Origin of the sequence: Bariatricus sp. HCP28S3_D3, from assembly GCF_052065755.1 — a bacterium.
Classification (GTDB): Bacteria; Bacillota; Clostridia; order Lachnospirales; family Lachnospiraceae; genus Allocoprococcus.
Genome location: NZ_JBQHTK010000001.1, coordinates 115344 through 173014 on the forward strand (window position 1 = coordinate 115344; position 57671 = coordinate 173014).

Annotated in this window: 55 protein-coding genes, 2 tRNA genes, 2 pseudogenes and 1 riboswitch (1 of these 60 only partly in view); of the genes and pseudogenes, 8 read left to right on the forward strand and 51 right to left on the reverse strand. The window is 44.0% G+C overall.

The window, feature by feature from the left end; translation table 11 throughout:
* The 3 genes in view from uxaC to uxuA are tightly spaced (at most 17 nt apart) and all read right to left on the reverse strand, a layout consistent with a single transcriptional unit that may run on beyond the window.
* Positions 1 to 190, reverse strand: the beginning of a protein-coding gene (gene uxaC, locus ACTNB3_RS00510) for a glucuronate isomerase (RefSeq protein ID WP_441024061.1). The gene continues 1211 nt to the left of window position 1, outside the view; the window shows 190 of its 1401 coding nt (coding positions 1-190); it begins with the start codon at positions 188 to 190; its stop codon lies beyond the left edge, outside the window.
* Positions 191 to 207: 17 nt separating this feature from the next.
* On the reverse strand, positions 208 to 1818 hold the full coding sequence (locus ACTNB3_RS00515; protein WP_441024063.1) for a mannitol dehydrogenase family protein: 1611 nt from the start codon (positions 1816 to 1818) through the stop codon (positions 208 to 210).
* Entirely contained in the window at positions 1818 to 2888 is a 1071-nt protein-coding gene (gene uxuA / locus ACTNB3_RS00520) for a mannonate dehydratase (protein WP_427818993.1), read from the reverse strand. The genes ACTNB3_RS00515 and uxuA overlap by 1 nt, the downstream gene beginning before the upstream one ends.
* A gap of 157 nt (positions 2889 to 3045) precedes the next feature.
* On the opposite strand from uxuA, the gene ACTNB3_RS00525 reads away from it, so the two are divergent.
* Positions 3046 to 3921, forward strand: coding sequence for a helix-turn-helix domain-containing protein (locus ACTNB3_RS00525; protein ID WP_427818948.1), 876 nt, complete (start codon positions 3046 to 3048; stop codon positions 3919 to 3921).
* Between the two features lie 79 nt (positions 3922 to 4000).
* Positions 4001 to 4228 carry a hypothetical protein gene (locus ACTNB3_RS00530; RefSeq protein WP_427818947.1) on the forward strand — a complete coding sequence of 76 codons (228 nt, stop codon included), beginning with the start codon at positions 4001 to 4003 and terminating at the stop codon, positions 4226 to 4228.
* Between the two features lie 118 nt (positions 4229 to 4346).
* Here the strand turns inward: ACTNB3_RS00530 and ACTNB3_RS00535 are convergent, their stop codons facing one another.
* The 3 genes from ACTNB3_RS00535 to ACTNB3_RS00545 all read right to left on the reverse strand — a co-directional run bounded on the left by ACTNB3_RS00535 (position 4347) and on the right by ACTNB3_RS00545 (position 8743).
* Entirely contained in the window at positions 4347 to 5105 is a 759-nt protein-coding gene (locus tag ACTNB3_RS00535) for a phosphotransferase (RefSeq protein ID WP_427808200.1), read from the reverse strand.
* Between the two features lie 55 nt (positions 5106 to 5160).
* Positions 5161 to 7779: a bifunctional acetaldehyde-CoA/alcohol dehydrogenase gene (gene adhE, locus ACTNB3_RS00540; protein WP_427818946.1), complete on the reverse strand. Its 2619-nt coding sequence runs from the start codon at positions 7777 to 7779 to the stop codon at positions 5161 to 5163.
* Between the two features lie 184 nt (positions 7780 to 7963).
* On the reverse strand, positions 7964 to 8743 hold the full coding sequence (locus ACTNB3_RS00545; RefSeq protein WP_441024066.1) for a lysostaphin resistance A-like protein: 780 nt from the start codon (positions 8741 to 8743) through the stop codon (positions 7964 to 7966).
* A 246-nt stretch (positions 8744 to 8989) separates the two neighbouring features.
* On the opposite strand from ACTNB3_RS00545, the gene ACTNB3_RS00550 reads away from it, so the two are divergent.
* Entirely contained in the window at positions 8990 to 9634 is a 645-nt protein-coding gene (locus ACTNB3_RS00550) for a hypothetical protein (protein ID WP_427818944.1), read from the forward strand.
* On the opposite strand, the gene ACTNB3_RS00555 is transcribed toward ACTNB3_RS00550, so the two are convergent.
* The 16 genes from ACTNB3_RS00555 to ACTNB3_RS00630 all read right to left on the reverse strand — a co-directional run bounded on the left by ACTNB3_RS00555 (position 9563) and on the right by ACTNB3_RS00630 (position 26258).
* Positions 9563 to 10111 (reverse strand): class II aldolase/adducin family protein, encoded by a 549-nt coding sequence (locus tag ACTNB3_RS00555; protein WP_441016505.1) that lies wholly within the window; start codon positions 10109 to 10111, stop codon positions 9563 to 9565. The two genes, ACTNB3_RS00550 and ACTNB3_RS00555, sit on opposite strands and share 72 nt — an antisense overlap.
* A gap of 20 nt (positions 10112 to 10131) precedes the next feature.
* Entirely contained in the window at positions 10132 to 11658 is a 1527-nt protein-coding gene (locus ACTNB3_RS00560) for an L-rhamnose isomerase (RefSeq protein WP_441024068.1), read from the reverse strand.
* 169 nt (positions 11659 to 11827) lie between these two features.
* Positions 11828 to 12811, reverse strand: a complete 984-nt coding sequence (locus ACTNB3_RS00565) for an AraC family transcriptional regulator (RefSeq protein WP_441024070.1) — start codon at positions 12809 to 12811, stop codon at positions 11828 to 11830.
* 31 nt (positions 12812 to 12842) lie between these two features.
* A complete protein-coding gene (locus ACTNB3_RS00570; RefSeq protein ID WP_427818939.1) occupies positions 12843 to 13607 on the reverse strand; it encodes an SDR family NAD(P)-dependent oxidoreductase in 765 nt (254 codons plus the stop codon).
* 95 nt (positions 13608 to 13702) lie between these two features.
* Positions 13703 to 14533, reverse strand: a complete 831-nt coding sequence (locus tag ACTNB3_RS00575; RefSeq protein ID WP_427818938.1) for an acyltransferase domain-containing protein — start codon at positions 14531 to 14533, stop codon at positions 13703 to 13705.
* Positions 14534 to 14671: 138 nt separating this feature from the next.
* Entirely contained in the window at positions 14672 to 15643 is a 972-nt protein-coding gene (locus tag ACTNB3_RS00580) for an ABC transporter ATP-binding protein (protein WP_427818937.1), read from the reverse strand.
* Positions 15644 to 15645: 2 nt separating this feature from the next.
* Positions 15646 to 16668: an ABC transporter ATP-binding protein gene (locus tag ACTNB3_RS00585; RefSeq protein WP_441024074.1), complete on the reverse strand. Its 1023-nt coding sequence runs from the start codon at positions 16666 to 16668 to the stop codon at positions 15646 to 15648.
* Positions 16668 to 17564 carry an ABC transporter permease gene (locus tag ACTNB3_RS00590; RefSeq protein ID WP_441024076.1) on the reverse strand — a complete coding sequence of 299 codons (897 nt, stop codon included), beginning with the start codon at positions 17562 to 17564 and terminating at the stop codon, positions 16668 to 16670. Before ACTNB3_RS00590 ends, ACTNB3_RS00585 begins: the two co-directional genes overlap by 1 nt.
* An 11-nt stretch (positions 17565 to 17575) precedes the next feature.
* Entirely contained in the window at positions 17576 to 18526 is a 951-nt protein-coding gene (locus ACTNB3_RS00595; RefSeq protein WP_441024078.1) for an ABC transporter permease, read from the reverse strand.
* 128 nt (positions 18527 to 18654) lie between these two features.
* Positions 18655 to 20229 carry an ABC transporter substrate-binding protein gene (locus tag ACTNB3_RS00600; RefSeq protein WP_441024081.1) on the reverse strand — a complete coding sequence of 525 codons (1575 nt, stop codon included), beginning with the start codon at positions 20227 to 20229 and terminating at the stop codon, positions 18655 to 18657.
* A 317-nt stretch (positions 20230 to 20546) separates the two neighbouring features.
* On the reverse strand, positions 20547 to 22058 hold the full coding sequence (locus ACTNB3_RS00605) for a CoA-transferase (RefSeq protein WP_441024083.1): 1512 nt from the start codon (positions 22056 to 22058) through the stop codon (positions 20547 to 20549).
* 150 nt (positions 22059 to 22208) lie between these two features.
* Positions 22209 to 22955: a response regulator transcription factor gene (locus ACTNB3_RS00610; protein ID WP_441024085.1), complete on the reverse strand. Its 747-nt coding sequence runs from the start codon at positions 22953 to 22955 to the stop codon at positions 22209 to 22211.
* Positions 22952 to 23554, reverse strand: coding sequence for a sensor histidine kinase (locus tag ACTNB3_RS00615; protein WP_441024087.1), 603 nt, complete (start codon positions 23552 to 23554; stop codon positions 22952 to 22954). The genes ACTNB3_RS00610 and ACTNB3_RS00615 overlap by 4 nt, the downstream gene beginning before the upstream one ends.
* Positions 23499 to 23855, reverse strand: coding sequence for a hypothetical protein (locus ACTNB3_RS00620; RefSeq protein WP_441024089.1), 357 nt, complete (start codon positions 23853 to 23855; stop codon positions 23499 to 23501). The genes ACTNB3_RS00615 and ACTNB3_RS00620 overlap by 56 nt, the downstream gene beginning before the upstream one ends.
* Positions 23856 to 24185: 330 nt before the next feature.
* Positions 24186 to 25484: a tyrosine-type recombinase/integrase gene (locus tag ACTNB3_RS00625; protein ID WP_441018906.1), complete on the reverse strand. Its 1299-nt coding sequence runs from the start codon at positions 25482 to 25484 to the stop codon at positions 24186 to 24188.
* Positions 25485 to 25571: 87 nt separating this feature from the next.
* Complete coding sequence (locus ACTNB3_RS00630; protein WP_441018904.1) at positions 25572 to 26258, reverse strand: helix-turn-helix domain-containing protein; 687 nt, start codon at positions 26256 to 26258, stop codon at positions 25572 to 25574.
* 180 nt (positions 26259 to 26438) lie between these two features.
* On the opposite strand from ACTNB3_RS00630, the gene ACTNB3_RS00635 reads away from it, so the two are divergent.
* On the forward strand, positions 26439 to 26654 hold the full coding sequence (locus tag ACTNB3_RS00635; RefSeq protein WP_117768996.1) for a helix-turn-helix domain-containing protein: 216 nt from the start codon (positions 26439 to 26441) through the stop codon (positions 26652 to 26654).
* Between the two features lie 247 nt (positions 26655 to 26901).
* Positions 26902 to 28338, forward strand: a complete 1437-nt coding sequence (locus tag ACTNB3_RS00640; RefSeq protein WP_441018924.1) for a MobA/MobL family protein — start codon at positions 26902 to 26904, stop codon at positions 28336 to 28338.
* 78 nt (positions 28339 to 28416) lie between these two features.
* Here ACTNB3_RS00640 and ACTNB3_RS00645 read toward each other — a convergent pair whose 3' ends face one another.
* Positions 28417 to 29283 (reverse strand): TraX family protein, encoded by an 867-nt coding sequence (locus tag ACTNB3_RS00645; protein ID WP_441018902.1) that lies wholly within the window; start codon positions 29281 to 29283, stop codon positions 28417 to 28419.
* A 240-nt stretch (positions 29284 to 29523) separates the two neighbouring features.
* On the reverse strand, positions 29524 to 29907 hold the full coding sequence (locus ACTNB3_RS00650; protein WP_441018986.1) for a TnpV protein: 384 nt from the start codon (positions 29905 to 29907) through the stop codon (positions 29524 to 29526).
* A 258-nt stretch (positions 29908 to 30165) separates the two neighbouring features.
* On the opposite strand from ACTNB3_RS00650, the gene ACTNB3_RS00655 reads away from it, so the two are divergent.
* A complete protein-coding gene (locus tag ACTNB3_RS00655; protein WP_441024346.1) occupies positions 30166 to 30924 on the forward strand; it encodes a sulfite exporter TauE/SafE family protein in 759 nt (252 codons plus the stop codon).
* Between the two features lie 52 nt (positions 30925 to 30976).
* On the opposite strand, the gene ACTNB3_RS00660 is transcribed toward ACTNB3_RS00655, so the two are convergent.
* The 18 genes and pseudogenes from ACTNB3_RS00660 to ACTNB3_RS00745 all read right to left on the reverse strand — a co-directional run bounded on the left by ACTNB3_RS00660 (position 30977) and on the right by ACTNB3_RS00745 (position 44978).
* Positions 30977 to 33034, reverse strand: a complete 2058-nt coding sequence (locus ACTNB3_RS00660; protein WP_441024091.1) for a glycogen/starch synthase — start codon at positions 33032 to 33034, stop codon at positions 30977 to 30979.
* Between the two features lie 179 nt (positions 33035 to 33213).
* Positions 33214 to 33339: a hypothetical protein gene (locus ACTNB3_RS00665; RefSeq protein WP_441024094.1), complete on the reverse strand. Its 126-nt coding sequence runs from the start codon at positions 33337 to 33339 to the stop codon at positions 33214 to 33216.
* The gene (locus ACTNB3_RS00670; RefSeq protein WP_441024097.1) at positions 33311 to 33601 is read right to left on the reverse strand and encodes a cyclase family protein; all 291 of its coding nucleotides are present in this window, start codon (positions 33599 to 33601) and stop codon (positions 33311 to 33313) included. Before ACTNB3_RS00670 ends, ACTNB3_RS00665 begins: the two co-directional genes overlap by 29 nt.
* A gap of 218 nt (positions 33602 to 33819) precedes the next feature.
* A complete protein-coding gene (locus ACTNB3_RS00675; RefSeq protein ID WP_441024099.1) occupies positions 33820 to 34338 on the reverse strand; it encodes a hypothetical protein in 519 nt (172 codons plus the stop codon).
* Positions 34339 to 34354: 16 nt separating this feature from the next.
* Positions 34355 to 35542, reverse strand: coding sequence for a sirohydrochlorin cobaltochelatase (locus ACTNB3_RS00680; protein WP_441024101.1), 1188 nt, complete (start codon positions 35540 to 35542; stop codon positions 34355 to 34357).
* 219 nt (positions 35543 to 35761) lie between these two features.
* Positions 35762 to 35949: riboswitch (cobalamin riboswitch) on the reverse strand.
* Positions 35950 to 36098: 149 nt separating this feature from the next.
* Positions 36099 to 36311 (reverse strand): PTS ascorbate transporter subunit IIC, encoded by a 213-nt coding sequence (locus tag ACTNB3_RS00685; RefSeq protein WP_427818924.1) that lies wholly within the window; start codon positions 36309 to 36311, stop codon positions 36099 to 36101.
* A gap of 1 nt (position 36312) precedes the next feature.
* Positions 36313 to 37320: an SPFH domain-containing protein gene (locus ACTNB3_RS00690; RefSeq protein WP_441024103.1), complete on the reverse strand. Its 1008-nt coding sequence runs from the start codon at positions 37318 to 37320 to the stop codon at positions 36313 to 36315.
* A gap of 145 nt (positions 37321 to 37465) precedes the next feature.
* Positions 37466 to 38311, reverse strand: a complete 846-nt coding sequence (locus ACTNB3_RS00695) for a YitT family protein (protein WP_427818922.1) — start codon at positions 38309 to 38311, stop codon at positions 37466 to 37468.
* Between the two features lie 48 nt (positions 38312 to 38359).
* A complete protein-coding gene (locus ACTNB3_RS00700) occupies positions 38360 to 39145 on the reverse strand; it encodes an ABC transporter permease subunit (protein WP_441024105.1) in 786 nt (261 codons plus the stop codon).
* Entirely contained in the window at positions 39145 to 40023 is an 879-nt protein-coding gene (locus tag ACTNB3_RS00705) for an ATP-binding cassette domain-containing protein (protein ID WP_427806330.1), read from the reverse strand. The genes ACTNB3_RS00700 and ACTNB3_RS00705 overlap by 1 nt, the downstream gene beginning before the upstream one ends.
* Positions 40010 to 40642, reverse strand: a complete 633-nt coding sequence (locus tag ACTNB3_RS00710; RefSeq protein WP_427806329.1) for a TetR/AcrR family transcriptional regulator — start codon at positions 40640 to 40642, stop codon at positions 40010 to 40012. The genes ACTNB3_RS00705 and ACTNB3_RS00710 overlap by 14 nt, the downstream gene beginning before the upstream one ends.
* Before the next feature lie 83 nt (positions 40643 to 40725).
* A pseudogene (locus ACTNB3_RS00715) lies at positions 40726 to 40992 on the reverse strand (tRNA threonylcarbamoyladenosine dehydratase); the annotation flags it as partial.
* Positions 40993 to 41064: 72 nt separating this feature from the next.
* Positions 41065 to 41388: a branched-chain amino acid transporter permease gene (locus tag ACTNB3_RS00720; RefSeq protein WP_427818919.1), complete on the reverse strand. Its 324-nt coding sequence runs from the start codon at positions 41386 to 41388 to the stop codon at positions 41065 to 41067.
* Positions 41385 to 42065 carry an AzlC family ABC transporter permease gene (locus ACTNB3_RS00725; protein ID WP_441024107.1) on the reverse strand — a complete coding sequence of 227 codons (681 nt, stop codon included), beginning with the start codon at positions 42063 to 42065 and terminating at the stop codon, positions 41385 to 41387. Before ACTNB3_RS00725 ends, ACTNB3_RS00720 begins: the two co-directional genes overlap by 4 nt.
* Before the next feature lie 110 nt (positions 42066 to 42175).
* Positions 42176 to 42959 (reverse strand): annotated as a pseudogene (locus ACTNB3_RS00730) (trans-sulfuration enzyme family protein); the annotation flags it as partial.
* A 367-nt stretch (positions 42960 to 43326) separates the two neighbouring features.
* Positions 43327 to 43400: transfer RNA gene (locus tag ACTNB3_RS00735), tRNA-Pro, on the reverse strand.
* 54 nt (positions 43401 to 43454) lie between these two features.
* Positions 43455 to 43525: transfer RNA gene (locus tag ACTNB3_RS00740), tRNA-Gln, on the reverse strand.
* A 133-nt stretch (positions 43526 to 43658) separates the two neighbouring features.
* Positions 43659 to 44978 carry an MATE family efflux transporter gene (locus tag ACTNB3_RS00745; protein ID WP_441024109.1) on the reverse strand — a complete coding sequence of 440 codons (1320 nt, stop codon included), beginning with the start codon at positions 44976 to 44978 and terminating at the stop codon, positions 43659 to 43661.
* 122 nt (positions 44979 to 45100) lie between these two features.
* Here ACTNB3_RS00745 and ACTNB3_RS00750 point away from each other — a divergent pair, with 122 nt between their 5' ends.
* Positions 45101 to 45928, forward strand: a complete 828-nt coding sequence (locus ACTNB3_RS00750) for a MerR family transcriptional regulator (protein WP_427818916.1) — start codon at positions 45101 to 45103, stop codon at positions 45926 to 45928.
* Positions 45929 to 46505: 577 nt separating this feature from the next.
* Here the strand turns inward: ACTNB3_RS00750 and ACTNB3_RS00755 are convergent.
* The 4 genes from ACTNB3_RS00755 to glnA are packed head-to-tail and all read right to left on the reverse strand — an operon-like array spanning position 46506 to position 50522.
* Positions 46506 to 47720, reverse strand: a complete 1215-nt coding sequence (locus ACTNB3_RS00755) for an LL-diaminopimelate aminotransferase (RefSeq protein WP_441016566.1) — start codon at positions 47718 to 47720, stop codon at positions 46506 to 46508.
* A 15-nt stretch (positions 47721 to 47735) separates the two neighbouring features.
* Positions 47736 to 48563, reverse strand: coding sequence for a diaminopimelate epimerase (dapF, locus tag ACTNB3_RS00760; protein ID WP_427806321.1), 828 nt, complete (start codon positions 48561 to 48563; stop codon positions 47736 to 47738).
* Positions 48564 to 48587: 24 nt separating this feature from the next.
* A complete protein-coding gene (locus ACTNB3_RS00765) occupies positions 48588 to 49136 on the reverse strand; it encodes an ANTAR domain-containing response regulator (protein WP_441024112.1) in 549 nt (182 codons plus the stop codon).
* 54 nt (positions 49137 to 49190) lie between these two features.
* Positions 49191 to 50522: a type I glutamate--ammonia ligase gene (gene glnA / locus ACTNB3_RS00770; protein WP_441024115.1), complete on the reverse strand. Its 1332-nt coding sequence runs from the start codon at positions 50520 to 50522 to the stop codon at positions 49191 to 49193.
* Positions 50523 to 50876: 354 nt separating this feature from the next.
* On the opposite strand from glnA, the gene ACTNB3_RS00775 reads away from it, so the two are divergent.
* Complete coding sequence (locus ACTNB3_RS00775) at positions 50877 to 51827, forward strand: dipeptidase (RefSeq protein ID WP_441024117.1); 951 nt, start codon at positions 50877 to 50879, stop codon at positions 51825 to 51827.
* Between the two features lie 69 nt (positions 51828 to 51896).
* Here the strand turns inward: ACTNB3_RS00775 and bilR are convergent, their stop codons facing one another.
* The 5 genes from bilR to ACTNB3_RS00800 form a co-directional block, all read right to left on the reverse strand.
* Positions 51897 to 53921, reverse strand: a complete 2025-nt coding sequence (bilR, locus tag ACTNB3_RS00780; protein ID WP_441024119.1) for a bilirubin reductase, long form — start codon at positions 53919 to 53921, stop codon at positions 51897 to 51899.
* 187 nt (positions 53922 to 54108) lie between these two features.
* Positions 54109 to 55098, reverse strand: coding sequence for a phosphate acetyltransferase (gene pta, locus ACTNB3_RS00785; protein WP_427806315.1), 990 nt, complete (start codon positions 55096 to 55098; stop codon positions 54109 to 54111).
* A gap of 279 nt (positions 55099 to 55377) precedes the next feature.
* On the reverse strand, positions 55378 to 55944 hold the full coding sequence (locus ACTNB3_RS00790) for a chromate transporter (protein WP_441024122.1): 567 nt from the start codon (positions 55942 to 55944) through the stop codon (positions 55378 to 55380).
* Complete coding sequence (locus ACTNB3_RS00795) at positions 55941 to 56558, reverse strand: chromate transporter (RefSeq protein WP_441016581.1); 618 nt, start codon at positions 56556 to 56558, stop codon at positions 55941 to 55943. The genes ACTNB3_RS00790 and ACTNB3_RS00795 overlap by 4 nt, the downstream gene beginning before the upstream one ends.
* 206 nt (positions 56559 to 56764) lie before the next feature.
* Positions 56765 to 57457 carry a flavodoxin family protein gene (locus ACTNB3_RS00800; protein ID WP_441024124.1) on the reverse strand — a complete coding sequence of 231 codons (693 nt, stop codon included), beginning with the start codon at positions 57455 to 57457 and terminating at the stop codon, positions 56765 to 56767.
* Positions 57458 to 57671: the final 214 nt, after the last annotated feature.

Sequence of the window (57671 nt, forward strand, 5' to 3'; positions counted from 1 at the left end):
GACGCCATTTATAATGATCCGCTCCCAACCAGACCTGTGTGATATTCTCAAACTTTCTGTCCTCGGCGATCTCCTGCGGATTAATATGGCAGTGATAATCGAGAATCGGCATATTCGCCGCATATTCATGATATAATTTCTGTGCTGTTTCTGTCTCAAGTAGGAAATCTTTATCCATAAATGCTTTCATACTATTTGCACCTGCCCTTACACATATTTTTTCAAAGTCGCACGTACCGCTCCCTTGCCCGCTGTCAGTTCCTTCAGATATCCGACAACCATATCTGCAAGACCTGCTTCGTAGAGATCCACGCCAAAGATCTGTTTCATCCTCAGTACCGGTGCAACTTTCGCTTCTACATCCTGATCTTCTTTCAGTTCCAGTCCCGCAACAAATGGGCATACGGTATCCAGAAGCGGATCCGGGCTGAGTTCAAATTTATTTCCTTCATCATCTACCGCCATCAGGTAACGAAGCCATCCTGCAAATACCAGCGGGATCAACTTCAGAGATTTCACATCCAGTTCATCAGATGCCTGATAAGCCTTGATCGTCTCTCCAAAACGGATTGCCAGCTTCTGAGAAGTGTCGGTTGCAATTCTCTGCGGAGTATCCGGCATAAACGGGTTCGGAATACGCACATTCAGTACGGTGTCAATAAACTCCTTCGGATCGAGGACGCCCGGATTTACAACAACCGGAAGACCTTCTACATATCCGACGGTCTCAACCAGTTTCTTAAGCTCTTCATCTTTCATTTCATCTGAAATCTTCTGATAACCGAGCACACATCCGTAAACAGCAAGTGCTGTATGGAGCGGATTCAGACAGGTGCAGACTTTCATCTTTTCTACTTTATCAACGGTCTCTCTCTCGGTAAACATCAGACCGCCTTTTTCAAGCTCCGGTCTTCCGTTCGGGAATGCATCTTCGATGACCAGATATTCACATTCTTCTGCATTTACAAAAGGTGCCACATACGTGTTCTTGGAAGTGATGACCGGATCCAACTCCTCAACACCGTCATTCTTCAGAATTTCTACTACAGAAGCATCCGGTCTCGGTGTGATTTTATCGATCATGGACCACGGGAAGGTTACCTTCTCTTTTGAATTCACATACGCAAGGAACCCCTCTTCTGCCAGTCCGTTTTTGGTCCACGCTTCTGCAAATGCATTGACTGCCGCATACAGCTTGTCGCCGTTGTGAGAGCAGTTATCCATGCTGACCATAGCGACCGGTTTCTCACCCGCCTGATAACGGGTGTACAGAAGAGATGCAACTTTTCCGATATAGCTCATCGGTTTTTCCGGTCCTTTTTCAAAATCTTCTACAACTGCCGTAAGCATTTCTCCTTTTCCGTTTACAAGGCTGTATCCATTCTCTGTAATTGTGAAAGAAACCATCTGAAGGGAATCTTTGCGGAAGATTTCTTTCAGGCGCTCATACTCAGCAGTATTTTCAGAATCCAGTATGCGGGACTCTACTACACTTCCGACCACTGTCTTATCCACATTTCCGTCAGCCTTCAGTGTAACAAGGATGCTGTAATCGTCATGCGGGCGGTTCATTTTTTCAACAATTTCGTAGTCAAAACCTTCTGCCACGATAAGTCCGCGGTCAAGTACCCCTTCATTTAACAGATTCTGAACCACATTTGCCTGGAACGCACGGAAAATGTTTCCTGCTCCAAAATGGATCCAGAATGGATTTTCCTTTGTTGCTTTCGCTACTTTTTCACGATCAAACTTCGGAAGGGCATATCCTTTTTCTTCCCATTCGTTTCTATTTACAAGTCCGTTTGTACTTAATTTCATTATTTTCTTGCCCCTTTCTCGATTGCTTCCCATAAACCATTCAAATATGTTGCTCCAAGTGCACGGTCATAGAGTCCGTATCCCGGCATTGCCACTTCATCCCAGATCATACGTCCGTGATCCGGGCGGATCGGTCCTTCAAATCCGATATCGTAGAGAGCTTTCATGATTTCGTACATGTCAAATGTTCCGTCGCTTGAAAGATGAGCCGCTTCTTCAAAGTTGGTCGGAGTGATGAATTTCAGATTGCGGACATGCGCAAAATGAATTTTTCCTTTCAGAGAGCGGATCATATCCGGCAGATCATTCTCAAGGTTGGTTCCGTAAGAACCTGAGCAGAAGGTTACGCCATTGTGCGGATTGTCCACCATTTCCATCATGCGAAGGATATTCTTCTTGTTGATGATGATACGCGGAAGGCCGAACACACTCCATGCCGGATCGTCCGGATGAATTGCCATATTGATATCGTATTTGTCACACACCGGCATAATCTTTTCCAGGAAATATTTCAGGTTTTCAAATAATTTCTCATCGTCTACATCCATGTAAAGTTCGAACAGCTCTTTCACTTGTTCCATTCTCTCCGGTTCCCATCCCGGCATTACAGTTCCGTTCATATCACCTGCGATGGATTCAAACATCTTCTCCGGATCCAGTGCATCTACTGCTTCCTGTGTGTAGGCAAGCACGGTAGAACCATCCGGACGTACTCTTGCGAGTTCGGTTCTGGTCCAGTCAAATACCGGCATAAAGTTGTAACATACCAGATGAAGATCTTCTTTTCCGAGATTCTCCAATGTCTCGATATAATTTGCAATGTACTGGTCTCTTTCCGGCGCGCCTGTTTTAATTGCATCATGAATATTTACACTTTCAATTCCTGCAATATGAAGGCCGGCCGCTTCCACTTCTTCTTTCATCGCACGGATTCTCTCACGGCTCCACACTTCCCCCGGTGCCGTATCGTAAAGCGTCGTGATTACGCCCGTAACGCCCGGAATCTGGCGGATCTGCTGAAGCGTAACCGTGTCAAATTTGCTTCCGTACCATCTCAGTGTCATTTCCATAATTTTCATACCTTCCTTTTCTGAATCGATGTTTTACTTGTTGATTCTATTATTTTCCCATGCAAAATACCATTGATGAGGTTGCCCTATACATTGCAAAAATTGCGGTTTCATGTTAGACTAAATACAGTACTTCTCATTCGGAAAGGAGACTGTCATGAGAAAGAATTTACAGACCGCTTTCAGTACCAGGCAGTATATGGTAGCACAGGATTTTGAAATCTATTATTATAATGACCAGAACCTGGAAAAAGTAGCCCTGCACTCACACGATTATTATGAATTCTATTTTTTCCTGGAAGGAGATGTCAGTATCCAGATCGGTCAGGAAACATTTCCCATCAAATATGGCGATATTATGCTGATGCCGCCTCACATTCCGCACAAGCCGATCATCCACAGTCACGAAGTCCCTTATCGGCGGTTTGTGTTCTGGATCAGCCAGGAATACTGCAGCCATCTGCTGCAGCTTTCACCAGACTATGTCTATCTGATGCAATATGTTGAAACTTCCAAAACTTATCTTTTCCACAACGACCGGATTACATTCAACACCATTCAGTCGCTGATTCTCAGGCTGATCGAAGAAATGCACTCCGAACGGTTCGGCCGTGCTGCGCAGATTACTTTGTGCGTCAACGATCTGGTGCTTTTTCTCAACCGTCTGATCTATGCGAGAAATGTTCCTAGCTCACCGGGTGAAGAGCAGGATCTTTACCGGCAGCTCACATCCTACATCGAAGAGCATCTGGATGAGGATCTGCCTCTTGAAAAGCTGGCTGAGGAATTTTATGTAAGTAAATATCATATCGCACATGTTTTCAAAGACAGGATCGGCATGTCGATCCACCAGTATATCACGAAAAAAAGGCTTGCCCTCTGCAAGGAAGCCATCCTTGGAAATGCTAATATTTCTGAAGTTTATCAGGCTTACGGATTCGGGGACTACTCCAGCTTTTTCCGGGCATTTAAGAAAGAATACGGAATCTCCCCGAAAGACTATCGAGAAAAACAGCTGACAAAATATGATTAATTCGTTGTAAGCTTTTTTCAGCCGTGCTATACTTTATCCTGCAAATTACATGAAACCAGTTTAAAGGAGTATGAATCATATGAATCCTATGAATTTATTTCAAATTAAAAAACTCTGGAACGAGTTCACTGCCCGTCATCCAAAGTTTCCGAATTTTATAAAAGCCGTATCCCAAAATGCCATCCAGGAGGGTACGATCCTGGAAATCCAGGTCACCTGCCCTGACGGTAAGAGCTTTGCTTCCAACCTGAAAGTAACTGCCGAAGATCTGGAAATGCTCCAGATGCTCCGGCAGTTACAATCCTGATTTAGAAATATAATACTCCAAAGAAGGCAGCCGAGGCGTACTTGAATTTCCCTCTCTACATTATAAAAAAACGCCCAGACCATATGGTCTGAGCGTTATTTTGATATAATAATAATTCCTACTGGAAGTCAATTACATCGATCCATCTTGAAAGGAATGCTTTCTCTTCTTCAATTCCCTTCGTAAGCTGTACTGCTGCCGCAATCGGAAGCCATTTCTGTACATACTGTTTTGCTGTATCGCTCTTCTTGCAGAACAGATCCAGATACAGATCTGCAAGTTTCTGATTCTTTAATGCAAACTGCAGATACGTGATCGCAGCATCCCCACTTGCATTTCCCTGTGTAGCATGTGACCAGTCTACGATGGTCATGGTTCCGTCTTCTGCTACAATTACGTTGCTCGGGTTAAAATCGCCGTGGCAGAGCTTGGTATGCTTCGGCATAGAATCCAGTCTGGTCTGAAGCTCATAACGTGTTGTAGCATCAACAGTTTCTTTCAGAGTTTCAATCTTACGTGCGAATTTATCCTTCTGAAGCGTCAGACGCGGAGCTTTTTTTGCATGCATGGTAAGCTGAAGATCCACAAACTGCTCCATGTATTTTTCCATATTGACCGGATCATTTTCCATGATCTCTTCCATGGTCTTTCCTTCTACATATTCAATCTTAAGAGCCCACTCTCCGTCAATCTGGGTTACTTCCAGAACCTTTGGAATGTTCAGTCCGCTTTCTTCCACACGTGCCTGGCACAGAGCTTCGTTAAATACATTTGCTTTTCCGTGTTCCGGTGTGAACACTTTTATGATCTGATCCCCTTCTCTATAAACAACCTTATACGGACGGGTTACAACTACATCTTTATTCATTACATTCATGGTAGACATCCTTTCTTTTAAACTGATTTATACGTCTAAAAATATCTGCATTTACCTATTTGTTTTCTGTACCATAGTAAGCTTTCAGATAGATTTCTTTCAGCTCTGACATCAGCGGGTATCTCGGGTTCGCACCTGTACACTGGTCGTTAAATGCCTGCTCTACCATGTCATCCAGAGTATCCAGGAAATATTTCTCATCTACACCGTAATCCTTGATCGTCGGTTTGATCTCGATCGTTCTCATCAGGTCTTCCAGTTTAGCAAGAAGTTTTTCAAATACTTCCTGATCGTTCTTTCCGGTCAGACCTACAAAACGTCCGATTTCAGCATAACGCGCCAGTGTGTGCGGATACTGATACTGAGAGAATGTACCCATCTTTGTCGGTACCTCAGCACTATTATAACGCATTACTTCTGTAAGTACCAGCGCATTTGCAATACCATGCGGCAGGTGATGGAATGCACCTAATTTGTGAGCAAGTGAGTGGTTTACACCAAGGAATGCATTTGCAAATGCCATACCGGCCATGCAGGATGCATTTGCCATATGATCTCTTGCTTCCACATCATTTCCGTCTTTGTATGCGCGCGGCAGGTAATCAAACACGAGCTTGATTGCCTTCAGTGCAAGGCTGTCTGTATAATCGGAAGCCATAATAGAAACATAAGCTTCGATTGCATGTGTCATTACGTCGATACCTGACGCACAGGTAAGTCCTTTCGGAGCACTCATCATATTGTCTGTGTCAACGATTGCCATGTTCGGCATCAGTTCGTAGTCAGCAAGCGGCCATTTGATTCCGGTCTCTTTATCTGTGATGATTGCAAATGGTGTTACTTCTGAACCGGTACCTGAAGAAGTCGGGATCGCAACGAAATATGCTTTTTTACCCATCTTCGGGAAGGTGTAGATTCTCTTGCGGATGTCCATGAAGTCCATTGCCATATCGTCGAAGTCTGCATCCGGATTTTCATAAAGAACCCACATAACTTTTCCGGCATCCATAGCAGAACCACCACCAAGTGCAATAATGCAGTCCGGCTCAAATGCACGCATTGCTGCAGCACCGGCTTTAGCAGATGCAAGGGACGGATCCGGTTCTACATCAGAGAAGCATGTATGAACAATTCCCATCTGGTCTAATTTATCTTCAATCTGTTTTGTATATCCGTTTTTGTAAAGGAAAGAGTCTGTTACGATGAAGCAGCGTTTCTTGCCCATAACGGTTCCGAGTTCATCCAGTGCAACCGGCATACATCCTTTCTTGAAATATACTTTTTCAGGTGTTCTCATCCAGAGCATGTTTTCTCTCCTTTCAGCAACGGTCTTGACATTGATTAAGTGTTTTACTCCAACGTTTTCAGAAACGGAGTTTCCGCCCCATGAACCACATCCAAGTGTCAAAGATGGAGCCAGTTTAAAGTTGTAAAGATCGCCGATACCACCCTGTGAAGATGGTGTGTTGACAAGGATACGGCAAGTTTTCATTGCTGCTGCATGTTTTGCCATTTTTTCTTTTTCATTCGTATTAATGTACAGAGAAGAAGTATGTCCATATCCGCCGTCTGCAACAAGCTGTTCAGCTTTGGCAAGTGCTTCGTCAAATGTTTTTGCTTTGTACATCGCAAGTACCGGAGAAAGTTTCTCATGAGCAAATTCTTCACTGATATCTACAGATTCCACTTCACCGATCAAGATCTTCGTCTCTTCCGGAACAGTTACGCCAGCCATCGCAGCAATTGTAGCTGCTTTCTGACCAACAATCTTCGCATTCAGTGCGCCGTTGATGAGAATTGTTTTTCTTACCTTCTCAATCTCATCACCTTTCAGGAAATAGCATCCTCTGTATTCAAATTCATCTCTGACCTGTTTGTAAACACTTTCCAGTACCGTAACTGACTGCTCAGAAGCACAGATCATACCATTGTCAAATGTTTTGGAATGGATGATGGAGTTCACTGCCAGGCGGATATCTGCTGTCTCATCAATGATAACCGGAGTGTTTCCTGCTCCGACACCAAGTGCCGGTTTTCCTGAAGAGTACGCAGCCTTAACCATTCCCGGGCCACCTGTGGCAAGAATAATATCAGCATCCTGCATAACCATATTGGTCAGCTCCAGACTCGGAACATCGATCCAACCGATGATTCCTTCCGGTGCACCTGCTTTTACTGCTGCTTCCAGAACGAGTTTTGCCGCAGCAATCGTAGACACTTTTGCACGCGGATGTGGGCTGATGATGATTGCATTTCTTGTCTTCAATGCGATCAATGTCTTAAAAATCGCTGTCGAAGTAGGGTTAGTAGTAGGAATAACTGCGGCAACAAGTCCGATCGGTTCTGCAATCTTTTTAATTCCGTATACCGGATCTTCTTCGATCACACCGCAGGTCTTTGTATTTTTATAAGCGTTGTAAATATACTCTGATGCATAATGATTCTTGATTACTTTGTCTTCTACGATACCCATTCCGGTCTCTGCAACTGCCATTTTTGCAAGTGGGATACGGGCCTTATCTGCTGCTGTAGCCGCAGCCTTGAAAATCTTGTCTACCTGCTCCTGTGTATAAGTAGCAAAGACTTTCTGTGCTTCCTTCATCGCTTTCATTTTCGCTTCCAGCGCTTCCGGGTTGTCGATTATGGTTGGGATGTTGGTTTCCTGATTTGCCATTTTGAATCCTCCTGTAATGAAATAATGGAATCATAGTAGTTTGCTTATTGTTAATTAATTAACAATCTTTATAATGCTATTATATTGGATTCTATTTCTTTTGTCAACACAAATTGTTAAATAAATAACGATTTCAACATTATGCATAATCAAACGCCAAAATCGCATAAAACACACAGCATATTTACCATTCTTTTTGTATCTGCATTATTCCCCACAGCCCGTATCCGGCAAGGATCAGCTCCAGAATAAGAAGGATTCTACCCAGACTGTCCGGAACAGAAAAGAGCATAAGTCCATATCCCCACATATTAAAAACAATATGAAGTGCAATCCCCGCCGCCAATGTGTCATATTTTCTTACCACATAACCGATCAATACTCCGATAACTCCGGCACAGATTCCCTGCGCCAGATTCAGATGGTAAATACCGAACAGTATCGCCTGCAAAAGATTCGCGATCCAGAACGCCAATCCTGCTTTTTCAAAATAATGGTGGATCAGTCCGCGGAAAATCAGTTCCTCCACAATCGGAGCCAGAAGAACTGTATAAAATATAATCGCAAGAGACATCGTTCCCATTCCCGAATTTCCGAGCAATTGTTCATAATCTTCCAACGCCTTTGGAAGCAGAATTTGTATGGCAATCATCATAAGACTGCTGATTCCCTGGACCCCTATTCCGACTGCCGCCAGGTAAAGCGGTGCTCTTCGAACTTTCCCTACATCCTGCACCGGGGAAAACCGGTATCCTGTCTCGAACCGATACCAGATTCCGATCAGCATGATCAAGATCAATGTGATCGGCACTGCATTAACTGCAAGTGTCGGAGCTGTTCCCAGAATCTGATATGACATGATATTCATCAGCGACTGAAGCATCAGTACTGCCGGCAATACCAGAAATCCCAATACAAACGCCGTCACCCTCTGCTTCCATGATTTATATTTCCTATTCTTCACACGCCAAGTCTCCTTTCATACTTCCTCGGTATCCCGTCATATAACGGTTCATATTATCCGTTATTTTATCACCTTTTTTTCACTCGTACAACGCCAATTTCTATACAGTCGTATCCCCTGATTCTTATGGATTCCACCCGCGGGAACATTGACTGTACCTCCCGCAAATGTTATACTGTATCATAATACAAAGCACCACTGAAATGAATTCATCATACAGTCTATTTAAGAATCAGGGGGCTGTCTATGTCCAAAGAAAATTATTTTCAAAAAGCACTATCCAATTTTACATTTGAAGTAGCAAGCGACGGTGCCATCCGCCATCTGGCCGGGCACGGATATACCGTCCCCCAGATATCCAAAAAGCTTAATTTTCCCACACCTTATGAACGCATTCAGCGAATCGTATGGGAATCGATGCTGGACAACCGCATACTTCTTCTGGAAGAGCCCGGAAATGCAGGCATTCACAAAAAAATCTCCTACATTCAGGATAGGGACAGCTACGGAAGAACCAGCTTCCGTCAGGTTATTGTCAGTGAAGCTACGCTGCCGGAGATTCATTGGACTACCTATACTTATGATCCCGATACACATGGTCCACTTTCCGACTTACTTTCCGCAAAATATGCTGCAAATTCTGAAGATGCCTATGCATCCTGCGATTTCGGTCTGCGGCTTTTGAAAGATCCTGCAGGATTCTCAGACTCTCTCAAGGTTCTGGAGGAAAATCAAAGAGAGTATATCCTCGGTCTTCCCTGGGTAAGCTCCGTCGTCTACCACCGGCTCGATTTGCGGATGCGGACGATTCTTGTCAGATTATATGAAAATGACCTCTATCAGGGATGCTGTTATTTTGGAACAACCGGCGAGAAAGTTATTTTGAACTGAATTGCCGGAAAGCTTTTTTATCTTTAGGGTAAGTGCAATGACGTTCGTTGTATGTGCATGGTAAATGACTCTGTGCGCACCATTGGTTGCCAACTTTTTCACTTCATGATTCATAAGATGGCTAGGCAGTTCACTGGTCGGTCTTCCTCCGTTTACCAGGCCCCAGCAGATTCTGTAATTTTCACCTTTTTCATCCAATTCTATGATACAGATGCTGTCTTCCGGATCCAGGATGACGTTGCGGAAATATTTTCCGCTTCCTGTTACCATGAAGAATTCTCCTGCCAATTCAGGCACAGAAGTTCCGATTTCTTTCCATTCTCCGTCAAGACTGAGATATTCTTTTACTTCTTCAACCTCTTCCTCTTTCATGCGGTAAGACAGGTTTCCGCCATTTCTCTCATGCCATCCCTGCTCCCATCCGTCATTACACATACGAATAAATCCCTGTACAAATTTTACATCCATAATACTCATAATCTTTTCTCCTTCCAAATTTAGTTTCTCTTGCTGAGTACTTCTGCTTCGTATTTTTCTACTTCTTCAAACCAGCCTTCAGCTGCCACACCACATCTTCTGCAGTATTCTTCCCAGACATCTCCCAGCGGAAGTGTCTTGATTTCTTCCTGGAGCACCATTTTCTTAGACATCTGATTCGTATCCTGAAGTTCTTTAAGCATCTCGTTTGGTGTGCAAAGGGCATTTAAGAGTACTTTCTGGAAACTTCTGAATCCGGTTACCCATGCAGAAATACGGTTAATGGATGCATCAAAGTAATCCAGTGCGATATAAGTACGTTCTATACCTCTTTCGCAGCGGACAATTTCTTTTGCGATTTCTTTTGTCTCATCATCAAACAGAACCACATGGTCGGAATCCCAGCGAATCGGCCGTGTCACATGCAAAGCAATCTCCGGGAAAAATGTAAGTAATGCCGGAATTTTATCTGAGACAACTTCTGTCGGATGATAATGTCCGTTATCCATAAGCGGCAGGCATTTATCAATATTTGCCGCTGCATAGCTGAGTGCATATTCTGCGGATCCCACCGTATAAGCCTCGACTCCGATATCAAACACCTTAGACTCTACACATGGTTTTAACATCTTTGGATCGTATGGTTCAGAAAGGATCTCATCAATTGATTCTTTATAGCGCACTCTCGGTCCCATACGGTCCGCTGGGATATCCTTGTATCCATCGCCTGTCCAGATATTCATAACACATGGGATTCCTGTCTGCTCAGCAAAGTAAGAGGAAATACGTACGCATGCTTTTCCATGCTCGATCCAGAATCTTCTCGTCTCTTCATCCGGACTGGACAGCGTCAGACCGTCTTTCACCTTATCATGTGAGAAAAATGTCGGGTTAAAGTCCAATCCCATTCCTCTCTCTTTTGCGAAATCAACCCATTTCTGGAAATGCTTTGGTTCCAGTTTGTCACGGTCTGCAAATTCACCGTTTTCAAAAATTGCATAGCATGCATGCACATTGATTTTTTTCTTTCCCGGCATAGACAATGGAAGGAACATCTCAGAAGGATATCCAAGACTTTGGATGAAAGCTTCATCCCATTGTTTATAAAATGGATTCACAAGTTGTGTCGATGTTCCGTTCGTATACTCCGACAATTTATTTCCGGTCAATAAGAACTGGAAATAATCCGGCAGCATCAAAAATGTCTTTGCTTTTTCCAAAAGTTCCAGTGTGTTCTGTTTCACAGCCATAAGCTGGTAAACGGTATTAAAGATCTGTTTCTGGATTCCGGTCTTCTGATATAATTCCGGCTCCGGAATGGTCTTGTATACTTCCGTATCCATTCCTGTTGTCCGACCGTCCCGATAGCCATATGTGTCTCCAAGGATCTGATCATTTTCATCCAACAGTACATAATCGACCGCCCATGTATCAATGGACATACTTACCGGAATTTTCCCGATCTCTTTACACTTTTTCATTCCTGCCACAATTTCCGAAAACAATCTCCGGACATCCCATAACTTTTTCCCGTCCCGGATGGTCATTTCATTTTCTCCTTTCTTTTTCCCTTCCTGTTAAGGTAAATATATCAAAAATCATTTTGATATTTTAGATTCTGTTTTGACCAAAAAACTGTCCTTATTTTCCATTATGCAAAGCAAAAAAAATAAACAGAACCGGTGTCTGTCACCCATTCTGTTTATTTATCTTTTGCTAAATTCTTATTGTACGATCGTTCTTATGCTCCAGCCTGTATTTTCTCGGCGTCATTCCATACCGTTCTTTGAACTGACGGTAAAAATAGCTTTGGTTCTCATATCCTACAGCTACCGCAATCTCTTCAATCGGAAGATTCGATTCTACCAGCAGCATGACTGCCTTCTGGAATCTCTTGCGCTGCAGCAGCTCCTGAAATGTAAATCCTGTGGTCTGTTTAATCATTTTACTCAGCACCGAGAGCGACTGGTGAAAATCTTCTGCGATTTTCGACAGCGTTGCCGTCTTATACCAGGTATCGATGTAAGATAACGTTGACTGCACAACCACATCCTTATAGCTCTGTGAGGAACTCTGTGTCAGACAATCAACATGGCGCAGAAGATACAGAAAAACGATCCCCATGGAATATTGATTGATGCTGTCTTCATTCTGCTCATCATTCAGCATGGAACTGATCATATTTTCCATGAGGTTCTCAATTGCCTGATTCTCTCCCAGTCGGAACACCAGATAATGTGATACCGGATGATTCTGTCGAAGTGTGTTAACAAGAAATTCCGCCAGTGTATTATTCTCTTTCAGCATCTGGAGCGGGATATCAAAGACCTCAGGCAGTGCGATAAAATTAATCCCGATATCCTCATACTCAGCCCGCCGGACTCCGTGCTGCACGTGCTGATTAAGAAGAAGCAGATCACCCTTCTGCAGGGTCACTTCCTTTCCATCCAGATAATGGGTGATCGTTCCCTGACACACATACATAATTTCAATGTAATTATGCCGATGGGCCGGGAAATCGATAAACCGGCTGTGCAGGCGTACCGTAATCAGACGTCCCTCTTTCAGGAAACGGTTACGATCAATTTCAAATTTAATTTCACTGGTATAAAGTTCTTTGTTGACAGTCGCATTTCCGTCCAGATAGCTCTGTTCTTCCGGAGATATCTCCTGCATTTTACTGATTAATTCGGGGTTCATAGTTTCCCGTCGCCTCTCTGTCTGAGATTGATTATAATGTTCCTCCGAAATCGGTCCAGATTGCCTGTCCGGTAATCGCGCGTGACTCATCGCTTGCAAGGAACAACAGAATATTTGCAACATCATCCGGCATACACGGCTGGACTTTCAGATCACTGTGCTTTGCCATCTGTCCCATCATATCCGGGTCAAGAGTTGTCGGATCGGTTCCTACAACCATAGGTGTCACGATCGTTCCCGGGCACACTGCATTACAACGGATATTGGTTCCTGCAAAACGGAGAGCTGTATGGCGTGTCACGCCGATTACTGCCGCCTTGGAAGATACATAAGCTGCACCGCCGCATCCCATAACACCAGCAATAGAAGCCACATTTACGATAGAACCGTAACCAGTCTTTGACATTTCTGCTGTAGCGGCACGCATGCAGTACATGGTTCCTTTCTGATTGATCTCAACAATCCGGTCCAGATCCTCGTCTTTGAAACGATCGATTGGCTTCAGACCTTCTTCAAGAACACCTGCATTATTGATCAGGATATCTACTTTTCCATATGCTTCAACAGCTTTTGCTACCAGCTTGTCAGCATCTCCTTTTTTGGAAATGTCTGTTACAACCGGAAGGACTTCTCCTCCTGCTTCGCGGATTGCATCAGCAACATCCTTAAGCTGCGCTTCTCTGCGGGCACTGATCACAACTTTTGCACCTTCTTTTGCAAAAAGTTTTGCTGTCGCAGCACCTACTCCGGAATTTCCTCCAGTAATGATAGCTACTTTTCCTTCTAATCGGCTCATTTCATCGCCCTCCTCTTTGTTATTTTTTTAACATATAGTTAATTATAACCGTTCTCTTACAGCAGGTCAATCTGTTTTTTCCAATGCTTAATTTATCATTCTGCCATTTCCATCCTTGATTTTCTTCGGAAAAATCCGACTCCGATTCCGATGTCCTTTCCGGAAAGGATATATTCTTTTGCCCGTTTCTGAAGTACGGTGACTTCCGGATAATTCTCTTTATCTTCCCTGACCTCCGCAAAAATACGCTGTTCTGCCTGCGGAAAACGATGATGTATATTTACAATTTCAAACAGATTCTGGAACTGTATAATATTACTTGTTTCCGGCAGTATCTCCTTAAGCGCCGGTGCAAGAAGCCAGGAATCACAAACATATGCTTCATAGCTTTCTCCGAAGAATTCTTCAGCCTGCCGGAACGATTTTCTGCACTCTGTAATATCCAGTTTCTCACCTGCCGGGATATGTACATTGAGCACTTTCGTACCAGCTTCCAGCTTTTCGCACTTTCCTGTCATATCTTCCTGAAGTGTCATAGGTTCAAACTGGATTCTGCCCAGACGGAACAGCCTCATCTTAATAGAAAATGCAATCCATCCGGCTTCATTTATTCCGTAGACACCGTATTTTCTTTTGCATTCCTCACACCAGATCGTAATATCATAAAACGTATCCACAAATATTTTTTCTGCTATACCCTGTCTCTTATATTCTTCATATACTTCCAATGCCAATTTCAAATAAAAAGAGAGAAGCCACTGCAGATGATTCTCACTTTCTTTCCATTCTCTCAGAAATGCTCTCGTATCTTTGTAAAACAGATCTTTCTTTTCATTATACATTTCCTCCTCCAGGAGAAATCTGACTACTGTCTCTTGCGCTTCCTCCGGGAGACGAATCTTATTCATAAGTTCTTGTATTTCCATACCTAATGTCCCTCTTTCGTTTGCATTTCATATTTATTAAATCAGACTTTCCCATAGTTGTAAAGTTCATAACTTTCCAATATCCAAAACAGGAGTGGAACTTTCGTCACACTCCTGTTCTTATTCTTTTAAGATGGACTATTCCGCCAGATGGCATGCCACCTTATGTCCACTTGCCACCTCTCTGAGCTTCGGTTCCTCCTGCCTGCATTTTTCTGTCGCATATGGGCACCGCGTACAGAACGCGCACCCGGTAAACTTCTCTGTCCTCACCGGCTGCTCTCCATGAAGCGCTGCCACTTCTCTTCGCTGTATATATGGATCCGGCGCCGCCGCAAAGAGTGCCTTCGTATATGGATGAAGCGGATTCTCGAACAATTCCTCCGTTCCCGCTTCCTCCATCATGGAGCCAAGATACATGACTCCAACTCTGTCTGAAATATACCGCACAACACCAATGTCGTGTGAAATAAACAAAAGACTGATTCGAAGCTCTTTCTGCAGATCCATCAGCATATTCAGGATCTGGGCCTGAATAGACACGTCCAGTGCAGAGACCGGTTCGTCACACACGATCAGCTTCGGCTGAATGATCAGGGCTCCTGCAATTCCCAGACGCTGTACCTGTCCGCCGGAAAGTTCATGAGGATATCGAAAATAATGTTCTTCCGACAGTCCCACTTTCTGCAGGATTTCGAGCACCGTCTCCCTGCGTTTCGCAGCATCGCCCATACCGTGAATGATCAAGGTCTCTTCCAGAATATCTCCGATACGTCCTCTCGGATTGAGTGCGGACAAGGTATCCTGAAACACCATCTGCAGATCCTTTCGCAGCGGTCTGAATTCCCGTTCATTTAACCGGCAGAGATCTTTTCCGTTATATAGAATTTCCCCGCTGTCCATCTTGTTAAGCCCTACGATAGCGCGACCGGTGGTCGATTTTCCACATCCTGATTCTCCCACAAGTCCATAGATTTCTCCTTCTTCAATATAGAAGGACATATCATTGACAGCAATCATATGCTCTTTCGGTGCAAACAGCTTATTCGAAGTCCCCCGCAGCGGATATGTCTTTTTCAAATTCTTTACTTCCAGCAAATGTTTCCCCATACCTAGCCCTCCTGTTCCTGCTTCTTTGCATCCGCATATTTCCAGCATTTTACAAGATGTCCCGGCTCTGCCTCGCAGAGCGGCGGCTGTGTCTTTCTGCATCTCTCATCCGCATCCTTGCATCTGGTACAGAAATGGCAGCCTTCCGGAATTTTTGTTAGTGGAGGTACGGTTCCCGGAACAACCGGAAGATGCCTGCCTTTCTCCACGCCCAGATGCGGAATACATGCCAACAGTCCTTGCGTATACGGATGAAGCGGCTTCTCAAATAATTCCTCTGTCTTCGCCTCTTCTACAACCTGTCCGAGATACATAACTCTTACACTGTGGCAAAGCTGTGATACAGCTCCCATATCGTGTGTAATAAACAAGACCGACATTCCAAGCTTATCATTCAATTTCCGGATCAGCTGAAGAATCTGTTCCTGAATCGTCACGTCCAATGCAGTGGTTGGTTCATCCGCAATCAGAAGTTTAGGCTCACATGCCAGTGCCATGGCAATCATAACTCTTTGCTGCATCCCTCCGGAAAGTTCAAACGGATACTGTCTGTAACAGTTCTCCGGATTTGGTATTCCAGTAATCTTCAGCATCTCGACCGCGCGCTGTTTTGCTTCCTGTTTTGACAACTTTCTATGAAGAATCAGTACTTCACTGAGCTGTTTGCCAACCGTATGCACCGGGCTTAACGAGGTCAGTGGATCCTGAAAAATAACGGAAATTCTGTCTCCCCGAATATCTCTCATCTTCGAAAGCGGCAGTTTCAGAAGATCCTGACCTTCGAAGACGATTTCTCCTTCGTAGCGCACTGCCGTGTCATGATCTCTCAGTCTGAGGACAGACTGGGACATCACGCTTTTTCCGGATCCGGACTCACCAACCACACCGGTAATTTCTCCCTGACGAATGCTCAGATTCACGCCATCTACCGCGGGATACCATTTCTTATGAACAGGGAATAATACCCGAAGATTCTTGATCTCAAGGATTGGCTCCCTGGTCATTTTATTCGTATTCTCTTTCATTACCTTTTTGCCCCTCCTTTTGTTCTCGGATCAAGGAAATCCCGAAGGCCGTCTCCCAGAAGATTCAGGCTCAGTACACAGAGGATCACAGCAGCTCCCGGTACGATCATCGTCCACGGTGCTTTCGAAAGAACCAGTTTACTGGCCTGAAGCATATTGCCCCAGCTCGCCGCAGGTGCCGGGATTCCCGCTCCCAGAAAGCTTAATGAAGCTTCCGAAATGATTGCCTGTGCAAAAATAAAAGAAGCCTGAACCGTCAAAGGAGAAATAACGCCCGGCAGAATCAGTTTCCACAAGATGCGAAAACTGCTTGCCCCTTGTACCTGTGCGGCCTCCACATAGGTCTGTTCCCGTATGACCATCGCACTTGCCCGAACCGTCCTTGCAACACTGGGCGTGTACACTATCGTCAATGCCCAGATTACATTCCAGCTCGATGTCCCAAATGCCGAAATCAACGCAACTGCAAGCAGAATTCCGGGAATCGCAATCAAGCCGTCGCAAATCCTCATCAAGATCTGATCCAATATTTTAAAATAGCTTGCATAAAGACCGATGATGGTTCCCAGAATGCAAGAAAATGCAGCTACACATCCTCCAACCCAGAGGGACACTCTCGCACCATACATCACGCGGATAAACAGGTCACGTCCCAACTCATCCGTTCCCAAAAGATGCCCTTTCCCGGGCGGCTGCAGACGATCCGCCACTACCATGGCGTTCGGATCTGTTTTATTCAAAATCGGAACCAGAACCGCAAACAACAGAATAATTACAAATCCCACGCATCCGATGATCAATCCCGGGCTTGCCAGAAGGCGTTCTTTGCGGAGCTGGCGCTGTTCTTTCAGGATTGCCATACTGGCATCCGAAGCACTTTTTCTTGTAAAATACATCTCTCCACCTCCTACTTTCGTCCCGGCTGAAGCCTGGGGTCAACGAAGCCATACAATATATCCACAACCAGATTGACCAAAACATAAACAAGTGTCACGAAAAGAACCACACCCTGTATCAGGAAAATGTCTCTCCGGTTGATCGCTCCCATCGTCAGCATTCCGATCCCCGGAATATTAAACAAAGTCTCTGTTACAATCGTTCCGGTCACCAGGCTTCCGAATGACTGTCCGACAGCCGTAAGAATCGCCGGTGCCGCATTTTTCAGCGCATAGGTCAGAATCACTTTCTTTTCTTTCAGTCCCTTTGCCCTGGCTGTCCGGATAAAATTCTTATACAATACTTCCAGAAGAGAAGAGCGGGTCATTCGTGTAATATAGGCTGCCTGTACAATTCCGAGCGATAAAGCCGGAACAAACAGATATCTCAGATGCTCCAAAAGTCCCTGATCCAATCCGACATACCCGGAAACCGGGAACCAGTGATGATAAACACCGAAAAACAGCATAAGGAACATACTAAGCAGAAATCCCGGGATTGCGGTTCCGAGAAGAGATGCCGTTACTGCTGTCACATCCACCGCAGTACCTCTTTTATATGCCGCAATGATTCCGAGCGGAACCGAAAGAATCAAAGCAATGATCTGTGCCAGAATGGCAAGACTGATCGTGGGACCAAAATATTCGGCAATGGCCTCAAGTACAGACTGCTGAAGAAAATACGATCTCCCCCAGTCCCCATGAAGTACATTCATGAACCAGTCTGCATACTGCACCAGAAACGGGCGGTCAAAACCAAGTTCTGCATTCAACGCCGCAATCTGATCCGAGCTTGCCTCCAGCCCCAGAAGCGCCGTTGCCGGGCCTCCCGGAATCAGATATGTTACCAGAAAGACAACCACAGATACAACGAACATGACCGGAATCAGGGACAAGATACGTTTCCCAATGTATTTTAACATAAGAGATTAACTCCTTTCTCTTGATATCGTTCTGGAAAATCTAATTTCCAATAAAATCAAAGAAGCGGCGGTTGCATACAAGCACCGCCGCCATCCTGCTATCGCATATTTTCAAGTTCAAGATAAAACTATTTTGTTGCGGTCCAGTAAATCGGGAATCTTACATAGCCGACTCCGTCCACTTTCTCATTTGTCAAAATAACGTTTGTAAAATGTCCGAGAACAGTTGCTGCACCGTCTTCATACAGGAATGTCTGGAGATCTGCCCATGCTGCAGCTGCTTCTTCATCGGATGCTGCAGAACGAATCTTCGTAATTCCGTCTGTTACTTCCTGACGGTCTAATCCTGCCCAGCCTTTATCCAGTACAGAAAGCTGAACCGGAAGCATATTATAGCTGTTGCTTGTAATAAACATGCTGAACTGCTTCGGATCAGAACGATGTTCCATAAAGGTGCTGAAATCATAGCTTTCTACTTCGGCATTGAACCCCGCCTGTTTCAGCTGTTCCTGTACAACCAGTGTTGCATTGTACATTTCTTCATAATCCGGAGTCGTTACGAGAACGATCTTCTCATTATTATATCCGGATTCAGCCAGAAGTTCTTTTGCTTTTTCTACATCATTCTGATTGTAGTATTCTTTACCGGCATCGGTTCCCCACTGCTTGTCATCTGGGTTACACCATCCTGCATTGATTTCATACAGACTCGGATCTCCGTAAGCTGCCAGAAGAACATCATCACAGTTCAGAGCTGCAAGTGCTGCCTGTCTTACTTTTTCATTTGCCATAATACCTTCTGTTGTATTCAGGAACAGGTTCAGTGTACCGCCGCTCTGGATGATCAGCTTCAGTCCTGATTTCTCAGAAAGCTCCTGATATCTCTCAAGCGGAACATCTTCTGCGATGTCATACTGACCGTTCTCTACACCTGCAATACGGGTTGCAGAATCGGTTACTACGCGGAAATAGATCACATCCGATACAACATCCTTCGCATCTGCGAGACCGGTAGACGCATTCGGTGAAGGCTGATAGTCTTCATAGCGTTCCAGCTTCACATACTGATCTTGCTTCCATTCAGCCAGTTTGTACGGGCCGGTTCCGATGTATTCCGTAATTCCTTCTTCAGAAGCAGATTCTACGACCTCTTTTGGATAGATTGCCGCAAACTGAATCGGACTTGCAAGAATCATGATAATGTCAGAAGAAGCCTGATTTGCTGTCATCTTTACGGTATAATCGTCTACTTCCTCAAATACAGAACCACCGATCAGTGTATTTGCTTTAGCAGAAAGCTCCAGCCAGCGATTCATAGAAGCTACTACATCATCTGCTTTCATTTCTTCGCCGTTATGGAACTTCACACCCTGACGAAGTTTGAAGGTATAAACCATTCCGTCATCGCTCACTTCATAGGATTCAGCCAGCACCGGAACCGGTTCATAGTTTTCATTCATCTGGAATAATGATTCATAAATATGTACACCAATTCCTCCAACCGTATTGGAATTGACAGTCGGCGGATCCAGTGACGGCGGATTTGCCGCAATCGCTACGTTGAGTTCAATCGGTTCTGTGGTCGCTGCATCGGATGCATCTGTCTTGTTATCTGTACTGCTTTCCTTTTTGCCGCAGCCAGCCAGAACAAGCGTCGCACACATAACGAATGCAAGAATGCGTGACAATGTTTTGTGTTTCATACTTTATTTCCTCCCAAATTTGTATTTATATATTAAGTATAATAAACATACTGGGTAGTATCAAATTCAAAATAATGATAGATTTTGTCTATTTATTTGTCTTATCTATAAACCTTGACTGCTTTACTGTACAAAAATCAATCCTAAAATGTATAAACTCTTTTCTATATATTTTTCATAGTTTCTGGAATACGGAGCAGAAGCCAAATATGATTTGGCGCTTACGAATTATGAAATAGAGCGTAAAAATGCCCGTGGATTTCAGCCGCACACATGCTGAGAAATCCCGGGCATTGTTCAGGTACGCCTCGGCAAAATTATAATTCCACCTCAAACGGCAGATGTGAAAGAATATCTTTCTCGGCATCCACTCCAGGAAATACTTCAATCAGCTTTAGTCCTTTTGGTGTCAGCCGGAATACACACCGTTCTGTGACATACAGTACTTTCTGACCGTTGGCAATGGCCCGCTTAGCCGAGAAACTGATGCTTTTTACTTCCTCTACAAACTTCGGGATCGTACCTTCCTTTTCAATTGTAACGACCCCTTTCTTCTGGGAAACCTCGAGCCCCTTGGTATTAAACGTCAGGCAGAACACAACCGTCGGTGTTTTCGCTGTAATATTGGCAAATCCTCCGATTCCCGCAAAGGTCCCCGGGCCACGGTGTGCGTTGACATTTCCCTGTCCGTCCACTTCCAATGCTCCCATGAAGCAAACATCCAGCCCGCCATTATCATAAAGGTCAAACTGGTTGGCCATATCATAAACTGATGCTGCACCGATCATGGCGCCAAATGCCTCCCCGGATACCGGGAATCCACCGATTCCTCCGGACTCAACCGTCAATGTCACCATATCCAGCATTCCGTTCTTTCTTGCATGTCTGGAAACCATTTCCGGAATACCGATCCCGATATTCACAATGTCATCCAGGCGCAGCTCCATTGCTGCCCTCCGGCCGATGATATTTCCGACGGTGTTGTTCTTCGAAGCTTTCGAAGAAACCGTATCGATCTTCTCATTCCACATATTCCACTCTTCATAAGGAATCTCAAAGCTTCCGGTCAAAGCGGTATACGCTTCATTCCGTTCTTCCGGTTCTGTCACAACAATTGCGTCCACAAGGCACCCCGGTATGATTGCGTTTCGCGGACGGGAAGGTGTATTCACAAGACGGTCCACCTGCACGATCACCTTTCCATGATTCGCCTTAACCGCCTGACAGATGGACAATGCGTCACCGGACATAAACATATCATCAAAAGAAATATTTCCTTTACGGTCTGCTGCCGTTCCCTTGATCAGAGCAACTGTAAGTTTCGGCAGCTTATAATAGAGAAATTCCTCCCCATCCACTTCGACATGTTTGACCAGAGAATCATCAATCGAAATCCGATTGATTCCAGGCCCTTCCATTCTCGGATCCACGAAAATATCCAGCCCCACCTTGGAAAGTGCTCCCGGCAGTCCGCCCGCCTGTGCACGGATTGCGTGAGAAATGCAGCCCAGCGGCAGATTGTATGCCTCAAACCGATCCTCCAACACAAGCTTCTTCGTACTCATCATAGCGCCAAAATGCCCACAGATCAGTCGGTCTACAGCACCTTCCCGAATATACCCTTCCGCATTACGGTTTTCATCCCACACACCGAAACCGGCACTGGAAACAATCGTCAGATGTCTGGGTGACTGCATCCTCTGGTACCTGTCAAAGAGTGCCTCATGAAGTGCTACAGGATTTTCAATTCCTACAAACGAATTTACACAAATACAATCTCCGTCCCGGATCAGTCGAATTGCCTCATCGGCACTCATTATTTCATACATGAAAAATGTCCCCCTCATAACATAACACAGCACCGGTGAACAAGGAATCCTACATCCTGCCTGCCGATGCCGTTCTACTCATAAATCTGTAGCTATTCTATCAGAATCATTGTATAAAGTCCAGAACTTTCCTGTTATATTGCCTCAATTCTACCGTTCCTCCAGGAATTCCCGCCGATACTGGGACGGTGTGATTCCTTCTGTCTTTTTAAATACCTTGGTAAATACCCGATAATCTCCATATCCGGTCTGTTCTGCAATCTCCACCATGGAAAGCTGCGTAGACACAAGGAGTTTCTTCGCTTTCTCCATACGGATATTTGTCAGATAAGAGAGAAATCCTACTCCGATCTCATTTTTAAATAACTGGCTGATATACTGCGGATTCAGATGAAATTCTTCCGCCAGTACGGAAAGACTCACTTCTTCGGCCAGATGTTCCTGCATATATCTGGTGATCCCGGTAATCACACGCTCGTTCTTCACTCCTGCCTTTCCTTCCTCCGACACCCGCTTTTCATACAACAATATCTTCAGATTATCAATACAAATTCCAAATTCTTCGTAATCAACCGGTTTCAGAATATAATCCGTGATCTGCAGACGAAGCGCCTGCTGACAATACGAGAAATCATCATATCCGGGCACAATAACAAAAGCAATTCCCGGATGTTTGATTCTGCTGAGCTGGATCACCTTCAGTCCGTTCATGATCGGAATATTGATATCCATGGTCACAATGTCCGGACAAAACGTATCGATCCGTGCCAGCGCTTCCATTCCATCGGATGCTTCGCCAACAACTTCGCATTCATGACCTTCCCAGTCAAACAGACGTTTAAATCCTTCCCGTATCATAATTTCGTCATCAACCAGCAATACTCTAAGCTTTTTCACCGCACTTCCTCCCCACGATAGCCTTTGTTTTTCAGTCCATGGAGCAGACTGTTTTCCACAACCGGCTGCAAAATGAAATTCGGCACCAGAACACCACCGAGTTCCGGATCAATGTCATAACTGCACATAAGCTGCGGATACCGGTAACACATCAATTCCATGTAGGCTTCCAAAAGCTCCAGCTCATCATCCAGCGCTACCATCTGCCGGTCAGCCTTCACACTCAGTCTGAAAAAATCCACCAGCCGCATCAGAAGATCTGCTACTTTCTTATCATCATTTAACTGGGCCTGAATCCGGATCGTGTCCAGTGTATTATAGAGGAAATGGGGATTCACCTGACTTTTCAAATAAAGCATGGACATCTTCTGTTCCGTCAGTTCTGCACGCAGAATGTCCGGATTCTCAAGCGTCAGATAGAAAGCCATCGTCATCAGAGTCATACCTATTCCGCTGATAAGCCAGGTCGGATTCACCGCCTGCAGCAAGGATACACATACTTCGATCACAAGAGCTGCACCAATCGCCTTTTTCTTCTTTCCGTCAATCTGGTTCCAGTGGCAAAACAGCAGCCAGATAAATCTTTGCCACCAGATCAAACCGCCGAGGTTTTCCAGTCTCCTCTTCCACCAAGACCGCAATATACTGGTAGAAAAGATAGACAACAAATACCATCGTTCCGATAAAAAAGCGATGAAAAATATCATTCAGAATTCTCGGCACTGTGTCCAGATGATTCACTGTATAAACGGTTACCGCATCAAATACAAGATGAACCAGTACCGCAATCAGAAGAATCGAAAATGTTTGATGTAGCCTCGAGTGTTTCTGCCCTGCCGAGAAATAGACAAACGCCACGAATGTCAGGACCAGTAACAATGCTATTTCCATTCGAATCATATACGCTCACTCCTATGATACTATTGTAATTTATTTTCCTACATCCGGATAGAGACAGAATGCAGGGAAGTGTGTCAGTTTTATAGAAATTTAATTGACATTCCTCTTTCAGGCGATATAATAGTTCTAATTTAAACTATCCAGGAGGGACAATATGCCCGTTTCGGGATCAAGGAGGTACACTAACGATGGAAATACTCTACAAAATTGTCATTTATCTATTCAGTCCTCTATAAACCCTGTATTTTCAAGGCATACCGCCTGTTAAATGTTCAAACCTTATGTAATTTCCCTTGTTTTTGCCCTTATGAGCCGAAACAAGGGAAATTTTTATTCTCCGCCGATTACCTTATCCAGCAACCTTGCGGAAGTACGCTTCGCTTCCCTTGTAGCGTGAGCGTAAATGTTCATTGTGGTACTTACATCAGCGTGTCCGAGAAGTTCCTGCACATCTTTAGGTGCTGCACCGTTTGAAAGCAGATTGCTTGTATAAGTGTGTCTGAGCATATGGAAGTGGAAATCCTCCAATCCCTCCACCTTTTTTCTCGCTGTCCTGCACATAATCCCCACCGTACTCGGTGCTTCAAATGCCCCGTCAGATCTAAGGCAGACAAAGGATAATTCCTTGTACCCCTCAGGGACTTCCTCCGACCTCGGCAGACTGTAAACCTCATAATAGGTGCGGTCTTTTTCTTTGACCTCCAAATAGTAATTAAGGCTGTACAGTTCCCCGTATCGGAAACGGTTTTTGTGTTGTTCTGCTTTCGCAGTTTTTAGGATAGCGGCAAGCGTATCGCAAAAGTCTACGGTGCGGATTTTTTTACGCTTTGTTGCCCCTATTTCTGTTTTGTGCCTTGCCCCGTTGTAACGCATACTGCGGCGTACTGTCAGATATTGTTCTTCAAGGTTGATGTCCTGCCAAGTCAGTCCACAGACCTCTCCAATACGCAAGCCTGTATAATAGGCTATCTGTATAGGCAGAAGTGCAGGATTATTTTTCTTTCTTAGAAAATCCTCTAACCTCTGATACTGTTCGTAGTTGAGTGTTGGTGTGGAAGTTGTTTCTCCATCCTCGTCCGAGAACAGTTCGTATTCTTCTTTCTTTCCTCGCCATACCACATACTGCATCGGGTTAAAGGTTATCAGCCTTTTCGGGAATACTGCAAAACGGAACGCCCCTTGCAAAACAGCCGAAAACAATCGGAGATACCCTTTGCTGAGTGCCTTTGCGGTTGTACCGTCAGGATTTGTACCTCCAAAGCTGAGAAAATCTATATACGCCTGTAAATGGTCGGCGGTTACGGTTTTCAGCTTTCGGTTTCCTATCGGGTGCTGTTTGATACGGTTGACCGTTCCTTGATAGGACATTACCGTACCATTGCTGAGATTGCCGGGTTTCAGTTCTTCCTCCACCCACAGATCAAGCAGCATACCGACCGTGATGTTTTCAGACTTCGCAACGAATTTCTTTTCCTCATAGTCAGCGATTGCCTTTCTGAGCAGGGCTTCTGTTTCGGACTTGCTTTCTGTTCCCACAAACTCTTTCTGTACTTTTCTGCCGCTTTCATCTTCGATGTAGAAGCGTGCGTACCACTTTTTACCTTTTTTTCTTACAGAACCTTTTGCCATAGATAAATTTCCCCTTTCTATCCGTGGCAATCGGGACTGTGACATATGGTGTGCGTAAAGTAATAAGGTTACTTATGCCGATGAGTGTCAGTCATCGTTTTCACTTGTCAAAGAGCCACGGAATTTTTCTTTTTCAGCAACCCTTTCTTCGGCTGCTGTCACTATCCCGAACAGGTCGCCCATCTTTACAGCGGTGCGTCCCTCATCGTAGATATGTAAAATCCCATCTAAAAACTGCTTCATATCCTCGATAGGAAGTTCCATTTCTTTACGGTAAACTCTTTCCATAATCGCCCCTGACTCAATCGCATAGCGGCGTAAAGACTGCTTTAAGCCCTCGTCCTCTGCTACACGGTCAACCTCATCCATAGCGTCTGCAAAGTGATAAGTCATAACCGTATAGAGGTCAATCATTTTTCCGAGAAATGTGGTGAGCAGTTGTTGATGTGGTTCTCCCTTTACCACAGAAGAAACCGTATCAAGATATTTTTTGATATGTTCCTCCATGTCCTTTGCACATAAAGTGCGGCTGTCATATTCCTTATCTTCAGAAAATCCTGTCAGCCATTCGGGAGTGGTCAGGAGTGCTTCTGCCAGTCCGTTGATAATCATTGTACGCTTCGGGTCTACTCCGTCCGCTTCATATCTTTGAATGGTAGATTTGTTTACCCCGACACGCTTACCAAGTTCGGGCATTGTTAAGTTTAATTCTGTTCGGCGTTCTTTCACTCGTTCACCGACCTGTTTTGCGGTGAATGTAATTTCTTTTTTCAAGGTTTTCACCTCCTATTGCTGATAGTATAACACAGCAAAACCTATTTTGCAACTATAAATTTAATAATATGCAAAAATATTTCTTAATAAGTTGCAAATTGAGTTGACAAGAGATAGCAGAATAAGTATAATTACAGATACATAGTTGCAAAATGCGTATTTTGAAAGGAGGTTGATAAAATGAGCAATATCAAAATGGGTTTAACCATAGAAGAAGCCGCAGAATGTACGGGTATCGGAAGAAATACAATGCGTAAGTTGGTAGAGTGGGGCAAGTTGCCTGTCCTCAAGGTCGGCAGAAAAGCGATTATCCGCAGGGATACTTTAGAGCGATTTATGAGCGTCAATCAGGGAAGAAATCTGCTCAATGAAAACGATGTCCGCAAAGTAGAATAAACATTCTCCAAGCCCTCGGCGTTTGAGAGCGAAATACACCCCTCGCACAAATCTTCGATTTGTACTCTGGGTATTTCGCCCTTGCAGGGGGCACTGTATCACAGCTTCGGACAAAGCACCGCCGCTATGATACAGAAGAAAACAGCCCGCTGTTTTCTTCGCTGTCCGTCTGCTTACGCCGCCGAAACAGCGGCAACCGATTTCTCGGTTGCAAAAAGAGTATGCCCGTCACGGGAGGAAGGAGTATATGGCAAGACACAGTTTTATACAGATGTCGAAGCTACCCAATGTCAAGGGAAGAATATCCTATATCACAAGCCACGCAAGGCAGGAAAACCTTTATGCCACCTACCGCACCGCCAACAATGAATTTTGGAGTAATCTCGCAAGGGAAAGCCAGCAGGAATTTAAGCGAAGCGGTACAGAGGGGAAATGTATCGAAGCAAGGGAATTGATTATCGCCTTGCCCGAAATTTATACGAGATACGAGCCGCAGGAAGTCCTTGAAGATTTTACGGAGGAGTTCCACAGGCGGTATGGTGTGGAGTGCGTGTCAGCCCTCCACCATAACAAACGCAAGACCAATTATCATATCCATCTTATCTTCAGCGAAAGAAAACTGTTTCCTGAGCCTGACATCAAGATAGCCACACGCAGCGTTTTCTATGATGAAACAGGCAAAAGGGTACGCACTAAAAAAGAAATTACAGGGGAGGACGGACAGATACGAAAAGGCTGCACCGTCATTAAAAAGGGTGAGGTTTACGAAAGCCACCTCTTTACCGTGAAAGATGATAAATTCAAAAGCGAGCCTTTTCTTCGGGAGGTAAAAGAGATTTACACCGACCTTATCAATCGGCATATCTCCGATCCCGAACAGCGGTTAAAGGTATTTGATAAGAACAGCGTTTATCTTCCCACCAAGAAAATCGGCAAGAACAATCCCAAAGCCGACGAGATTGAAGCGGACAACATCGCAAGGCAGGAATGGAACAGAACGGCGGATATGGCACTCATATCGGGTATTTCCGAAGCAAAGATTTTAGAGGTCAAACAGACCGAGATACACGAAAAAGCAAGCCAATCTATCAAAAGCAAAGGCTGGCTGCCTAATCTGTTCCGTGGGATTGTAGCAAAGGCAAAAGATTTTCTGCAAAAACTTATTCGGGAAAAAGATATGCCGCCCAAGCCTACGCTTGATATTGATATGGCAGAGTTCCGCCATATGCGAAACCTGATGATAAAGGTACAGGATAAGGCGGTAAAAATCAAAAACTTGCGAGATAAAGTTCTGCCACAGTTGAAACAGCAGCTTGCCGATACAAAGGGGCTTTTCAAAGGTAAAGAACGAAAAGCGTTGGAGGTAAAAATCAAAGAAACCGAAACGGAGATTGCCGACAGGCTGGATAAAATCCCCGATACACTCAAAGCGGACGGTTATCCTGATGTGCAAGTTTTTATGCGTACTTTCCGAGAAATGGAAAGCGTTGTAGAACAGTACAACCATGACCTTGCCGAGTGGGAATACCAAGTCAGCAGGAAGCCGACAGCCACCTCTAAAGAACAACACAAACCGCCCGAAAAGCAGAGCGTGCTAAAACATCTGCGTGAGATACAGGAACGCAACAAACAAAAACCACCGCAAAGACAGCGTAAGAAATCCATTGACAGAGATAGCCGATAGGCATGAAAAACACCGCCCAGCGTGTGACCGCTGGCGGTGTCTTACATAACATCTTATCCGTTTCCTTACAACCTGAACTTAAAAAATGTATGTACTAATTCCCCATAAAATACAAATATGTAAAATATAGAAAATATAAAAGAATTTTTTCATACCCATTCCTTTTTCCCCATTATAATAGAGCAAAACTGGTAATGCAAAAATTTGCATCCACTGATAGTTATCCAATAATGGTGAGCCACCATTATAAATAGGAGCAAAAGCTTCAAAATATCCCATTAATGCTAGTTCAATGAATTCACTAATTACATCTCCGATTATAGGAATATTTTGAATATAACTTAGTGCTATTGGAATGTATGCTTTCAAACTAAACAATGCAAATATTCCACAAAACACTGAATACAAAATCGTAATTCTTTTTTTATTATTATATGCATAATAAAATAATAATCCTTCTATTAATGCAAAAAGTCCGCTTTCACTAAACATATATGAACCCAACAATGCTGGTATTAACTTCATTGTAATCAGGTTCTCATCGTAAAAATAACACATTGATAATATAATCAAAAAACTTAGAATTTGCCATGTAATATATAGTATAATTCTTCGTTTAATATTTGTTTTTTCAATGATAATTTTCAAAAAAAATGCTGTACAGAATAATGGTAAAAAATAGTTATTACTTACCCCTGTAAAGGTCTGAATCACAGCCATAATCACACTGGCTGTATATAACCGAATGAGATATTTTTTTCTGTTTTTTGTATATTTAATTCCTTCTACCATACAAAAAACAAAAATAGGAGCCGAAATTCTACCTATCCATCGAAACCATATCGGCATATATGGTATAAATTCAGCAACATGGTCAAATACCATACATATGAGTGCTATCCATTTTAAACAAGTTGTACTTATGCCATTGTTTTGTAATTTCATAATACTTCCTTTTTCTTTCAAATAATGTCTTTTGAAATTGTAATTTACAACTGTATTAAAAGTATACCACAAAGGCGTGAAGATTTCTATGCTGGTATTCACTTCCCACAAGACAAACTAGCGTATGGATGTAACGCTACTGTTAATGATAAGCCTCATTTTATTGATACCACAAGTGCAAAATACAGTAGGTAAGAGGTTTCCCTACCCACTGTATTTTAGTATAATAAAGCGTTACACTTATTTGTTGTAAATAAATTCACTACACACAATTTCTCTCGCCCTTGCTTGTATCTCGTTCATTCTTCCAATCCACAACATCGGGTTTTCTGCTTTGAGTTGTTCGGTCACACCCTCCGTATCAGCCATTTGTTCAACCAATCGAAACATCATTTCTGTTGCCTGTTCGTCAATGTCAGAAAGGTAACTGTTCAACTTGCCGCTTGTGAGAAGCGTTGTGTAAACCGCCCGTTTATGTTCCTGTAAATAGCGTTTGTGTCGCTGTCCCCATAAGCCGATAGGCTTGCGTTCTTTTTCGGTTGGTAAAGTAAGGCAAGGAATATAATAATCTCCCTGCAACTCATACCATAAGCCATTGCTTTTATCATAAATGTATTTTTCCATTGTGTTATCCTCCAAAATAATCTATTCGCACATACATCACAGTTTCCCGATTGCCACACGCTGTTATATCTTGTTATGAGATTTTCTTGCCCTTGAATTTGCCCTTATAAGCAATCAGGGAAAGAGTAAACTTGTGTGAAATCATATAAAGGGATAAGGCGAACACATTGCGATAAATCCTTTATTTTCAAGGCTTTTTGGGGATTTTATTGATAACCTATGGAGAGCAATAATCACTCATAATTTTATAGTTTTCAAATTGAAATTTGTTTTATTGCAGGAATGGGCGCAGGACTGGGAACCGGATTTGCCGGAATGAGTGCAGCCGCTGTCATAAGTCCCATGCTGATTACATTTCTGGGCATGCCTGCATATGATGCAGTTGGAATCGCACTGGCAAGTGACGTCCTTGCCAGTGCTGTCAGTGCTTATACTTACGGCAAAAATAAGAATCTGGATATCAAAAACGGTCTTGTCATGATGATCACCGTCCTGATCTTCACGTTCGTTGGAAGCTTTGTGGCAAGTAAAGTCCCAAATTCAACCATGGGAAGCTTTTCCACATGTATGACACTTCTGGTCGGCATCAAATTTATCGTGAAGCCGGTTATGACAACCAAAGAAAAAATGGCATCTGTCAGTCCGAAAAAACGATTTGTTCAATCGGTATTAAGTGGTATGATCGTAGGCTTTATCTGCGGTTTCATCGGCGCCGGCGGCGGAATGATGATGCTTCTGATCCTGACCAGTGTTCTGGGTTACGAGCTAAAAACCGCTGTTGGTACCAGCGTATTTATTATGACCTTTACAGCATTAACCGGAGCGGGAAGTCACTTTATGATCGGCGGTATGCCGGAAATGCTCCCTCTGATCCTCTGTATTCTCTCAACACTGTTATGGGCACGCATTGCTGCCAAATTTGCAAACAAGGCAAGTGCAGCAACACTCAATCGTTCTACCGGAATTGTACTTACCATCTTGGGCGGTGCAATATTCCTTGTCAATATTGTCAGCTAAAAATAATGGGATACCACCGGTATCCCATTATTTTTTATCAGAAATCACAATACTATCTTGTCAATTCCAGATACAGCTCCTTATACTGTTTTGCTGAATTCTCCCATGAAAAGTTCTTGTCCATATCTCTCTGAACCATCTCATCCCAGCACCAGCGATTTGTAAAGAATAATGTCTTTGCTCTGTTAATAGCATCCAATAACAAGCCTGCATCATAACGGTCGAATGTAAATCCGTTTCCTGTATTCGTAAACATGTTATATGGTTCAACAGTGTCCTTCAGTCCACCGGTCTCACGAACAATTGGAATTGTACCATAATGCATAGCAATTAACTGGGTAAGTCCGCAAGGTTCAAACTGCGAAGGTACCAGTAAAGCATCTGCACCCGCATAAATTCTGTGAGCTCTTGTTTCATCATACATGATGTTGGAGCATACATTTCCCTTATATGCATTCTCATAATAACGGAAAGAATTCTCATATACATCATCTCCGGTACCAAGTACAACGAACTGGGTATGTTCATCCATAACCTGACGAAGAATGGTATTGACAAGATCCAGTCCCTTCTGATCGGTCAATCTCGAAATCAGACCAATGACAAACTTATGGTCATCCTGAACAAGTCCCAGCTCTTCCTGCAGTTTCCGCTTGTTTTCCCTCTTCTTCTCTAATACATTCGTGATGTCATAGTTTGCATACAATCTGGAATCTGTGCTGGTGTTCCAGATATCATAATCGATACCGTTGACGATACCTCTCAATTTTCTCCAGTGATGTCTCAGATGCGCATCCAGTTTCTCTCCGTAGTATGCTGTCTGAATCTCACCGGCGTATGTATTGCTGACAGTTGTAATAATATTAGCGTAAGCCAGTCCTCCTTTTAACATATTCGCATCGTTGTAGTTTACTTTCAGTGCATCTTTGTTAAATACGTAATCCGGAAGTCCTGACCAGTAGCGGATCGTCGGAATATTGTAAATACCCTGGAAACGCAGATTATGGATCGTTAAGATCGTCTTTGCAGTAGTCAGCTTTGTATTTTCGAATAAAGTTCTAAGATATACCGGAACCAGAGCTGCCTGCCAGTCGTGACAATGAATGATATCCGGAACCCAGTTCAGATAATTCAGTGCTGCAAGTGCTGCCTTGGCGAAATAGCAGTATTTCGGAATATCATCAATCAGATTCGTATATGGATTTCCACTGCTGAAAAATTCTTCATTATCAATAAAATCATACACAACTCCATCCCATACATATTCCATAATACCTACATAATAGGATCTGCCGTCTGCACACAGATTCATCTGGAAGGATCCTTTGTATACCATCTTCTCCTGATATTTCTGCGGTATACATTTGTAACGTGGGATAATTACCTTCACATCACAATTCTGTTTAACTAATGCCTTCGGGAGCGCGTACATAACATCACCCAAACCTCCGGTCTTCACGAATGGATAGCATTCTGAACCGATAAATGCGATACTTCTTCTTGGACTCATATATACCTCCTGTTTCGGTTCTTCTTTTACCTCTTCTGCCGGTGCTTCTTTGGTTTCCTCTGCCGGTGCTTCTTCTGTTGCCGGTTCTTCTTTGGTTTCTTCCACCGGTGCTTCTTCTGCTGCCGGTTCTTCTTTGGTTTCTTCCACCGGTGCTTCTTCTGCTGCCGGTTCTTCTTTGGTTTCTTCCACCGGTGCTTCTTCTACTACCGGTTCTTCTTTTACTTCTACTACCGCTTCCGCCTTAACTTCTTCCGGTTTCTCTTCTTTTACTTCCTCTGCCTTTGGCTCTTCAGCTTTCACTTCTTCCGCCTCTTTTTCTGCAGGTTTTGCTTTTTTTCTGGTAGTTTTTCTTGTCGTTGTTTTCTTTATCGCAGTCGTTTTCTTTGCTGCTGCCCTCTTCGTAGTTTTCTTTTCTTCAGGTGCTTCCGCCTTTACTGCATCTGCCCCTTCCGGTTTCTCAGTTTCCTTAGCAATCTCTTCTTTCACGATTTCTTCTCCCGGCTCCGTTGTCAAAGAAGCTTCAACCGTTGCCTTTTTGGCAGTCCTTTTTGCCGGTGTACTTTTCTTTACTGTAGTTTTGGTAGTTTGTTTTCTTGCCATTTTATACCTCTCCATAAAAAATCCTAATTGTTCACTGTTTGTAATATTTAGAATCTTATATTATTATAGCACACAAATCCAAAAATGGGTAAATTTCGTATTCTTTTTATAAAGTAACTTTCAAATACACCTCGACGTACTTACCGCGTGGCAGGAGTCTTATCTTCTTTCAAAATAACTCAGTCCAATTCCACCAGTATCGCCCGGCAAGGTGCCCCATCTCCGCCTCCCAGATTGATCGGTGTCGCATTCAGGAAATAGCATCCTTCGGGAACCCTATCCAGACAGATTCCTTCCAGCAACACAATTTCCGCTCCCAGAAGTGTGTTCTGTTACATAGGCATTTCCGATAAATTTTTCCAGTTTTACCTGGTTGATTGTTCCTCCTTTCTGGAAAAAATGATATGGAGCATCCACATGTGTTCCGTTGTGGACACACATTCGAAATGCCGATAAATTGCATGGCGAATCCTTTGCTATCACGGATAAGATCTCTTTTTCAGGAGCCGAATCTCCGGGAAATACATTGCATCCGAACACTTCCTGCGAAATATCATATATTCTCATCTCTTCTCCCTCCATTAACCTATTTTATCCAGTATATCACTTTTTTGAAAACAATATTGTCAATCATCAATTATTTTCCCTTATAATAAAAAACCAGACGTTACAATTTTGTTCATCCTGCCAATTGTACCGTCCGGTTATTCACATTATTTGTTTCTTCCAGGTTCGATCTCCGTTCCACCAACGATTTCGCTGTAACTTAACAGTACCCTGACATTTTATTCTTCCCGAACCGGATTCGATACGCTGACTTTATGATCATACCATTTTCCTTTCGTTCCAATCAGCGCAAGGTCAAATTCTTCATCCAACGCCGGAACCGGAACATCAAATCCATTCACTTCTTCCGTCGTTCCATCACTATAGGTAACCGTATCTTCGGTAGGAATCAGAAGCTCCGCTCCTTCTTTCACGGCAGCCTCTGCAAGTCCCGGATAGAGATTGACAATATTTTTCGATGTAAGTGAAATGTGAATCGTCATCTGACCATCCTTAACCGTCAGAGTTCCTTTTCCGTCACAGGCTTCATTTACATGAAACATGCTGCTGTCAGTTTGGAATTCTGCACTGTAAATTCCGTCTTCCAGTTCAGCCTCCCCGGCTTCTTCACTCTGAGCTGTATCTTCCGTAAGTGTCTCGGTATCTGTCTTTGCAGCTTCTTCTTTCTTTCCACATCCGAGCATCAACGCGGATGCCAGTATTGCCATTCCAAGCATGGCTGCTATTTTCTTCTTCATACTTCTGATCCTCCCATTATTTATCAATGACTGCCGCAGTGTGATCAACATAAATCTGCTGAATAGCCTCGATTCCACCAAGTCCTGCAATCTGCACATCCACTTGTTCAAAAAATCCGGAATTTTCAAACAGACTCTTCCATGAATCTTCATCCTCTCCGGCCATATCATTATTTGCGTGATCCCCCGCCACAACCATCAACGGCCGGAGAATGACCTTTTTATATCCCGCATTTTTTACTGCTTCAATAATTGCCTCGCAGGAAGTTTCTTCCGGTTCCCCTTCGACGGTCCCGATAAATACATTGTCGTAGCCGAGTACCTGCATCTGTGTCTGCATCTGGCTGTAGGAAACTTTTGCCGTATGGGAGGTGCCATGTCCCATAAATACAAATGCCGTACCATCTTCCTTCGCTGCATCGAGGCTGTCATATCCTGCTGTTTCAACAGCCTGTGCCGTCACTGCCTTTGCAACAGCTTCTTTATCTGAATTGATTGCCGAAGCATCGCTTCCCACTTCACCCAGAAGCGGTTCCGAAAACTTTACGGATTCAAATTTGTCCTGGTAACGCTCCACTGCTTTGACCAGTTCATCATATTCTGCTCCATGCATCAAGTGGGTCGGCTGTACGATCAGATTCTTCACATTATTTTTCACTGCACGCTCCAGAGCCTGATCCATATTGTCAATACATTCTCCGTCTCTCGCCTGTATGTGATTGATGATAATCTGCGATGTAAATGCTCTTCTTACGGACCAGTCAGGATATGCCTCCTGCAGGGCATCTTCTATTCCTTTAATATCTTCCACGCGGCTGTCATTGTAAGATGTTCCGAAGCTGACTGCCAGAAGTTCATTTTCTCCGATTCCATCCTGGTTCCTTGAATCGTCGGCGGATGCGTCTCCGGTATCTTTTCCAAAATAATCCGGGTCCGCATTTTCTCCTTCTACCAGTTCCTTCTGCTCATCCGTCAGTTCATCCCATGCTTCTTTTGCAGCCTTACACGCTTCATCCGTCTGATCGTTTCTTTCCTGAACATAGATTGCGTCTATCAAATCTGCCACCTCATTCGCTGCTTTCTGATCATCTTCTGTTTCTTTGGTCTCCTCTTTTTCTTCCCCATTTCCACCAGAACATCCTGCTATTGTTAATGTGCTGATTACGGAAACGGCCAGTAGAATTGTGAGTAATCTTTTCCTCATTCTGAATCTCCTCCTTCTTATTTTGTCGTTCTCCCGATAATGCGTACAACAAAAAAGAGGTGCCTTTCCCATATCGCCGGTAAAAGGCACACTTCATAATAACATACGCAAACAGCACTCTCTCCAAAACAGCCAGTCTTTCACCGGTGCCTGATGATGAGAATGTGGAATATGACTCTTATCGGTTGCGACCAGTTACTCGTGGCCTGTGGGTTCTTCCCACTCCGTTTTTTGCAGGCAGGTCTCCTGACTTACGGATCCAGATCCAAGGCCGCCTTCCCAATTGCTCAGTGACATTCCTGGCCTTGCACTCCCCGTTTACAGTGACGAGTTCGTACAGGACTTCCACCTGTTTCCCTTTTAATCAGACAGCTAATGCTGTCTGAACCTGACGAACATACCTTATCACAACCCGCCTGAAATGTAAAGCCTGCTTCTTCGTTTTCCCCGATTCCAAATTCAATCGCTGCATGTTCATCTATTTCGGCCGGACCACTCCGGGCGACAACTCCTGCACATAACATAAAAAGACGGCTCATCACCGCCTTTTTATGTATTATTCTTCTTTCTCCGGAAGATCGATCTGTGGACGCACATGCAATTCCTTCGAAATATATTTGCCATCCTTTCGATGCTGCTTCACACATTCAGTCAGTAAAAATTCAATCTGCCCGTTCAGTGAACGGAAATCATCTTCAGCCCAGGCTGCGAGGGCATCGTACAGTTTTGGTGATACCCGAAGCGGTATCTGTTTTTTCGTTTCTGCCATATTAGTAAAGACTTCCTGTATTTACTATCGGCTGTGCATCATGATTTCCACAAAGCACAACCAGCAGATTAGATACCATCGCAGCTTTTCTTTCATCGTCTAATGCTATTGTATCCTTCTCTTCCAGCCTTTCAAGTGCCATCTCCACCATGCCCACGGCTCCGTCAACGATCATTTTTCTCGCATCGATGATCGCAGAAGCCTGCTGTCGCTGAAGCATGACTGCCGCAATCTCCGGAGCATATGCCAGATAAGTGATACGCGCTTCGATGATCGCAAGGCCTGCTTCCTCCACTCTGCCCTGGATCTCTTCTTTAATTCTTGCCGCAACCACTTCGCTGGAACCGCGAAGGCTTCCTTCATCCGCGACACCGTCTCCTGTGGTATCTACATTCGGAGATACATCGTAAGGATATAGCCGCACAATATTACGGAGCGCACTATCGCACTGCAGAGAAAGGTATTCCTTATAGTTGTCTACATTAAAAACTGCTTTTGCTGTGTCCACTACCCGCCATGTAACGGCAATTCCGATCTCCACCGGGTTGCCGAGGCAGTCATTGATCTTCTGACGGTTGTTATTCAGTGTCATAACCTTCAGAGAGATCTTCTTATTCACCGTCTCCGCAGCCTGTCCTGCCTGTGGCTGTGTGAAAATTACAGACCTCTTGGACTGGCTGTCCACGTCTCCGCTCTGGTTCAGCTTTGTCTTCGCAGCCGGATTCACACCTACACAGAACGGATTCACAAAATAGAAACCAGGCTCTTTCAGCGTACCGACATAATTTCCGAAAAGAGTAAGCACAAGCGCTTCCTGTGGTTTCAGTGTCTTAAGACCTAAAAACAAAATCCAGCCAAGTGCCAGCCAGATACTGCAAAGGACCACAAGGATCCAGTATTCGTATTCGATTCCAAAGATCAGTCCTAACGTTGCGAGTACATACAGAGCAATGGTCAGAAGCAGTACCGGCATTCCGTTCTTCCTATTGTTTAATGTGATTTCCTTCATGAGTTTCCCCTCCTTTATTTTGATATCAAAATGATATCATATTTATTTCATATGTGCAATATAATTTTGAAAAGAAAATAGATTTTGGATTAAAAAACAAAAGCCGGTGAAATGTGGATTCACACAAATCACTGGCTTTGATTTCTCAATACACTTTCGGTTTATATCTCATGTCATGTACCGAATACACCGTCATAAATGCATCCGGATCCTTTTCATTCATGAATCTCATCAGCTTCTGATATTCATGTTTGTCTACAATTGCAATGATCTCCCGGCGCTTTTCAAGCGTATACGCCCCAATCGCTTCATAGATCGTTGCACCGCTGTGCAGATCGTTCAGAATAAAATCCCGCACCAATTCTTCCTTCTGGGATACAATGCACACTCTTTTCTTTTCGTTCTGCCCGAAAATAAAGTAATCCACCACGATCCCGTTAAAATACGTACCGATCACACTCAGTACAACCGTCTTTGAGTCATAAACAAATGCAGCAGAAAGTGCCACACACATTCCGGCAAGGGACATCGCCTTCCCCAACTCCATATGCAGGAATTTGTTCATGATTTTCGCAACAATGTCCAGTCCTCCTGATGACGCATTGCGGTTAAACAAAATACTGAGTCCCACACTCACCAGCAGGATATAGGCGAGTACATCAAGTGCCTGATCTCCGGTCAGCGACTGATTATTTGGCAGAAGCGCTTCCAGAATCCCCATAAATACCGGAAGCATGATGGATGTATACACGGTCTTATATCCGAATTCCGGCCCGCACAGGATAAATCCGATGATCAGCAATCCTACATTCAGAATCATTGTAATCGCTGAAATCGAAAGCGGGATAAAATTCGATAACACGATAGCCAGACCTGAAATACTGCTGACCGCTGTATGGCTCGGAATCAGGAAGAAAAATACTGCTGCTGCGATGATCGCAACTGCACCTGTAAGGATAGCCATCTCTTTGAACACACCTTGTTTTTTCATGATAACCTCCAAAATATATTTCTTCCATTATCATATCACAAATTGTGTCTATTGAATATCCTTCCTGCAATATTTCCAATATCCCAGAACAACACAAATGACAGCCACAGCCATCCCGATCAAAATCATTTTCCCATCCAGACAGCCATTTTCCACAATGTCCGCGCTCTCGGCATAGCCAAATGGTGTGATATATTTTAAGAATTCTGCGCTTTCGGAAATATTAGCCACAATATTCAGGAAATACATCGCAGTCGCAATTCCCAGTCCGATTCCGATTCCGCTTTTTCTGATAAATGCTGAAATTCCAAAGCATATACCTGCCAGTTCCAGCTGCACCAGGGAAAATGCAAGATGGATCAGCGAAATTTCTTTCCACATGATCTCTTCTCCGATTCCTTTAATGGAAGCAACCGACAGCGCAAAGATGATCGCATTCAGAATCACGATCTGAATAAGAACAGAAATCAGCTTTTCACTGACAACCCGGCTTCTGCTGACCGGATGTGTAAGCAGAAATTCTGCGGTTCTTTCTTTTTCTTCCTTTGCCAGAACCCCGACTGCAACAAAAGAGGCAAAAAATGCTCCGCCTAATCCCAGAATATTTCCACACTCAACAGAATAGAATCCGATCAGAGTACCAAAATTCAAACGATCCATGCCAAAAGCTGCTGTAAATGCTCCCATGGAAGCGAATATGTCGCTGACACCTTCCATTTCACCTTTCATTTCAGGATACAGCAGCACACAGATTACAATAAAAAAAGCGATCGACACCGTCCATATCGCAAGTGCTTTCCAGCCTTGTTTTAATTCATGCTTTGTTAACGTCATTACTGCTCCCCTCCATCCTCATAGTAATGCATAAATATTTCTTCCAGATCCGGCTCTGCGACCGAAAGATCCGTGATATCACTGCCTGCAAGTATCTGGAGAAGTCGTTTGATATCTCCACTATAAAGAAAACTAGATACGCCGTCTGTTTCCTGAAGATCACGTACACCATCCAATCCCTGAAGTGAGATTGCTCCATGAATCGTGATGCGTTTTGCATTGGTGCGGGACAATGCTTCCACACTGTCGCAGGCAATCATACGTCCTTCCCGAATAATTGCCGCTCTCGTACAATTTCTCTGAATCTCTGACAGCACATGGCTGGACAGGAAAATGGTTGTACCCTGTTCATTTTTCTCTCTCAAGACAGAGAAGAATTCCCTCTGCATGAGCGGATCCAGACCACTGGTCGGTTCATCGAGAATCAATAACTTCGGATTATGCTGCAGCGCCGCAACGATCGCAACTTTTTTCCTGTTCCCGAAAGACAGCTCTTCCACTTTCCGGCTCGTATCAAGCTGCAGCCGGTCACATAATTCTGCCGATGCTTTCGCACAGTCTGTCTTCCTCAGATCCGCAGACAACTTCAAAATATCTTTGACCTTCATCCCCTGATAAAATACTGCTTCCGAAGGCAAGTATCCCACTTCAGACAGAATCTGATTTCTATCCTTCCCTATATCCATTCCCAGTATTTTAGCCTGCCCCGAAGTCGGATGGATCAGTCCCAGAAGCGTTCGGATCGTGGTAGACTTCCCCGCCCCGTTCGGTCCGATAAATCCGAAAAACTCTCCTTCTTCTACCGACAGATTCAACTTAATAATCCCTCTTGCTTTACCATAATATTTGGTCAGATCCGTTGTTTCAATTGCCTTCATCGTGTTCCCCCTCTTTTCGTAAATAAATAGATTTCCAGAAATCCACCATTTTCAGGAAATCCCGCTCCATCATGTCCACATCGTACTTCTCATCCTGAATCTTTTCCCAGATATATCCTTCCGAAGCCCAGTACATATCGTTATACATCATTTCGATGTCTATGCCGGGGACAAACTGACTGGAGTCAAAGTTCAGTTGTTTGACATTCTGTTTAAAATCGGCATATTTTGCGATGCTTTTCTGGATATCCGCCCTGACCTCCGGGTCCTTCTCGTAATACACCTTGAGCGTAAATTTCCCAATTTCCGGATACCTCCGCATGATACGTACTTTCGCCTGCGTTCCTTTGTACATAGCTTCAAACAGATCCTTCTGCTCATAACATCCACTTTTCGTCAGTTCTTCAATCGTGAGCTGCGCACAATTCTCCCACAGGAACAAATACAGCTCTTTTTTATTATGAAAATAATAGAATAATAAAGACTTGCTGATTCCGGCTGCATCCGCAATCTCGCTCATTGGACTTTTCTTATAAGAATTTTCCGAAAACACCCGATAGCCGGCGTTGATGATCGCTTCCTGCTTTTCTATCGGAAGGGAAAAGAATTTCTCGTTCATGGCGTTCCTCCTTGGCTTCTCCGATTATTGACCGGTTCGGTTAATTACTATTATATACGATTGACCGATTTTGAGAAGGCCCAATTTATTTCCAGAATCCGGTCTTTCATTACATCTGCTTTATATTTTCCTACTGTTTTTCTTGTGGCGATGATCTGACGATTCAGGTTCGTCAGACAGATTTTATCATCATCGATCAGGTCAAAAGCTCCCACGCCACTCCTTACCAGCGTTTCGCACACATATCCTCCCACACCTCCGATTCCGAATACTGCCACTTTCGCCCCCGCAAGTCGTTTCATTGCTTCTTCTCCCAACAGTAACTGTGTCCTTGAAAATTGATTTATCATTGGCTTGTCCCCTCAAATATAATTTTACAGATTTGCGACAAATATGCAGCATTTTAATCCTCCTACGATTCTCTACATCAAACGCAACAACAACATGTTACATACCGTCCCTGATACGATTGAAAATAACGTATTATGTTTCCACTTGTAGCTAATCACCGTCACCACTGCCGCAATCAGTTCCGGTACTCCGGTCCCTCTCCAGTCTGTCACTGCACTTTTCAGACAATACACAATCAATACCGCCATAATTGCAGAAGGCAGGATTTTTCCAAGATAGACCAGTTCTTCCGGCATCTTTCTTCCATCGTGGAAAGCCACGAACGGCAGAGCACGAAGTGAGAATGTTATAACGGCAGATACCAAAATTGCAAGAATAATCTCATTTTTATTCACTCTCCACTCCTCCGTTTACGTACAACCAGTAGCATGCCCGATATAATAAGTAATGAGGGAAGTATAAAACTCCTCTCTCCGATTGTAATCAGACAAATCAATGCCACTGCCAGACCCGCCAGAGCAGGCAGATGGTTATCCGCCTTCTCCCACTGGTCTATAAAGATGATAATAAATAAGGCCGTCATGCAAAAATCAATCCCTTTCAGATCAAACGGAATCACCTGCCCCAGGATTCCCCCCGTAACAGCGCCAATCATCCAGTAACATCGGGAGAGCAATGCAATCAGGAACATGGTATCTTCTTTTTCTTTCCCTTTTGAGTCAAGAGTCAGGTTAACCGCATAAGTCTCGTCTGTCATGGTGTGGATCATATACAACATTTTCTTCCCCATTTCTCTGAATTCATCCACAAATGTCAGACTATAGAATACCTGCCGGCTATTCATCAAAAAAGCCATCAATGCGATGGTAAGAATAGAAGCGCCACTGCTCAAAAAAGTAATCAGAAGGAACTGAAACGCCCCTGTATACACCGTCATACTGATGAACAATGAGTAATACCATTTAAATCCTGCCTCTTCCATCATGATTCCATACGCCATACTGACGAACAGATAACTGAACATGATTGGTATGGACTTTATAAATGCATTTTTCAGGATTTCTTTTCTCAATTTAACACTTTCCCTCTCTCTTTTAATGTTACTTATCTTCACAATATTCCCCGAATCCGTTCAAGGCATTCCGTGATTATTTTTCTTGGAGCTGCAACATTTATCCTCTGAAATCCTCTTGCCTGCTTCTTCATAATCTCATAGCCGGGATGTTCCGGCAGACCGGGATAATACACGTTTTTCACACAACTTTGTTGCTTCAGCTAGGCAGCTATTTGAATTGCATTTTCCTGTGATTTCTCCATACGTATTCCCAGTGTTTTAATTCCTCTTAGAAGCAGCCAGCTATCAAAAGGCGAAAGCCCTGCCCCTGTAGTCTTTATAAGGAAACGAAGTCTCTCCTGTATTTCTTCGTTGTTCGTTACAACAAATCCTGCAAGTGTATCATTATGTCCTCCCAGAAACTTTGTCCCGCTGTGTATTACAATATCAGCTCCAAGTTCCAATGGGTTTTGAAAATATGGTGACAAGAATGTGTTATCCACAATCAACAATAAATGATGTTTCTTCGCTATTCCGGCAATGTAAGATATATCTGAAACATTCATCATCGGATTCGTAGGCGTTTCTATATATATGGCCTTCGTGTTTTCCCGAATGACCCCCTCTACATCTTCATTAGAACAATCCAGAAATGTAAATTCATAATGATTCTTTTTAGAGACATTATCAAACAGTCGAATGCTCCCACCATACAGATCTGATTCGACAACCAAATGATCACCGGGCTCAAACAGCTCCATCAATAGTGTAATCGTATCCCGTACTTTTCCCAACACCCGGGTGTGCGTAAGTTGATGTCTGATATATTGGATAACTTATCGCTCCATAGTTTTCTGATTTCCCTTCTGTTTCTTTTAAATGAAGACATCTTGTATTGATCCCTCTGTCCATACTTTCCTCTCTCCTAAAAGTCATTTTTTCATATTTTCTGTAAGGTCTTATCATTTTTTTACCATTCCAATGAATATAAGTTTACCATATATAAATGTCACTGCCTAATCCAGATATATTATTACGATATATAGGAATAAACTATAGCAAAGCAGCAGCATGAAGAAACTCTCTTCCTCATGCTGCTGCTTTGTGGTAAGTGGTGAACCCCACCTTTATTCATTTTCTTTTTTCATGAGATCATTCTCTCATGGAGTGGAACTTCGATATAAAATCATGCCAATGGGCGCTGGTCGTGGCAAAAGAAACGTCCCTACTATCTAAAAAACCACAAAACCTGCGTCTTCAAGTTTTGTGGTTTAAAAAATCGGAGTGACAAGATTTGAACTTGCGACCTCTACGTCCCGAACGTAGCGCTCTACCAAGCTGAGCCACACTCCGATGTGTTTCGGATATTCTTTTCAGAATATCCTTTTCCCTTATTCAATTAAGGAGCTACGGATAGAGGACTCGAACCTCTACTAACAGAGTCAGAGTCTGCTGTGCTGCCATTACACCAATCCGCATTATCTGGTGTTTGTTAGCCGCTCTCATCAGCGAACAATGTTATTATACCAGAACTTCCATGAAATGCAACCCCTTTTTTTATTTTTTTTAAAGAAAGTTTTCTTGTGTTTTTTCTTTCTTTTTTCAGACATTTCACATCTGCTTTTTTCTGTACCAGTTCAGCATTCCAAGGGCCAGAATCAGGCAAACTGTTTCTGCCAAAAGCGGTGACCACCAGATTCCTTCTCCGCCGAACACAGCCGTCAGAATCACCAGACTTCCCACCAACGCAACCAGACTCCTCGTCAATGATATTGCCGCTGCAAATCCTGCCTTTTCGATCGATGTAAAATACCCGCCAATCACTACATTATATCCCGCCAGCAGAAAGGACAGGATAAAAACGCGAAACACTCGCACAGTATACGCTATGAGCTGCGGATTGTCGTTTTCCAGGAATACTTTTACAATTCCTTCTGCTCCCAGATAGCAGCCTGCCGTTGATACACCCGAAAATACCATAGCCGCCACAATCCCGTATTTCAGAAGCTTCTGATACTTTTTCCGCTCCCCTTTACCATAATAATAGCTGATCAGCGGCTGTGTTCCCTGAGCGATTCCGGTCATTGACATCACCACAATCGTATTCACGTAGGAAATGATCGTATAACTTACCAAGGCTTCTTCTCCGATAAATGCCAGTATGGCCTGGTTAAAGAAGAAGATGATCATTCCACCCGAAAACTCCGTAATGCCGGACGCGAACCCATTCTGTATCTGACGCCATATAACCGCAAAGCTGAACCGGAATCCGGCAAAGCGGATCGTTCCTTTGGGCCCGAGGAAATGCTTTAGATACAGTACAATGACAGCAGCCTGAGAAAGGCCTGTTGCCCAAGCTGCTCCCCGTACGCCCTGGTTCCATCGTATTACCATAAGATAATCCAGAATGCAGTTTAGAACTGCACCGCTGGTAACATAAATCGTAGCCAGCTTCGGATACCCATCTGTCTTGATCAGAGTTTCAAAAGAATACGAAAGCATGTACGCAATCGCAAATGGCGCGATTGTACCAATATATTCCTTCGCATAGGGAAGAATCGTATCCGTTGCGCCCAGAAATCTGGCAAATGGTTCCAGAAAAATCAGTACCAGCGCTGTCACGGTTACCGCCAGCACACAAAGAACCACTATGTTCTGGGTAAACACCTGATTCGCCCTCTCTTTTTCCCCCTTTCCCAAAGATATTGCAACGATTGTAGAATTTCCTACAGCAAATAACAACGAAATTGAAAATAATCCTACCGAAAATGGCATGGATATATTGACTGCCGTAAGTGCCACTTCCGAAACTCCTCGTGCAACAAAGATTCCGTCCACCATCGTATATAAAGAGAATACACACTGTGCGATAATCGACGGAATGATAAATTTCAAAAAATCTGTCTTTAGCGACTTGCCTTCCAATTGCATAAAACAAAAACCTCTACTTTCATACGCTTCCTTTTCAGATTAAACCTTGGTATAATACTAAGGTCAACCCGTTTTTGCAAAATGTTTTAAATTTTTTCTGTTCTCAATAAAAGGAGTCACTTATGAAACAATACTATACGATCGGTGAAATTTCAAAGATTTATCAGATTGGTACAGATTCTCTGCGTTATTATGAAAAACTTGGAATTTTATCTCCCAGAAGAGGGGCAAATGGATACCGGATCTACGGTCTTGATGATCTTTGGAAACTGAACGTCATACGCGATCTGCGCCGTTTAGACTTTCCGATGGAAAAGATCCGGAATTATATGCAGAACCGGAGTATCGAGTCCACCCGAACGCTCCTGGAGGAAGAATTAGGGCTCATAGAAGAACATATGAAGGCTCTGGAAAAACTGAAAGAAAATGTTTCCGAACGGTTATCCACCTTGGAAAAAGCTACCCGCCAGCCACTTGACACCGTAATACTTAAACATTTTCCCAAGCGTAAATGCCATATTCTCAACCACCTTTACCATACGGACGAAGAAATGGATATGCTCATCAAGCAACTGATGAATAAGGATAAAAATCACCTGTACATTATTGGCAATAATCGAATCGGCTCATTTCTTCCTCTTGAAGATGCAACCCAAAATCGTTTCGGAAACTATGCCGGGGTATTCATTATTGATCCGAACGGAACGGATGAACTGGACGAAGGGGACTATCTCTCCGTCTGTTATCAGGGCAATTCTCACCAACACAAGTCTTATTTTCCTATGATACAAGAATATGCTGATAAACACCATCTGATTTTATCCGGTGATCTTCTTGAGTTTTTATGGATTGACATTCACCAGTCCGCGAATTACGGGGAACACATTACGGAATTACAGATAAAAGCAGAAGCCTCCAAAAATACAGAGCGTGCCTGCAGCAAATTGTAACCAAATGTCAAAAGCGCAAATTACTCTCTACCTTCACGTATCTGTGAATCAAAAAGTAATTTGCGCTCATATATTTTAACAATTCGAAGTTCAGCCCTGAAGTATCATTTTACATTGCAGTATATTTCTTTCGGACTGTATATCCAATGGCACCAAGCCCTGCCGCACAGAAATTATTGATTACTACAGCGTATGTCTCAGCCGGGTCAAATGCTCTTCCGTTCACACTCTTAATCGTAACACGATTAATTCACATCCTTTGAGACGTTCCACAGCATCGCATCTGTGATCAGATCGCCAAGATTTGTCTCACTGTCTCTGTTTCCCTGTGGCGCCCGTTCTCCATTCAGATCGGTTTCCGTTCTGGCAAATACTTCTCAGTAACCCTCGTCTTTTTTGTCTGTCCTTTTCCATAATTGGATCTCCTTTCCTTTTTGCACCTTGCATGCACAGTAAAACATATGCCGCATCTCGCACATTAACAGAGTAAATATATCAAGTGACAGATAAAAACACATAAATTCTATGTAATATTATTGTAAAATGTGGCCAGGGGTACGTCCCCTGGCCACTCTTACTAAATACTCTGAATTCTCTTAATTGCTTCCAGTGTGTTTTCATAGCTTCCGAATGCGGTCAGACGGAAATATCCTTCTCCGCTCGGTCCGAATCCGGATCCCGGTGTGCCTACCACATTCGCTTTCTCAAGCAGGTAATCGAAGAACTCCCATGAAGTCATATTGTCCGGTGTCTTCAGCCAGATGTACGGGGAATTCACTGCTCCGGATACGGTGTATCCTGCATTTTTCAGTCCTTCAAAAATCGTCTTTGCATTCTTCTGATAGTATGCAATCTGCTCTTTCAGCTGTGCCTTGCCCGCTTCTGAATAAACAGCCTCGCCGGCTTTCTGTACGATATATGGAGCGCCATTGTACTTGGTTCCATGTCTTCTTGCCCAGAGAGAGTGCAGCATCACATCACCGCATTTCAGATCTTTCGGAATAACGGTTGCACCCAGACGGACTCCGGTGAATCCTGCATTCTTCGAGAAGCTGCGGAGTTCGATCGCGCAGGTTCTTGCACCTTCGCATTCATAAATGCTGTGTGGTACATTTTCTTCTGTAATATATGCTTCATAAGCTGCGTCGTAAATGATCACAGCTCCGACTTTATTTGCATAATCAACCCATTTCTGCAGTTCGTCTTTGGTGATCGTTGCTCCGGTCGGATTATTCGGGAAACACAGGTAAATGATATCCGGTGTCTTTTCCGGAAGTTCCGGTGCAAATCCGGTCTCAGCCGTACACGGCATATAGATCACATCACTCCAAGTTCCGGTAGCTGCGTCGTATGTACCGGTACGTCCTGCCATGACATTGGTGTCTACATAAACCGGGTAAACCGGGTCACATACTGCAATCTTACAATCCGGTCCAAAAATCTCCTGAATGTTTCCGGAATCGCATTTTGCTCCATCGGAAATGAAGATCTCATCCGATGCGATATCACATCCGCGTGCCTGGAAATCATTCTTTGCAATCGCACTTCTCAGAAATTCATACCCAAGATCCGGCGCATAGCCGTGGAATGTCTCGGCGTGTGCCATCTCATCCACCGCACTGTGGAGCGCTTCAATGATCGCCGGTGCAAGCGGCTGGGTAACATCACCGATTCCCAGACGGATGATGGATGCGTCCGGATTTGCAGCCTGAAACGCGGCTACTTTCTTAGCAATATTGGAAAACAGATAGCTTCCCGGTAATTTCAGATAATTTTCATTTACTTTGTACATTGATATCTTCTCCTTTTATAAAATTCCGTCAAACACCCGCTCTGCAGGTCCTGTCATATACACATGATTGACCTTGCGGTCCCATCTGACGGCTAATTCTCCTCCTAATAATTTAACTGTAACTTTCTCATCTGTCAAGTCATTCAATACGGATGCAACACAGGCGGCACAGGCTCCCGTACCACAGGCAAGCGTCTCTCCCGAACCCCTTTCCCAGATTCTCATGGCAATCGTTTTTCGATCAATCACCTGACAAAACTCTGCATTGATCCGATCCGGGAACCTGGGATGGAACTCAAACGCCGGTCCCAGCTCCTCCACCGGGAAATCCTTCACATGATCCACATAGACAACTGCGTGTGGATTCCCCATGGAAATCCCCGTAATCCGGTATTCCTCTCCCTTCACCGTGATCGGTTCATTCAGTACAAGATCTCGCTCGCACAAAATCGGGATGCAATGGGTATTCAGTCTGGGGGTTCCCATATCCACGCAGACTGCCTCCACCTCACCTTCCTCAATCTGAAGCGCCAGATTACGTATCCCGCAGGCGGTTTCTATCGTCAAAGCCGTCTTTGCCGTCATTTTGCACTCATACACGTATTTCGCGAGACAGCGGATCCCGTTTCCACACATTTTTGCAGCGGAACCGTCCGCATTGTAAATCTCCATTTTAAAATCAGCCTTCACGGAAGGTTTCACCAGTATCAATCCGTCCGATCCAATTCCAAAATGTCTGTCACTGATTCTTTTTGCTAATTCTGATGGTTCTGTTATCTTTTCTCTGAAGCAATTCACAAATACATAGTCGTTTCCAAGTCCATGCATCTTCGTAAAATTCATAGATCGCTTCGCTCCTGCCAACTCCTATTCTGCCATAATACTAAGTACCATCTGAGCTGTCTCCACCATATTCGTTCCGCTGTCCATACTGCATTTCTGCAGATAGCGGTGTGCTTCTTCCTCTGTCATATGATTTCGCTCCATCAGAAGCTCTTTTGCCTGCTTCACTAATGCCTGCTGCTTCGGGTTTCTGTTCTTCAGGTCGGCCTTGCGTTTCTTTCTGCGCCGCTCCATCGTGCGCATCAGCATTTCCATCGTATTTACAAGATCAAATACTTTGATGGGCGTCCCAAGGCCGATCACACCCGGAATCCGGCCATCATGCCATTTCTCCGGTGATGCAACCAACAGCATCTCAAATGTCTCCGGCAGATACTCTCTCAATTCAGTATATAGCATATCCGATAATTTATACCCACAAACTATAATCCCATCATCAAGATCATCTGCATATTGGATCGCCTGTGCACCGGTCGTACAGACCGCCATCACACCAAATCCGTTTCGTACCAGTATATTTCGAATATTCGTCGCATTTTCCTTCTTGGGAAATACAACAATAATACTACTCATTATACCAGCCTCCTCACTCTTTTCGCCTATACAAATGCTACTTGGTAAGGAGCTCTAATATTTCTGCAGATACTCATTCATTTCCCATTCCGATACATGACTGCGGTATCTGTCATACTCTGCTTTTTTTGCTTTGATAAATTTCTGGGAAAGTTCCTCTCCAAGTACCTTCTGGATAAAAGCATCTTTCTCAAATTCTTCTACCGCTTCCATAAGGCTGCCCGGGAGACATTCAATGCCAAGCGCCTTTTTCTCCTCTTCATTCAATTCAAAAATATTCTGACTGATTTCTTTTGGAGGAAGAATTTTTTCACGGATTCCCTCCATTCCTGCTGCCAGACAAACCGCAAGTGCAAGATATGGATTTGCAGATGCATCCGGGCTTCGCAGCTCGATTCGTTTACCGCTCCTTCTGGATTCCGGAATCCGGATCAGCGGTGTTCTATTATTTGCCGACCACGCAATATAAGTAGGTGCTTCATATCCGGGTACAAGACGTTTGTAAGAATTTACCAGAGGATTCGTGATAAATGTAATCGCCTTGATATGCTTCATGAGTCCGCCGATGAAATAATAAGCTTCCTGGCTCAGACCATGTTCATCATTTTCATCCGAGAAAATATTCTCTCCATCTCTGGAAAGTGACATATTCAGGTGCATTCCGGAACCATTGATTCCGTATTTCGGTTTTGGCATAAAGGTCGCATGTAATCCGTGACGTTTGGCAATTGTTTTCACAACCATCCGGAACGTAACCATATTATCCGCAGTTTCAAGCGCTTCCTCGTATTTCAGATCGATCTCATGCTGCGCCGGTGCCATTTCATGATGGGATGCCTCAATCTCTATTCCCATATCCTCCAGTGTGAGCACCATATCCCTTCTCGCATTTTCTCCCAGATCGAGTGGCCCAAGATCAAAATATCCCGCCTTCTCATGCGTTGTTGTCGTCGGTGTTCCATCATCATCCTGATGGAAAAGGAAAAATTCAAATTCAGGTCCGACTACAAACTGATATCCCATTTCTTCGGTTTCCCGAATTACATTTTCCAGAACCTGGCGTGGGTCGCTCTCGTACGCTGTTCCGTCCGGACGGTAGATATCACAGATAAATCTTGCCACTTTTCCCTGCTGCGGCCGCCATGGGAAAATGGTAAATGTATTCAGGTCCGGCCGAAGATACATGTCTGATTCTTCGATCCGCGAAAATCCTTCAATTGAAGATCCGTCAAACATGCATTCATTATTCAATGCTCTTTCAAGCTGTCCTGTAGTGATCGCCACATTTTTCAATGTACCGTAAATGTCAGTAAACTGCAGACGGATAAATCCGACATCTTCTTCTTCCACCAGACGCAGAATATCTTTTCTTGTATAATTTCTCATAATTATGTATTCCTCCATACTGAAAAACAGACTGCATTTTGATAATACTAAACTCTCTGATATTGAAAAAAGGGCGCTCTTTCCCTATCAGAAAACGCCCTTGTTTATTTTATTATATTAAACCACGCTTTCGATTGTCAACGTGGCATTGTGACGAAGTTTTGGAATTATTTTCCAAAATCCTCTACACATACAGCATTCCTTATTCCTCTTTCCGTTTTCCTGATCGGTATCTAACCGTATTATACCAGTTTCGCACTATATATTGCAATTTCATTTTACAAGCCATTCTTCATAAAGTATACTAAATACAGTATATGGACATTTATTCTGAATAGAAAGAAGGATTTGATCATGAACTACATTGACCTCCACTGTGATACACTCTATCGTCTCTACACGCAGGAAGACACGCTTCCGGATGAAACCCCGTGGGAAAACCGCGGACACATTGATCTTTCCAGACTGCACAAGGCCGGTGCTCTGGCCCAGTTCTTCGCCTGCTTTCTCAACCGGAAGCAGACTCCGATAAGTGAAAGCCATTACACAGATGCATTACAGATGATCCGTCTTCTAAAAAGTAGCGCCGACAGACACGCTGAGGTATCCTGCGCCTTTTCTTTTGATGATTATCTGCGCAACAAATCCGCCGGAAAGCTTTCCTGTTTTCTCACAGTAGAAGAAGGCGGTATTCTGGAAAATGACATGAGCCGTCTGTACACGCTTTACGAGGAAGGAATACGCCTGATCACGCTGACCTGGAACTATGAAAATGAACTGGGATTTCCCCACAACATGTCCTCCCAGAGTGGAACCGGTCTGAAGCCTTTCGGTCTGGAGGTGATTGGAGAAATGGAACGGCTCGGTATGCTGATCGATGTATCGCATCTTTCCGATGCCGGTTTTGAAGATGTATATCTAAATACCCGTAAGCCGTTCGTCGCCAGTCACTCCTGCTGCCGCTCTCTCTGCGGTCATTCCCGGAATCTAACCGACCAGATGATCCGTCAGATCGGAGAACGTCAGGGACTTGTCGGTGTGAATTTCTACGGTACATTTTTGCAGGATAACGGAATCTGCAGTGCCGATGTAATCGCAGCGCATCTGCGCCATATTGTAAATGTAGGAGGCATTGATATTGCTGCCCTTGGAAGTGATTTCGACGGAATGAGCTGTGAAATGGAACTTGCCGGATGTCAGGATATGCCGCTTCTTCTTCCGTCTCTCGAGAAGGCGGGCTTTACTTCCGGTGAAATCGATGCAATCTGTTATAAGAATGCAGAGCGGGTATTGAAAAATATATAGCATAGGATGTATTTTTTATTATTTTTACACAATTAGGGGCGATTGTAATGTCGCCCCCTAATCTTCTCGTTAAATTTCATTTGCAGCCGCATATCCCGCACGAACTGCTTCTGCAATGCTGGCCGTTCTATCTCCGGAGCAATCTCCTGCGTAATAAACAGGTACAGTAACGCCTTCCATATCCAACTCATTTTTCTTGGACCCTACTGCCATAATAATCGTATCACAATCTATGGAAATTTCTTTTTCTTCCTTTGTATCCGTAGCAAGAATCGTCTTTCCTTCGTTGACGATACGGTTGACTTTTGTATTGACATACTGTTTTACATCATGCTGTGCAAAATCTTTCATGATAATCGGAAGAATGGTGGATGATTCTCCATTTGCAATCTGATCCAGCATTTCAATCACCGATACCTGACAGCCTTTCTCCAGTACATATTCTGCAGTCTCCGTTCCGACAAGACCGCCGCCGATGATAGCACAGTGGCCTTTGACTTCTGCTTTTCCACTCAAAACATCCCACGAAGATACGACGTTTTCACTGTCTGCTCCCGGCACCGGAAGGATGAAATCATGTGCACCGACTGCCACGATCACAGCATCTGCACCATTCATAATTTCTTTGGTACATTCCGTATTCAGATGGATCGTTACCCCAAGTTCCGGCAAAATTCTCTCAAAATATTCAACGGAACGAAGGATCTCGCTCTTTCTCGGCGGTACCGCTGCAAGATGGATCTGGCCTCCGATATGATCCGCTTTCTCATAAACGTCTACCTGATGTCCGCGAACTGCTGCCACACGTGCCGCTTCCAGTCCGGCAATACCTGCTCCGACAATCACAACATGCTTCTTCTCTTCTGCAGGTTTAATGAAAATGGTTGCCTCGTCTCCATTTTCCGCATTAAGTACACAGGAAATATAACGGCGATTCTGGATTGCATCTACGCATCCCTTATTACAGTTCAGGCATTCACGGATCGGTTCATCCTTCTCAATCTTAATCGCAATATCCGGATCACAGAGCAGGGATCTTCCGTAGCTGATCATATCTGCTTCGCCATTTGCAAGAATCTCCTCTCCATTTTTCACATTCACCACTCGTCCTACCGTTGCAACCGGAATCGATACCACTTCTTTTACCTTCTTTGCAATCGGAAGAGTCCAGTTATATGGAACGGTTCCCATAGAAGGAATAGTATCGCCCATATTTCCGGTATGGTTTGCCTGAGCGACCTGGATCATATCCACTCCTGCTGCTTCCAGTCTTCTTGCAAATTCAATACCTTCCGATTCATAAAGTCCGCCTTTTCCACGGTCACTTCCATCCGCGTTGATCGTAATGAACGGGAGCTTATATTCCACCATCAGAGACGGCGCCGCTTCTTTGATTGCCGCAACCACTTCCAATGCATAGCGGATACGGTTCTCAAATGCTCCTCCATATTCATCGGTTCTGTGATTCAGAACGGTTGAGCACAAGGAACCCAGCAGGCGGTCTCCGTGAACCTCGATCGCATCCACTCCGGCCTCAGCCGCTCTTCTTGCGGATGTTGCGATGGATTTCTTGATCTCTTCCAACTGTTCTACAGTTGCTTCCGAAACAAAATGCTGCATGTCATGGTGCAGTTTCGCATAGGCATCATTGCGGAGCTGTCCCGCTTCCTTCATCTTAACTCCGAAAGCCTCCATGTCCCCCTGTGCTTTGGCAGCTTCAGCCTCTTTCATTGCCATCATGGAACCCTGGATCATCTTTCCTACACCCGGCACATCGTATTCCGGATGGAATAGCTGCAATGCAAGCTTACAATCATATACGTGCATTGCATCTGCCAGTTTTCTGAATGCCGGAATCTGACGGTCATCAAACAGCTTCGGCGTCGGCGATGCAGTATTGACCGGAGCTACATCTCCGATCACGACATAAGAAGCTCCCCCTTTTGCCAGTCTTTCATAAAAATGAAAACTCCGCTCCCCGATCGATCCGTCCCGCTCTTCATATCCGGTAGTAAGCGGCGGGAACATGATACGGTTCTTTAATGTCAGATTTCCTACTTTTAATGGCTGCAGTAATAATGACTCTTTACTCATTTTCTACCTCTTTTCTAGACTTGTATTTCAGAGAATCTTTGTTTATATTTTAACATGTTCATCTGTGTTACGCTATCACTATTAGAAAATATAATAACAGAGTAGAATACCATTGTTCGGAATCCCAGTAGAAGAAAAGCTCCCTTTCCTCATCAGAAAGAGAGCTCGATTCACGTACTTTTGAAAATTAAGCAAGTGCGGCTGTCAGGATGGCCATTACGTAAACTTCGTCTGCGTTACATCCGCGGGACAGGTCATTGATCGGGGCATTCAGTCCGAGAAGGATCGGTCCGTATGCATCAAATCCGCCGAGGCGCTGCGCAATCTTGTATCCGATATTTCCTGCATTGATATCCGGGAAAATAAATACGTTTGCATGTCCTGCCACTTTGCTGTCCGGGCATTTTGTCTGGGCTACACGTGGTGAAACAGCAGCGTCGAACTGTAATTCTCCGTCGATTGCAAGATCCGGGAACTGTTCTTTTGCTTTTGCGGTAGCATTGCGCATCTTGTCTACATCTTCTCCCTTTCCGGATCCGAGTGTAGAGTAGCTTAAGAATGCAACCTTCGGATCGATGCCGAATAATTTACTGCATGCAGCGGTCTCTCCGGCGATCTCAACCAGATCATCTTCGGTCGGTTTCAGGTTGATCGCGCAGTCTCCCATTGCAAGTATCTCATTCTCTCCGTCTGCTGTCGGACGCGCAAGAATGAAGCATGAAGAAACGATCTTGTTGCCCGGTTTTGTCTTGATAACCTGAAGAGCCGGACGAACGGTATCAGCTGTAGAGTAGGTTGCTCCTCCAAGAAGAGAATCAGCAAGTCCCATCTTAACCAGCATGGTTCCGAAATAGTTTGCATGGCTTAATACTTCTTTTGCCTGCTCCGGTGTCACGCCTTTTTTCTTACGAAGTTCGCAGAACAGTTCAACCATCTCATCGAATTTATCAAAGTTATCCGGATCAACGATCTCTGCTCCGGTGATATCAAATCCGAATTTTTCAGCAGCGGCTTTTACTTCTTCAACTTTTCCAACCAGAACAGGTGTAAGGAAACCGTCCTGAAGTAAGCGAGAAGATGCTTCCAGAATTCTTTCATCGGTTCCTTCGGTAAATACGATCTTTTTCGGATCTGCTTTCAATTTTGCCATCATAGGCTCGAAAATATTCTTTGCCATTATTTCTTCCTCCTTGAGAAAACATTTACAATTCTTTTTCTTATACTGTATCACTTTTTTGGGGGAATGGGAATGGGGAAATGGGATTGTATCGAAAATTATCCACAACCAGGTGTCTCACAAGACCTGCTTTCGCTCGGGGGAAAACGCCGCGGTACTAAATGCCAGGGCGCCGCTTATGCGGCTGCTGCCATTAAGTGCCGGCGTTTTCCACGGTCTTGTGAGACACCTGGTTGTTCCGGTATATTGACTGACGGGACGGGTGACTGGCTGACGCGGTCACCTGATTTCCCATATTATGATTCCCAGGATCGCAGAACATAGAATGATCCACATTGGAGAAATCTTTTTCTTCAACAGATATTTAAAGATAAAAAGAACAGCTCCGAGAATGACCGTGACGATGACAGAACGTATGTCTGCCGTCACATTTTCCTCCAACCGGATGCAGTTTCCCAGGATCATGGTTACTCCTGTTGCGAGGATGATTCCGATGACGCAGGGCTTCAGGCCTCCGATGACGGCTTGTACACAGCCATGATTCCATACTCTCTTTAAGGCAGCTACAAACAGCAGAATAATCACAAATGCAGGGAGAACGACTGCAAATGTTGCCAAAACTGCTCCCGATATACCAGCCTGGCTGAGGCCGATATAGGTCGCAAGATTCACCATGATCGGACCAGGCGTGCTTTCGCTAACGGCAATCATATAGGTCAGCGTTTCTTCACTGAGCCAGCCATGCGTCAGAACAACGTCACGTATCAGAGAAATCGCACCATATGCACCTCCGAAAGAAAAACATCCCACTTTCAAGAATGCCAGGAAAAGCTCAAGATAAATCATTTTTCTCTTTTCTCCTTTCCATGGCGTATCACATTGATCTGATAAAGCGCAAGACTGAAAATTGCTGCAATAATCATCAGGCTGATAGAAGAAAAGTTCCAGGAGAATATCTGGATCAGAAACATGGCCGCAAACGACACGAGCATGATTCCCTGCGTGATCCTGTCTTTATTCATCTTGCGTATCATCATGACTGCCGCATCCAGAATGATGATTCCGACTGCAGCCTTGATTCCTTTGAATGCATTTGCGATAATTTTGATTTCCAAAAACTGGTTCAGAAACATAGATATCAGATAAATGATGAAAAATGAAGGGAGAACGACTCCGACTGTTGCGGCAAGGGCTCCTGATAGTCCCGCCTGCTGATATCCCACAAAGGTTGCACAGTTTATTGCAATCGGTCCGGGTGTTGATTCTGCTATGATTGTCACATACATCATTTCATCGTGCGTAATCCAATGCTTCTTTTCTACACACTGTTCCTCGATCAGTGCAAGCATCGCAAGACCGCCGCCAAAAGTGAATAAGCCTATTTTAAAAAAGGACAAAAACAGGTCCGGAATAATGCTTCCCGGAATCTTCTTATCATTGCATTCATTCAGACTGTTCATTCTTTACCTCATTTCTAATGTCTCTTTTCTGTGATATCGTTTTCTCTGTTATTTTACCAATCAACTTCCGAATTAGCAATACCTGCTATACTATTTTTACGTTTCTGTAAATCATTTTACACAATTATTACCGTTTTAATACAAACTGCTGTTTTCACACCGATATACTTTTCGGTCCAGTTCCATCCTCCCGCTGACTTGATCTTTTATTTCCAGGGCCGCTTCTTTCCGTGCCAGCCCCGTTCTTCCCAATATCCGTAATCCGGTTCCATCGGCGCAAAATGCTTATGAGCCATGCGCATCAAATAGAACCACATTTTTGCGCGCCTGTTGCATCCCTGTTTTCCTGCATTTTCCCGAATCTGCCCAGCCATCTTATCCGTTTTCCTATGGATACTCTTCTTAATCCCGTCCGGAATTTCATCCGGTCTCGCTGCCTGAACACCGATTCCCAGACGGTACACTTTTGAGATTCCCCACATTTCAAGACTGTCCGCCATATCCTTTACCGTACTTTTCATTCCGCCTCCGGCAGCCGTGCTGATCGCAACTGCCTGCTTTCTGCTCATTTCCGGCCTTGGTCTGTGAATCATCCACCAGGTTCCGAAATGATCCAGGAAACTCATCATCTGACCGGAAGCATAGTATACATAAACCGGACTTGCCAGGATAATGAGATCCGCGCTGAGAACTGCCTTTTCTAACGGCTCCAGTTCTTTGTAATGCGGACATTTCGATAATTCTGTCTGAAAACAGGTAAAACACCCCGTGCAGTGCTTATTGAAATTTCGCGGCAAAAAGAACTCATCAATCTCGCCGCCGACTTTATCTGCCAGCTCTCTAGCCACCATGTGAGTGCTTCCTTTATGACTTTGCCCGTATAATATTACAATTTTCATAATTAAATAACGCTTCCCTTCGCACTCTATCTATCTTCTATGTTCTCTGTAAAATTGTTTCAAATCAGCTTTCACTTCGTCGGACAGCATTCCCATTTCTTCATATGGTTTCAACATCTTTGAAAGATTGTCGCCATCCATAACCCGAATACCAAAATTGTCCCCTTTTTCCAACGTACCGACATAGGTACAGCCCAGATATTCATATCCACAT

Coding starts and splice junctions, on each gene's coding strand:
- ACTNB3_RS00515 (WP_441024063.1), bottom strand. CDS start 1,818: ATGAAATTAAGTACAAACGGACTTGTAAATAGAAACGAATGGGAAGAA.
- uxuA (WP_427818993.1), bottom strand. CDS start 2,888: ATGGAAATGACACTGAGATGGTACGGAAGCAAATTTGACACGGTTACG.
- ACTNB3_RS00525 (WP_427818948.1), top strand. CDS start 3,046: ATGAGAAAGAATTTACAGACCGCTTTCAGTACCAGGCAGTATATGGTA.
- ACTNB3_RS00530 (WP_427818947.1), top strand. CDS start 4,001: ATGAATCCTATGAATTTATTTCAAATTAAAAAACTCTGGAACGAGTTC.
- ACTNB3_RS00535 (WP_427808200.1), bottom strand. CDS start 5,105: ATGAATGTAATGAATAAAGATGTAGTTGTAACCCGTCCGTATAAGGTT.
- adhE (WP_427818946.1), bottom strand. CDS start 7,779: ATGGCAAATCAGGAAACCAACATCCCAACCATAATCGACAACCCGGAA.
- ACTNB3_RS00550 (WP_427818944.1), top strand. CDS start 8,990: ATGTCCAAAGAAAATTATTTTCAAAAAGCACTATCCAATTTTACATTT.
- ACTNB3_RS00555 (WP_441016505.1), bottom strand. CDS start 10,111: ATGAGTATTATGGATGTAAAATTTGTACAGGGATTTATTCGTATGTGT.
- ACTNB3_RS00560 (WP_441024068.1), bottom strand. CDS start 11,658: ATGACCATCCGGGACGGGAAAAAGTTATGGGATGTCCGGAGATTGTTT.
- ACTNB3_RS00565 (WP_441024070.1), bottom strand. CDS start 12,811: ATGAACCCCGAATTAATCAGTAAAATGCAGGAGATATCTCCGGAAGAA.
- ACTNB3_RS00570 (WP_427818939.1), bottom strand. CDS start 13,607: ATGAGCCGATTAGAAGGAAAAGTAGCTATCATTACTGGAGGAAATTCC.
- ACTNB3_RS00575 (WP_427818938.1), bottom strand. CDS start 14,533: ATGGAAATACAAGAACTTATGAATAAGATTCGTCTCCCGGAGGAAGCG.
- ACTNB3_RS00580 (WP_427818937.1), bottom strand. CDS start 15,643: ATGGGGAAACATTTGCTGGAAGTAAAGAATTTGAAAAAGACATATCCG.
- ACTNB3_RS00585 (WP_441024074.1), bottom strand. CDS start 16,668: ATGAAAGAGAATACGAATAAAATGACCAGGGAGCCAATCCTTGAGATC.
- ACTNB3_RS00590 (WP_441024076.1), bottom strand. CDS start 17,564: ATGTATTTTACAAGAAAAAGTGCTTCGGATGCCAGTATGGCAATCCTG.
- ACTNB3_RS00595 (WP_441024078.1), bottom strand. CDS start 18,526: ATGTTAAAATACATTGGGAAACGTATCTTGTCCCTGATTCCGGTCATG.
- ACTNB3_RS00600 (WP_441024081.1), bottom strand. CDS start 20,229: ATGAAACACAAAACATTGTCACGCATTCTTGCATTCGTTATGTGTGCG.
- ACTNB3_RS00605 (WP_441024083.1), bottom strand. CDS start 22,058: ATGTATGAAATAATGAGTGCCGATGAGGCAATTCGACTGATCCGGGAC.
- ACTNB3_RS00620 (WP_441024089.1), bottom strand. CDS start 23,855: ATGATTCGAATGGAAATAGCATTGTTACTGGTCCTGACATTCGTGGCG.
- ACTNB3_RS00625 (WP_441018906.1), bottom strand. CDS start 25,484: ATGGCAAAAGGTTCTGTAAGAAAAAAAGGTAAAAAGTGGTACGCACGC.
- ACTNB3_RS00635 (WP_117768996.1), top strand. CDS start 26,439: ATGAGCAATATCAAAATGGGTTTAACCATAGAAGAAGCCGCAGAATGT.
- ACTNB3_RS00640 (WP_441018924.1), top strand. CDS start 26,902: ATGGCAAGACACAGTTTTATACAGATGTCGAAGCTACCCAATGTCAAG.
- ACTNB3_RS00645 (WP_441018902.1), bottom strand. CDS start 29,283: ATGAAATTACAAAACAATGGCATAAGTACAACTTGTTTAAAATGGATA.
- ACTNB3_RS00650 (WP_441018986.1), bottom strand. CDS start 29,907: ATGGAAAAATACATTTATGATAAAAGCAATGGCTTATGGTATGAGTTG.
- ACTNB3_RS00660 (WP_441024091.1), bottom strand. CDS start 33,034: ATGGCAAGAAAACAAACTACCAAAACTACAGTAAAGAAAAGTACACCG.
- ACTNB3_RS00670 (WP_441024097.1), bottom strand. CDS start 33,601: ATGAGAATATATGATATTTCGCAGGAAGTGTTCGGATGCAATGTATTT.
- ACTNB3_RS00675 (WP_441024099.1), bottom strand. CDS start 34,338: ATGAAGAAGAAAATAGCAGCCATGCTTGGAATGGCAATACTGGCATCC.
- ACTNB3_RS00680 (WP_441024101.1), bottom strand. CDS start 35,542: ATGAGGAAAAGATTACTCACAATTCTACTGGCCGTTTCCGTAATCAGC.
- ACTNB3_RS00685 (WP_427818924.1), bottom strand. CDS start 36,311: ATGGCAGAAACGAAAAAACAGATACCGCTTCGGGTATCACCAAAACTG.
- ACTNB3_RS00690 (WP_441024103.1), bottom strand. CDS start 37,320: ATGAAGGAAATCACATTAAACAATAGGAAGAACGGAATGCCGGTACTG.
- ACTNB3_RS00695 (WP_427818922.1), bottom strand. CDS start 38,311: ATGAAAAAACAAGGTGTGTTCAAAGAGATGGCTATCCTTACAGGTGCA.
- ACTNB3_RS00700 (WP_441024105.1), bottom strand. CDS start 39,145: ATGACGTTAACAAAGCATGAATTAAAACAAGGCTGGAAAGCACTTGCG.
- ACTNB3_RS00705 (WP_427806330.1), bottom strand. CDS start 40,023: ATGAAGGCAATTGAAACAACGGATCTGACCAAATATTATGGTAAAGCA.
- ACTNB3_RS00710 (WP_427806329.1), bottom strand. CDS start 40,642: ATGAACGAGAAATTCTTTTCCCTTCCGATAGAAAAGCAGGAAGCGATC.
- ACTNB3_RS00745 (WP_441024109.1), bottom strand. CDS start 44,978: ATGCAATTGGAAGGCAAGTCGCTAAAGACAGATTTTTTGAAATTTATC.
- ACTNB3_RS00750 (WP_427818916.1), top strand. CDS start 45,101: ATGAAACAATACTATACGATCGGTGAAATTTCAAAGATTTATCAGATT.
- ACTNB3_RS00755 (WP_441016566.1), bottom strand. CDS start 47,720: ATGTACAAAGTAAATGAAAATTATCTGAAATTACCGGGAAGCTATCTG.
- dapF (WP_427806321.1), bottom strand. CDS start 48,563: ATGAATTTTACGAAGATGCATGGACTTGGAAACGACTATGTATTTGTG.
- ACTNB3_RS00765 (WP_441024112.1), bottom strand. CDS start 49,136: ATGAGTAGTATTATTGTTGTATTTCCCAAGAAGGAAAATGCGACGAAT.
- glnA (WP_441024115.1), bottom strand. CDS start 50,522: ATGAGAAATTATACAAGAAAAGATATTCTGCGTCTGGTGGAAGAAGAA.
- ACTNB3_RS00775 (WP_441024117.1), top strand. CDS start 50,877: ATGAACTACATTGACCTCCACTGTGATACACTCTATCGTCTCTACACG.
- bilR (WP_441024119.1), bottom strand. CDS start 53,921: ATGAGTAAAGAGTCATTATTACTGCAGCCATTAAAAGTAGGAAATCTG.
- pta (WP_427806315.1), bottom strand. CDS start 55,098: ATGGCAAAGAATATTTTCGAGCCTATGATGGCAAAATTGAAAGCAGAT.
- ACTNB3_RS00790 (WP_441024122.1), bottom strand. CDS start 55,944: ATGATTTATCTTGAGCTTTTCCTGGCATTCTTGAAAGTGGGATGTTTT.
- ACTNB3_RS00795 (WP_441016581.1), bottom strand. CDS start 56,558: ATGAACAGTCTGAATGAATGCAATGATAAGAAGATTCCGGGAAGCATT.
- ACTNB3_RS00800 (WP_441024124.1), bottom strand. CDS start 57,457: ATGAAAATTGTAATATTATACGGGCAAAGTCATAAAGGAAGCACTCAC.